At 60.4% G+C, this 48,974-nt stretch carries 47 protein-coding genes, 2 tRNA genes and 1 pseudogene (1 of these 50 only partly in view); 22 read left to right on the top strand and 28 right to left on the bottom strand.

Going from position 1 to position 48,974, the window contains the following annotated elements:
* Nucleotides 1-386 precede the first annotated feature (386 nt).
* Nucleotides 387-1,286 carry a DMT family transporter gene (locus tag JKG68_RS14105; RefSeq protein WP_202060455.1) on the bottom strand — a complete coding sequence of 300 codons (900 nt, stop codon included), beginning with the start codon at nucleotides 1,284-1,286 and terminating at the stop codon, nucleotides 387-389.
* Between the two features lie 155 nt (nucleotides 1,287-1,441).
* On the opposite strand from JKG68_RS14105, the gene JKG68_RS14100 reads away from it, so the two are divergent.
* From JKG68_RS14100 to ribB, 3 genes are all read left to right on the top strand, one after another.
* Nucleotides 1,442-2,800 carry an aminotransferase-like domain-containing protein gene (locus JKG68_RS14100; RefSeq protein ID WP_202060460.1) on the top strand — a complete coding sequence of 453 codons (1,359 nt, stop codon included), beginning with the start codon at nucleotides 1,442-1,444 and terminating at the stop codon, nucleotides 2,798-2,800.
* A gap of 122 nt (nucleotides 2,801-2,922) precedes the next feature.
* Nucleotides 2,923-4,035 (top strand): chorismate synthase, encoded by a 1,113-nt coding sequence (aroC, locus tag JKG68_RS14095; protein WP_202060453.1) that lies wholly within the window; start codon nucleotides 2,923-2,925, stop codon nucleotides 4,033-4,035.
* Between the two features lie 36 nt (nucleotides 4,036-4,071).
* The gene (ribB, locus tag JKG68_RS14090; RefSeq protein ID WP_202060451.1) at nucleotides 4,072-5,157 is read left to right on the top strand and encodes a 3,4-dihydroxy-2-butanone-4-phosphate synthase; all 1,086 of its coding nucleotides are present in this window, start codon (nucleotides 4,072-4,074) and stop codon (nucleotides 5,155-5,157) included.
* Between the two features lie 194 nt (nucleotides 5,158-5,351).
* Here ribB and JKG68_RS14085 read toward each other — a convergent pair whose 3' ends face one another.
* Complete coding sequence (locus tag JKG68_RS14085; RefSeq protein WP_202060449.1) at nucleotides 5,352-6,293, bottom strand: histone deacetylase family protein; 942 nt, start codon at nucleotides 6,291-6,293, stop codon at nucleotides 5,352-5,354.
* Nucleotides 6,294-6,487: 194 nt separating this feature from the next.
* On the opposite strand from JKG68_RS14085, the gene JKG68_RS14080 reads away from it, so the two are divergent.
* On the top strand, nucleotides 6,488-7,075 hold the full coding sequence (locus tag JKG68_RS14080; protein ID WP_202060447.1) for a L,D-transpeptidase: 588 nt from the start codon (nucleotides 6,488-6,490) through the stop codon (nucleotides 7,073-7,075).
* 79 nt (nucleotides 7,076-7,154) lie between these two features.
* Here the strand turns inward: JKG68_RS14080 and JKG68_RS14075 are convergent, their stop codons facing one another.
* The 3 genes from JKG68_RS14075 to JKG68_RS14065 form a co-directional block, all read right to left on the bottom strand.
* On the bottom strand, nucleotides 7,155-7,343 hold the full coding sequence (locus JKG68_RS14075) for a hypothetical protein (RefSeq protein WP_202060445.1): 189 nt from the start codon (nucleotides 7,341-7,343) through the stop codon (nucleotides 7,155-7,157).
* A gap of 175 nt (nucleotides 7,344-7,518) precedes the next feature.
* A complete protein-coding gene (locus JKG68_RS14070) occupies nucleotides 7,519-8,367 on the bottom strand; it encodes a patatin-like phospholipase family protein (protein WP_202060443.1) in 849 nt (282 codons plus the stop codon).
* Nucleotides 8,368-8,373: 6 nt separating this feature from the next.
* Nucleotides 8,374-8,859 carry a MarR family winged helix-turn-helix transcriptional regulator gene (locus JKG68_RS14065; RefSeq protein WP_202060441.1) on the bottom strand — a complete coding sequence of 162 codons (486 nt, stop codon included), beginning with the start codon at nucleotides 8,857-8,859 and terminating at the stop codon, nucleotides 8,374-8,376.
* Nucleotides 8,860-9,121: 262 nt separating this feature from the next.
* Here JKG68_RS14065 and JKG68_RS14060 point away from each other — a divergent pair, with 262 nt between their 5' ends.
* Complete coding sequence (locus tag JKG68_RS14060) at nucleotides 9,122-9,901, top strand: DUF1499 domain-containing protein (RefSeq protein WP_202060439.1); 780 nt, start codon at nucleotides 9,122-9,124, stop codon at nucleotides 9,899-9,901.
* Nucleotides 9,902-9,909: 8 nt separating this feature from the next.
* On the opposite strand, the gene JKG68_RS14055 is transcribed toward JKG68_RS14060, so the two are convergent.
* Nucleotides 9,910-10,821 (bottom strand): MBL fold metallo-hydrolase, encoded by a 912-nt coding sequence (locus JKG68_RS14055; protein ID WP_202060438.1) that lies wholly within the window; start codon nucleotides 10,819-10,821, stop codon nucleotides 9,910-9,912.
* Nucleotides 10,822-11,044: 223 nt separating this feature from the next.
* Between JKG68_RS14055 and JKG68_RS14050 the strand changes: the two genes are divergently transcribed.
* On the top strand, nucleotides 11,045-11,656 hold the full coding sequence (locus tag JKG68_RS14050) for a biotin transporter BioY (RefSeq protein WP_202060436.1): 612 nt from the start codon (nucleotides 11,045-11,047) through the stop codon (nucleotides 11,654-11,656).
* Between the two features lie 88 nt (nucleotides 11,657-11,744).
* On the opposite strand, the gene JKG68_RS14045 is transcribed toward JKG68_RS14050, so the two are convergent.
* The gene (locus JKG68_RS14045) at nucleotides 11,745-12,035 is read right to left on the bottom strand and encodes a hypothetical protein (RefSeq protein ID WP_202060434.1); all 291 of its coding nucleotides are present in this window, start codon (nucleotides 12,033-12,035) and stop codon (nucleotides 11,745-11,747) included.
* A 177-nt stretch (nucleotides 12,036-12,212) separates the two neighbouring features.
* On the opposite strand from JKG68_RS14045, the gene JKG68_RS14040 reads away from it, so the two are divergent.
* Nucleotides 12,213-12,911: a hypothetical protein gene (locus JKG68_RS14040; protein ID WP_202060432.1), complete on the top strand. Its 699-nt coding sequence runs from the start codon at nucleotides 12,213-12,215 to the stop codon at nucleotides 12,909-12,911.
* A 63-nt stretch (nucleotides 12,912-12,974) separates the two neighbouring features.
* Here JKG68_RS14040 and JKG68_RS14035 read toward each other — a convergent pair whose 3' ends face one another.
* Nucleotides 12,975-13,382, bottom strand: coding sequence for a DoxX family protein (locus tag JKG68_RS14035; protein WP_202060431.1), 408 nt, complete (start codon nucleotides 13,380-13,382; stop codon nucleotides 12,975-12,977).
* Nucleotides 13,383-13,996: 614 nt separating this feature from the next.
* Here JKG68_RS14035 and JKG68_RS14030 point away from each other — a divergent pair.
* Nucleotides 13,997-14,320, top strand: coding sequence for a hypothetical protein (locus tag JKG68_RS14030; RefSeq protein WP_202060429.1), 324 nt, complete (start codon nucleotides 13,997-13,999; stop codon nucleotides 14,318-14,320).
* A 109-nt stretch (nucleotides 14,321-14,429) separates the two neighbouring features.
* On the opposite strand, the gene JKG68_RS14025 is transcribed toward JKG68_RS14030, so the two are convergent.
* Nucleotides 14,430-14,506: transfer RNA gene (locus JKG68_RS14025), tRNA-Pro, on the bottom strand.
* 148 nt (nucleotides 14,507-14,654) lie between these two features.
* Here JKG68_RS14025 and JKG68_RS14020 point away from each other — a divergent pair.
* Nucleotides 14,655-14,729: transfer RNA gene (locus JKG68_RS14020), tRNA-Gln, on the top strand.
* 58 nt (nucleotides 14,730-14,787) lie between these two features.
* On the opposite strand, the gene JKG68_RS14015 is transcribed toward JKG68_RS14020, so the two are convergent.
* The 8 genes from JKG68_RS14015 to JKG68_RS13980 all read right to left on the bottom strand — a co-directional run bounded on the left by JKG68_RS14015 (nucleotide 14,788) and on the right by JKG68_RS13980 (nucleotide 22,222).
* The gene (locus tag JKG68_RS14015) at nucleotides 14,788-15,084 is read right to left on the bottom strand and encodes a hypothetical protein (RefSeq protein WP_210346324.1); all 297 of its coding nucleotides are present in this window, start codon (nucleotides 15,082-15,084) and stop codon (nucleotides 14,788-14,790) included.
* A gap of 87 nt (nucleotides 15,085-15,171) precedes the next feature.
* On the bottom strand, nucleotides 15,172-15,816 hold the full coding sequence (locus JKG68_RS14010) for a ThuA domain-containing protein (RefSeq protein ID WP_202060425.1): 645 nt from the start codon (nucleotides 15,814-15,816) through the stop codon (nucleotides 15,172-15,174).
* Between the two features lie 38 nt (nucleotides 15,817-15,854).
* Nucleotides 15,855-17,030, bottom strand: a complete 1,176-nt coding sequence (locus tag JKG68_RS14005; protein WP_202060424.1) for a Gfo/Idh/MocA family protein — start codon at nucleotides 17,028-17,030, stop codon at nucleotides 15,855-15,857.
* Between the two features lie 5 nt (nucleotides 17,031-17,035).
* On the bottom strand, nucleotides 17,036-17,803 hold the full coding sequence (locus JKG68_RS14000; protein ID WP_202060422.1) for a sugar phosphate isomerase/epimerase family protein: 768 nt from the start codon (nucleotides 17,801-17,803) through the stop codon (nucleotides 17,036-17,038).
* A 68-nt stretch (nucleotides 17,804-17,871) separates the two neighbouring features.
* Nucleotides 17,872-18,951 carry an ABC transporter ATP-binding protein gene (locus JKG68_RS13995; protein ID WP_202060420.1) on the bottom strand — a complete coding sequence of 360 codons (1,080 nt, stop codon included), beginning with the start codon at nucleotides 18,949-18,951 and terminating at the stop codon, nucleotides 17,872-17,874.
* 3 nt (nucleotides 18,952-18,954) lie between these two features.
* Nucleotides 18,955-19,839, bottom strand: coding sequence for a carbohydrate ABC transporter permease (locus JKG68_RS13990; RefSeq protein WP_202060418.1), 885 nt, complete (start codon nucleotides 19,837-19,839; stop codon nucleotides 18,955-18,957).
* The gene (locus JKG68_RS13985) at nucleotides 19,836-20,771 is read right to left on the bottom strand and encodes a carbohydrate ABC transporter permease (protein ID WP_202060416.1); all 936 of its coding nucleotides are present in this window, start codon (nucleotides 20,769-20,771) and stop codon (nucleotides 19,836-19,838) included. The genes JKG68_RS13990 and JKG68_RS13985 overlap by 4 nt, the downstream gene beginning before the upstream one ends.
* A gap of 212 nt (nucleotides 20,772-20,983) precedes the next feature.
* Complete coding sequence (locus JKG68_RS13980) at nucleotides 20,984-22,222, bottom strand: ABC transporter substrate-binding protein (protein ID WP_202060414.1); 1,239 nt, start codon at nucleotides 22,220-22,222, stop codon at nucleotides 20,984-20,986.
* 181 nt (nucleotides 22,223-22,403) lie between these two features.
* On the opposite strand from JKG68_RS13980, the gene JKG68_RS13975 reads away from it, so the two are divergent.
* From JKG68_RS13975 to JKG68_RS13965, 3 genes are all read left to right on the top strand, one after another.
* Nucleotides 22,404-23,450 carry a LacI family DNA-binding transcriptional regulator gene (locus JKG68_RS13975; RefSeq protein WP_202060412.1) on the top strand — a complete coding sequence of 349 codons (1,047 nt, stop codon included), beginning with the start codon at nucleotides 22,404-22,406 and terminating at the stop codon, nucleotides 23,448-23,450.
* A gap of 44 nt (nucleotides 23,451-23,494) precedes the next feature.
* On the top strand, nucleotides 23,495-24,502 hold the full coding sequence (locus JKG68_RS13970) for a Gfo/Idh/MocA family protein (RefSeq protein WP_202060410.1): 1,008 nt from the start codon (nucleotides 23,495-23,497) through the stop codon (nucleotides 24,500-24,502).
* Nucleotides 24,503-24,790: 288 nt separating this feature from the next.
* Nucleotides 24,791-26,248, top strand: coding sequence for a phosphomannomutase (locus JKG68_RS13965; RefSeq protein ID WP_202060408.1), 1,458 nt, complete (start codon nucleotides 24,791-24,793; stop codon nucleotides 26,246-26,248).
* Between the two features lie 177 nt (nucleotides 26,249-26,425).
* Here JKG68_RS13965 and JKG68_RS13960 read toward each other — a convergent pair whose 3' ends face one another.
* The 3 genes from JKG68_RS13960 to JKG68_RS13950 form a co-directional block, all read right to left on the bottom strand.
* Nucleotides 26,426-26,914 (bottom strand): NUDIX domain-containing protein, encoded by a 489-nt coding sequence (locus tag JKG68_RS13960; protein WP_202060406.1) that lies wholly within the window; start codon nucleotides 26,912-26,914, stop codon nucleotides 26,426-26,428.
* 195 nt (nucleotides 26,915-27,109) lie between these two features.
* Nucleotides 27,110-27,598: a transposase gene (locus JKG68_RS13955; protein WP_312890800.1), complete on the bottom strand. Its 489-nt coding sequence runs from the start codon at nucleotides 27,596-27,598 to the stop codon at nucleotides 27,110-27,112.
* 19 nt (nucleotides 27,599-27,617) lie between these two features.
* Nucleotides 27,618-28,022, bottom strand: a complete 405-nt coding sequence (locus JKG68_RS13950; RefSeq protein WP_512699482.1) for a winged helix-turn-helix domain-containing protein — start codon at nucleotides 28,020-28,022, stop codon at nucleotides 27,618-27,620.
* A 452-nt stretch (nucleotides 28,023-28,474) separates the two neighbouring features.
* Here JKG68_RS13950 and JKG68_RS13945 point away from each other — a divergent pair, with 452 nt between their 5' ends.
* Together JKG68_RS13945 and JKG68_RS13940 are read left to right on the top strand one after the other, a co-directional pair.
* Complete coding sequence (locus JKG68_RS13945) at nucleotides 28,475-29,047, top strand: peptidoglycan-binding domain-containing protein (protein ID WP_202060402.1); 573 nt, start codon at nucleotides 28,475-28,477, stop codon at nucleotides 29,045-29,047.
* A 668-nt stretch (nucleotides 29,048-29,715) separates the two neighbouring features.
* The gene (locus tag JKG68_RS13940) at nucleotides 29,716-31,665 is read left to right on the top strand and encodes a PQQ-dependent sugar dehydrogenase (RefSeq protein ID WP_202060400.1); all 1,950 of its coding nucleotides are present in this window, start codon (nucleotides 29,716-29,718) and stop codon (nucleotides 31,663-31,665) included.
* Nucleotides 31,666-31,734: 69 nt separating this feature from the next.
* On the opposite strand, the gene JKG68_RS13935 is transcribed toward JKG68_RS13940, so the two are convergent.
* A complete protein-coding gene (locus JKG68_RS13935) occupies nucleotides 31,735-32,307 on the bottom strand; it encodes an NUDIX hydrolase (RefSeq protein WP_202060398.1) in 573 nt (190 codons plus the stop codon).
* Between the two features lie 251 nt (nucleotides 32,308-32,558).
* Here JKG68_RS13935 and JKG68_RS13930 point away from each other — a divergent pair.
* Nucleotides 32,559-33,593 (top strand): annotated as a pseudogene (locus tag JKG68_RS13930) (IS110 family RNA-guided transposase).
* Nucleotides 33,594-33,820: 227 nt separating this feature from the next.
* On the opposite strand, the gene JKG68_RS13925 reads toward JKG68_RS13930, so the two are convergent.
* From JKG68_RS13925 to JKG68_RS13895, 7 genes are all read right to left on the bottom strand, one after another.
* Nucleotides 33,821-35,197: a hypothetical protein gene (locus JKG68_RS13925; protein WP_202060396.1), complete on the bottom strand. Its 1,377-nt coding sequence runs from the start codon at nucleotides 35,195-35,197 to the stop codon at nucleotides 33,821-33,823.
* Nucleotides 35,198-35,745: 548 nt separating this feature from the next.
* Complete coding sequence (locus JKG68_RS13920; protein WP_202060394.1) at nucleotides 35,746-36,549, bottom strand: glycosyltransferase family 2 protein; 804 nt, start codon at nucleotides 36,547-36,549, stop codon at nucleotides 35,746-35,748.
* A complete protein-coding gene (locus JKG68_RS13915) occupies nucleotides 36,546-37,391 on the bottom strand; it encodes a sugar phosphate isomerase/epimerase family protein (RefSeq protein WP_202060393.1) in 846 nt (281 codons plus the stop codon). The genes JKG68_RS13920 and JKG68_RS13915 overlap by 4 nt, the downstream gene beginning before the upstream one ends.
* 18 nt (nucleotides 37,392-37,409) lie before the next feature.
* Nucleotides 37,410-38,192: an NAD-dependent epimerase/dehydratase family protein gene (locus tag JKG68_RS13910; RefSeq protein ID WP_202060391.1), complete on the bottom strand. Its 783-nt coding sequence runs from the start codon at nucleotides 38,190-38,192 to the stop codon at nucleotides 37,410-37,412.
* Nucleotides 38,189-39,232, bottom strand: a complete 1,044-nt coding sequence (locus JKG68_RS13905; RefSeq protein WP_202060389.1) for a glycosyltransferase family 2 protein — start codon at nucleotides 39,230-39,232, stop codon at nucleotides 38,189-38,191. The genes JKG68_RS13910 and JKG68_RS13905 overlap by 4 nt, the downstream gene beginning before the upstream one ends.
* Complete coding sequence (locus tag JKG68_RS13900; RefSeq protein ID WP_202060387.1) at nucleotides 39,229-40,299, bottom strand: FAD-dependent oxidoreductase; 1,071 nt, start codon at nucleotides 40,297-40,299, stop codon at nucleotides 39,229-39,231. Before JKG68_RS13900 ends, JKG68_RS13905 begins: the two co-directional genes overlap by 4 nt.
* Complete coding sequence (locus JKG68_RS13895; protein ID WP_202060385.1) at nucleotides 40,296-40,658, bottom strand: GtrA family protein; 363 nt, start codon at nucleotides 40,656-40,658, stop codon at nucleotides 40,296-40,298. Before JKG68_RS13895 ends, JKG68_RS13900 begins: the two co-directional genes overlap by 4 nt.
* A gap of 697 nt (nucleotides 40,659-41,355) precedes the next feature.
* Between JKG68_RS13895 and JKG68_RS13890 the strand changes: the two genes are divergently transcribed.
* The 7 genes from JKG68_RS13890 to JKG68_RS13860 form a co-directional block, all read left to right on the top strand.
* The gene (locus tag JKG68_RS13890) at nucleotides 41,356-44,136 is read left to right on the top strand and encodes a glycosyltransferase (protein ID WP_202060383.1); all 2,781 of its coding nucleotides are present in this window, start codon (nucleotides 41,356-41,358) and stop codon (nucleotides 44,134-44,136) included.
* 91 nt (nucleotides 44,137-44,227) lie between these two features.
* On the top strand, nucleotides 44,228-45,226 hold the full coding sequence (locus JKG68_RS13885) for an SDR family NAD(P)-dependent oxidoreductase (protein WP_202060381.1): 999 nt from the start codon (nucleotides 44,228-44,230) through the stop codon (nucleotides 45,224-45,226).
* 15 nt (nucleotides 45,227-45,241) lie between these two features.
* Nucleotides 45,242-45,964 carry a sugar phosphate nucleotidyltransferase gene (locus JKG68_RS13880; protein ID WP_202060379.1) on the top strand — a complete coding sequence of 241 codons (723 nt, stop codon included), beginning with the start codon at nucleotides 45,242-45,244 and terminating at the stop codon, nucleotides 45,962-45,964.
* Complete coding sequence (locus tag JKG68_RS13875) at nucleotides 45,961-46,878, top strand: NAD-dependent epimerase/dehydratase family protein (RefSeq protein WP_202060377.1); 918 nt, start codon at nucleotides 45,961-45,963, stop codon at nucleotides 46,876-46,878. The genes JKG68_RS13880 and JKG68_RS13875 overlap by 4 nt, the downstream gene beginning before the upstream one ends.
* Before the next feature lie 231 nt (nucleotides 46,879-47,109).
* A complete protein-coding gene (locus JKG68_RS34700; protein ID WP_202060375.1) occupies nucleotides 47,110-47,739 on the top strand; it encodes a NeuD/PglB/VioB family sugar acetyltransferase in 630 nt (209 codons plus the stop codon).
* Between the two features lie 56 nt (nucleotides 47,740-47,795).
* Nucleotides 47,796-48,899 (top strand): DegT/DnrJ/EryC1/StrS family aminotransferase, encoded by a 1,104-nt coding sequence (locus JKG68_RS13865; protein ID WP_202060373.1) that lies wholly within the window; start codon nucleotides 47,796-47,798, stop codon nucleotides 48,897-48,899.
* On the top strand, nucleotides 48,896-48,974 hold the beginning of the coding sequence (locus tag JKG68_RS13860; RefSeq protein ID WP_202060371.1) for a glycosyltransferase family 2 protein. The gene runs 1,136 nt beyond the window's last position; the window shows 79 of its 1,215 coding nt (coding positions 1-79); its start codon is at nucleotides 48,896-48,898; the stop codon falls past the right edge of the window. The genes JKG68_RS13865 and JKG68_RS13860 overlap by 4 nt, the downstream gene beginning before the upstream one ends.

Raw genomic sequence — 48,974 nt, 5'->3', positions numbered from 1 at the left:
CAAGCCACCCGATCCAGACGCTTTGCCACCAGCCCTCCAAGTCGTCGCTGCCGCCAAGGAGGTCTCGCATCCAGACAGTTAGGCTCAGCGCCATGGATTCCCTTCCCCTCCGCTGACGCTCCGGCCGGGAATGACACCGAGGGGAGCGCCACGTTCAGCGCCCCGCTGTCATCCCCGGCGAGCGTCAGCGAGGGAAGGGGATCCATAACCGCTAACGGTAGAGGCATGGCGGTCGGGCATCAGCTCAAGCCTTGGCGCCGTGCTCATGATTCCCTGCCTTTGCGGGGATGACAGCGTTGAGGTTCGGGCGCCATTCCCGTTAGACGATCCCGGTTCGGCTTACGCCGTCCAGGATAATTCCCGCGCACAAGGTGGCCTCGTGATCCTCACCCATTCTCGGAGCGGATGGTTGCCGCCCGGGGAGGGGCGGCAAAGCGCTTGGCGCCGGCGACGCAGAGGATGACCCCAAGGGTTACGGCGATCATCTGCCATCCGACCGTCTCCTGCAGCAGCAGGGCGGACAGCGTCAGGCCGAAGAAGGGCTGCAGGAGCTGCAACTGTCCGACGCCGGCGATGCCTCCAAGCGCCAGGCCCCGGTACCAGAACACGAATCCGATCAGCATGGAGAACAACGAAACATAGGCAAGGCTCAGCCAGGCCGGCGTGGAAACGTCGTTCCACACCGGCGGGAGCGCAATGAGCATTCCTCCGGCCGTGAGCGGCAAGGAGAGAGCAAGAGCCCAAGAGATCACCTGCCAGCCGCCGAGCGTGCGGGAGAGCTTTGCCCCTTCCGCATAGCCGAGGCCGCACAGCACGATGGCTCCCAGCATCAGGACATCGCCTAACAAAGAGGTGGAATCCCCATGGATCAGAGCGTAGCCGCTGACCAAGGCTCCTCCCAGCATGGAGAACACCCAGAACGCCGCCCGCGGCCGCTCGCCGCTTCGGATGACGCCGAAGATCGCCGTGCAGAGAGGCAGCAGGCCGATGAAGACGATGGAGCGGGCGGAGGTGATGTGCTGGAGCGCAAGGGCGGTCAGAAGCGGAAAGCCAACCACGACGCCGAGAGACACGATCGCGAGCGGGACGTAATCATTTCGGGCTGGCCTCTTCTGGCGGAGGGCTGCCAGGAGCGCCAGCCCCAGAATGCCCGCAATGGTCGCCCGCGCTAGGGTGAGGAACAGCGGGTCGAAGCCTGAGACGGCAACGCGGGTCGCCGGCAGCGATCCGCTGAAGATCAGCACGCCCAGAAAACCGCACACCCATCCTTCCGTAGTTCTGTCCACGCAGTCGCCTCCCGATCACACCTGTTTTCAGTCGGGCAACATGGCTTTTCCAGGTACAGTACGGTACAGTTTGATAAAACTGTAATGGAACGGAGAGCAGTACAGTGGACGATGCACCAGCCCGACGGCGCTCCGGAACGCAGGTCGAGCGCGTCATGGCGGCGATCCGCGGCCAGATTGCCGGCCGGTCCTTGCCCCCAGGGGCGAAGCTCCCCTCGATCCGTGCTACCGTGGAGACCATGGGGGTGTCCAAATCCACCGTCGTCGAGGCCTACGACCGGCTTCTGGCGGAGGGCATCATCAGTTCCCGGCCGGGCTCGGGCTTCTACAATGCCGCCCCGCTTCCTCCCTTGTCTCTGGCCGACATGGCCCCGCGTCTCGACCGCTCCATCGACCCCTTCTGGGTTTCGCGGCAATCGCTGGAAGCCGGAAACGGTATGTTGAAGCCAGGATGCGGTTGGCTCCCGAGCCATTGGATGCCGGAGGAAGATATCCGTCGCTCGCTGCGCTCCCTGGCCAAGATGAAGGACCGAACCGGGCTCACCGACTACGGCTCTCCTCTCGGACTGACAGCCCTGCGGCAGTACCTGTCGCGGCGGATGGCCGAGCAGGGCCTGCAGGCAGGGCCCGACCAGATCCTGCTCACGGAATCAGGGTCTCAGGCCATCGATCTCGTGTGCCGCCTCCTGCTCCAGCCAGGGGATGCCGTGCTGGTGGACGACCCCTGCTATTTCAACTTCCTCGCTCTGCTGCGCGCTCATCAGGCCAAGGTCGTCGGCGTTCCCTATACGGCGAGCGGGCCCGACATTGCCCTGTTCGAGCAGGCTCTCTCCGAGCACCGGCCCCGCCTCTACATCACCAATTCCGGTCTCCACAACCCTACCGGAGCAATGCTGTCGGCGGTGACCGCCCACAAAGTCCTGAAGCTGGCCGAGCAGCACGATCTCTTCATCATCGAGGACGATATCTTCGCGGATTTCGAGACCGAACCTGCCCCGCGCCTGGCTGCTCTCGACGGGCTCGACCATGTGGTGCGGGTCGGCAGCTTCTCCAAGACGCTCTCGGCCTCGTTCCGCTGCGGTTACATCGCCAGCAGCCACGGCTGGATCGACAAGCTGACCGATCACCGGATCGCCACAGGATTCTCCAGCAGCCGCCTCACGGAGGAGCTTGTTCTCAATGTGCTGAGCAGCGGAGCTTACCGCAAGCATAAGGAGATTCTCCGGGCGCGCCTGGCCGAGGCGAGGGCGGCGACGCTCCCGCGACTGAGGATGCTTGGCATCGAGCCGTGGATAGAGCCCAGGGCGGGCATGTTTCTCTGGTGCCGGCTGCCCGATGGCCTGGATGCGGCCCATGTGGCGCGCCAAGCCCTCGCGGATGGGGTCATTCTCGCACCGGGCAACGTCTTCAGCCCGCCCCAGACCATGACCGGATTTCTTCGCTTCAACGTGGCGCAATGCACCGACGACCGGCTCTTTCGGCTTCTCGACAAGGCGATGAGGCAGGCAAGCTGACCTGCCCTGCGGCCTTAGCGACTGTGGGAATGGACGCTCGCCTGCGCCTGGGGGCGCTCGGACGTGGGGCGTGACACCCGGGCGCTTTGGTTTTAAGACGCCCTGAACCCTGAAGAAGCGCCATGTCCCACAACACCTTCGGTCATCTTTTCCGCGTCACCACCTTCGGCGAAAGCCACGGGCCCGCGCTCGGCTGCGTGGTCGACGGCTGCCCGCCGATGATCCCGCTCGAGGCCGCCGAGATCCAGGCGGAGCTCGACCGTCGCCGCCCAGGCCAGTCGCGCTTCACCACGCAGCGCCAGGAACCGGATCAGGTGAAGATCCTCTCCGGCGTCTTCACCGACGAGCGCACGGGCCGGCAGGTGACGACCGGAACGCCCATCGCGCTCCTGATCGAGAACGTGGACCAGCGCTCCAAGGACTACTCCGAGATCAAGGAGTCCTACCGCCCGGGACATGCGGATTTCACCTATGACGTGAAATACGGGATCCGCGACTATCGCGGCGGCGGACGCTCCTCGGCCCGCGAGACGGCGGCCCGCGTGGCGGCCGGCGCCGTGGCCCGCAAGGTTCTGTCCGGCGTCACGATCCGCGGCGCGCTGGTGCAGATGGGCCCCCATGCCGTCGACCGGGGCAATTGGGATTGGGACGAGGTGTCCCGCAATCCCTTCTTCTGCCCGGACGCGAAGGCTGCCGCCTTCTACGAGGAATACCTGGACGGGTTGCGCAAGGCCGGTTCCTCCATCGGGGCGGTTCTGGAGGTCGTGGCGGAGGGCGTTCCCGCCGGCCTCGGGGCACCGGTCTACGGCAAGCTCGATTCTGATCTCGCCGCGGCGCTCATGTCGATCAACGCGGTCAAAGGCGTCGAAATCGGAGACGGCTTCGCGGCGGCGGCTCTTCGCGGCGAGGAGAACGCGGACGAGATGCGTCCGGGCAACCAGGGTGCGCCCACGTTCCTGTCGAACCATGCGGGCGGCGTCCTCGGCGGCATCTCCACGGGTCAGCAGGTGGTTTGCCGCTTTGCCGTGAAGCCCACCTCGTCGATCCTGACGCCCCGCTCCAGCGTGACGCGCTCCGGCGCAGAGGCCGAGGTCATGACCAAAGGCCGCCACGACCCCTGCGTGGGCATCCGGGCGGTGCCGGTGGGCGAGGCGATGGTGGCTTGCGTTTTGGCAGACCATCTCTTGCGCCATCGCGGCCAAGTGGGGGATGGCGCCGCCTGGCCCTTCCAGTAAAGCATCGTGCACGGCACGCAATCAGCAGAGATCCATATGTCGAGCCATAGCGTCACCGAAGCCATCGAAGCCTTTGCCCGCGGCGAGATCGTCATCGTCACGGACGACGACGACCGCGAGAACGAGGGCGATCTCATCGTTGCGGCCTCGCTCTGCACCCCGGAGAAGATGGCCTTCATCATTCGCAACACCTGCGGCATCGTCTGCGCGCCCGTAACGGCCGCCGAGGCCCGCCGCCTGCGGCTCGACCCCATGGTGTCGTCGAACGATGCGCCTCTCGGCACGGCGTTTACCGTCACGGTCGACGTCAAGCACGGCCTGACCACCGGCATCTCGGCCGAGCAGCGCTCGAACACCGTGCGGGCGCTCGCCAACAACAACATGGGAGCAAGCGACTTCGTGCGCCCCGGCCACGTTTTTCCGCTCGTCGCCAAGGACGGCGGCGTGCTGATGCGCTCCGGCCATACGGAAGCGGCCGTCGATCTGTGCAAGCTGGCGAACCTGCCGCCGGTGGGGGTGATCTGCGAGCTTGCCAACGATGACGGCACCGTGATGAAGGGCGATCAGATTGCCGCCTTCGCCGAGAAGCACGGCCTGCGACGCATCTCGGTCGCAGACCTCATCGCCTATCGACAGGCGCGGGAAAAGCTCGTCGAGCGCATCGCCACCTTCCCGGTGGAAACCCAGTGGGGTTCGTTCACGGGCTATGCCTATTCGACGCCCTTCGACAGCGTGCAGCACATGGCCCTGGTCCATGGCCGCATCGGCGACGGCACGAACATTCCCGTGCGCCTGCACCGCGCCAATGCGCTCACCGATGTGTTCGAGGGCGGGAAAACCGTGTCCGCCGCCCTGCAGTTGTTCGTCAAGGAGGGCCGGGGCGTGCTGGTTTACCTGCGCGACGGCACGGCAGGCGTCCCGACGACCAACTTCAGCGAGCACGAGGAGGCCGGATCGGAAGCCATGCGCTCGAGCCAGTGGCGCGAGGTCGGTCTGGGAGCCCAGATCCTGAAGGACCTGGGCGTCGTCTCCATCCGCAACCTGGCAACCTCGAGCCGCTCCTATATCGGCCTCAGCGGCTTCGGCATCGAGCTGTTGGGCCAGGAGCCGATCGAGGGCTGAGGGTGCACCTCAGGGTTTATCCTCAGCCCTAAGGAGGTGCCGGGGGATGCGCTGACAAGCGCTTCAGCGATGGATTCCCTTCCCCTCCGCTGCGCTCGGCTGGGAATGACACCGAGGGGGCGCAGTGCTGTCATCCCCGGCGAGCCGAGGGCGAGGGGATCCGATCATATAGTTGTTGCCACGGATTTCTTGCCTTACGCGCCCGTCTCGCGCCCCATGAGGGCGTCGAGATGGAAGGAGACCGATTTCGAGAGGCCCTCGAGATCGTAGCCGCCCTCGAGAAGCGACACGATCCGCTGGCCGCAGCGCTTGTCGGCGAGCCCCATCAGCTTTTGCGTGGCCCAGGCGAAATCGGATTCCGTGAGGTTCAGGCTGGCAAGCGGATCGCGCCAATGGGCATCGAAGCCTGCCGAGATGATGATCAGGTCGGGGGCGAACGCATCCATGCGCGGGAGGATGACGCTGTCCACCGCTTCCCGAAAGGCCTCGCTCCCGTCGCCTGCGTTCAGAGGCGCGTTGACGATGGTGCCGTGCTCGCCGGTTTCGGACAACGCGCCGGTCCCTGGATAGAGAGGCGCCTCATGGGTGGAGCAGTAGAGCACGCTGGCGTCATCCCAGAAGATGTCCTGGGTACCGTTGCCGTGATGCACGTCCCAATCGAAGATGGCGACCCGTTCGGCCCCGAAGCGCTTCTGAGCGTGGCGAGCGGCAACGGCCGCGTTGTTGAAGAAGCAGAAGCCCATGGCCCGGACCCGCTCGGCATGGTGCCCTGGCGGGCGCATGGCCACAAAAGCGTTGGCGGCCCGGCCCGACATCACCTCGTCCACGGCCATCACCGCACCGCCGGCGCCCCGCAGGGCCGCCTCGTAGGTGCCGGGCGACATGACCGTATCCTCGTCGATCCTCACCAGCCCCTCCCGGGGGCTGATGTCGCGAAGGCGCACGATGTAATCCTCCGGATGGGCGAGGGCGAGGCTCTCCATCTCGGCCATCGGGGCCTGATCGCGCCTCAGCAATGTAAAGCGCTCCTTTTCGATGGCGCGTTCGATGGCACGGATGCGGTCGGGCCGCTCGGGATGCCCGAGCGGGGTCTGATGATCGAGGCCGGCGGGATGGGTGATGTAGAGCGTGGACATGGATCTTCTTGAATGAGGACGCCGATCAGTGTCGCAGCCTCACGAGCGCCTGTCTATGTTGTTGCGATGCAACACATTCCAGAGCTGAGCCGTGCCATGGTGCGTTGCGATTCGAATTGCCGGTATCCCGGCCTGTAACCCCGCCCGAAACACCCTCCTGGCTCGACCCGAGCCGAGCCCCAGAGCTGTACACAATGCGCCTTTTCAATCTGCCCCTCATCTTGGCAATGGTGACGGCCCTGGCCGGATGCAATTTCAAGGGCGTTCCGGAGCCCCAGGTCTCCGCCCGCGATACCGAATGGATGGCGCAGATGCCGCAGGCTGAGGATGATCCGCGCTTCGGCCGCTACATCGTCGACGATCCGACGGGCGAGGCGCCGGGCACCATCGTGGTCGATACCAAGGAGCGCCAGCTCTACTACGTACAGGCCAACAGGAAGGCGATCCGCTACGGCGTGGCCGTCGGCGACGAGGCCTATGGCTGGACCGGCACATCGACCATCGCCCGCAAGGCTGAATGGCCGGATTGGAACCCGCCGGCCGAGATGAAGGCCCGCTGGCCTCATGTGCAGTACACAAAGGGCGGCCCCAACAACCCCTTGGGCGCGCGGGCGCTCTACCTCTATGAGGGCAACAAGGACACCCTTTATCGCATCCACGGCACCAACGAGCCCGAGAAGATCGGCATGGCCGTGTCCTCGGGCTGCATCCGGATGCGCAACATAGACGTGATCGACCTCTACAATCGCGTGTCCCTGAACACGAAGGTCATCGTGCGCTAGGGCGATCCCCTGCCTGTCAGAGGCAGGGAACGACTGTAGGCGGAGCGCCCTTGAGGGGCGCTCTTCTTCATTGAGGGCATCAGCCCAGTACGGCTTCCTTGCGCAGGATCGCGGGCAGTTCGGAAGTCTTCTGACGGTCCGGCTGCCGCTTGGCTGCCTGAACGGCTGCGGCGAGAGCCGGAAGAGCGACGGCCTTGAACGCCGGGATCGACCGGGCCGCATAAGGCTGTCCTTGCTGGATCACGCGGTCTGAAGCTTGCTGGGTCATTGGTCCTCTCTAAAAAAATGCAGGCTGTTTCGACAACCTGCCCCTATGATCTGCAGGGCTGTGACCTCTTTGGGGCAGACCGGTGATCATGTGCTGGCTTGGCCGCAGATGCATGGATCAGGGTGAATGGACCCTTAACGCCGTTACAAAGTTCAGGACTGTTGAAGCGGGGTCTCTAAGGGGACGTTTGCATCCTGATACGCCGGGCGAAGGCTTCCCCATCCTTCAGCCCCATTTCGTAGGCCTTCCGGATCCCCGCGGGATTGGTGATGTCGAACTGGCCGATGGGAACCGGCTCCGACGGCTGGACATAGGTGCGGCCGCTTACCTTTGGGAAAGCGCAGTAGAGGCGGGAGAGAATCACCAGGGTCTTGCCGCCCTGTGCTTCCACCGGAAGCAAGGGCTCGATCGGCACGTTGTCCACGAGCCCGCCGTCGAGGGCCGCCATGCCGCCGACCCGTCCGACCGGCATGAAGGGCGGTACGCTGGCGCTTGCCATGAACGCCGCCAAAAGATCCTCCGGAGAGGCAAGATCCTGCACCCGCACGAATTCCGGACGGAACCCCAAGGCCCGTCCGCCGCGCGGATGGACCGGGGAGCGCCACGTCTTCTCGATCTGATAGGTTGCGAGGCCCAGGGGAACGGCAAGCGACAGAGGAAGGCGGCGCGGCTTGCGGGCAAGACCGATCAGGACGTCGGGACCCTGCTTGAGGCGCTGCAGCGTGCTTTCATCGACAAAGTTCTCGATCAGGCTGCGATACATGAGCGAGACCGGCCAGGGCGAGCCTTCGCTGCGCCAGGCGCGCCATTCGAAGTTGCGCCGTCCGAGGCTGCAGCCCTGCGCCACCATTTCGTTGACCCGCCGGCCAAGGCCGAGAAGGCTGTAACAGGCGGACCAGGCACCCGCGCTGACGCCGATGACCATTTTGGGCCTGATGCCCACAAGCGGCGCCGCCGCCTCCCAGAAGCCGCCCTGCCAGTAGCAGCGATTACCCCCGCCCGCAAAGGCCACCGCATCGAACATCGGCGCCTACCGCGATTTGGCGGACGCGGCATCCTCCTCGGCCCGCGCCCGTTCCCGCCATGCGAGCACGATCCGCTCCAGATCGGCCAGGTCCTGGGCAGACAGCGTCCCGAGGGTCCGCATCACGTAGGAGCGCTGCGCGGCGATGCCCTGGTTCGCCAGGTCGCGCCCCTTGGGCGTCAGGTAGAGCGCGTTGGAGCGCCGGTCGCCTGGAATCGAGCGTCGCTCCACGAGCCCTGCCTCGACCATCCGGTCGAGCAGGCCCGACACGTTGCCCTTGGTCACGTAGAGCCGCTCGGCCAGTTCCTGCTGGCTCATCCCCTCGCGTTCCGTGAGGGTGGAGAGCAGATCGAACTGAGGAATCGAAAGGCCCAGTGCCTTCAGCTCGGCCGCAATCGCGTTCCCGGCCCGACGATTCAGGCGAATGAAGCGGAACCAGATCCGCAGAGGATCGGTCGCTTCGATCTGGGCGGGGGCAGGGGAGGACGTCAAAGGCTAGGGCTCCTGTGAGGCCGACAGTTTAAAGGCAAACGGTTCTGTCCGTCACCCCAGGGGCGGAGAAGGGAAAGGGCTACCCTCAACTTTCTCGGGTGCGGGAGGGAACGAAAAGCAAAGCTTGAACTTTTCCGTCCACCCGCCCGGCTCCGGATCAACAGCGGAAAGCTTTGGAAAAACAGGTGCCGTTCCCACAAGGCGAGCTTCTTCTTGGCCAAGAGGAGTGGCGCGCGCTCAAAGAGATTTGTAAGACGACCTGATGCGCCGTCTCATCATCGAAGAACCGTTTTCCCGACCGGCGAAGTGGTCCCCCAGGCTCGCATGGTTCGCGCTTGCCGTGACCATTCTGGTCGTGCTGATGATCCGGTTCAACCGGATCGACTACCAGTCGGGCTTCACCGCCCTCGGGGCAGGGGTCGCAATCGCCCTTCTCGCCGTGGGATTGTCCCTCATCGGGTTCGTGCGCATTTGGCAGGAGGGGCGACAAGGCCTGGGAAGCGCGATCAAGGGCCTGATCATCGCAGCGCTCGTGCTGGCCTATCCGGCTTTCATGGGGCTGAAGGCCGCGACACTGCCGGCAATCAGCGACGTCAGCACCGACACGGAAAACCCACCCCTGTTCTCCCGCTCCCGGGCTGCACTCCAGGCTCGCGACGGCCGCATCCCGCCGGATGTTCCTCCCGAGACGCGCGAAATGCAGCGGGAGGCTTATGTGCAGATCGCGCCGCTGACGCTGGATATCGGACCGGAAGAGGCGTTCGCCCTCGTGCGCAAGGCGGCCGAGAACCTGGGCTGGCAGATCGTCGAGGCCGTGCCGCCCGGCGGGCGCGTCGGTTTGGGGCGGCTCGAAGCCGTCGACCGTTCGCTCGTTCTCAAGATGCCTTACGACATCACCATCCGGGTCCGTCCGCGGGTTGACGGCACACGGATCGACATCCGCTCGGCCTCCCGCTTCGGCAGCCATGATCTGGGGGCCAATGCGGAGCAGATCCGCGATTTTCTCGAAGAGGCCTCGAACTTGGCGATCGCGGTGCGCTGATCCCCGGATCAGGCCGGACGGTACTCGCTGTCCAGGGCCGGCATTCCTTCGGTAGCCGCCTGTCCTCGCGCGACCAGATCCTCCAGATGGGCGAAGACCGACAGGCCCGCGGCACCCACCAGGGCCGGGTTGAGCCCCTGGTAGATCGCCGACACGATCTCCGGAATTGTCCGATCGCCTGCCCTGAGCCGGTTGAGAATCGAGGCTTCCCGCTGGCGCCGATGGTGAACCAGCGCCCGCACGAAACGCTGGGGCTCCTGCACCGGGCCGCCGTGGCCCGGCCAATAGAGGGTCTCCTCGCGACCCTTCAGCTTGTCGAGGGAGGCCATGAACGCGCTCATCGAGCCATCGGGCGGCGCGACAACCGTTGTGGACCAGGCCATCACGTGATCGCCGGAAAACAGCGCCTTCTCCTCCGGCAGCGAAAAGGCGAGGTGGTTGGCCATGTGGCCGGGGGTGGCGAGGGCCTGAAGCGTCCAGCCCGGACCCTCGGCGGCATCGCCCTCGCCGAGCTCCTGGTCGGGCGCATAGTCCTTGTCGGAGCTGGCCTCCAGGGAGTTGATCTCGCCCGAGAGCAGCGGGCGGGCGCTGCGGTGAGGGGCGCAGCCGACGATTCTGGCTCCGGTCGCGGCCTGGATGGCGCGGGCAGCCGGCGAATGGTCCTTGTGGGTGTGGGTCACGAGAATGTGGGTCACCGTCTCCCCCTTCACCGCGTCCAGGAGCGCCGCGATATGGTCGGGCGCTTCGGGCCCCGGGTCGATGATGGCGACCTGGCCTGAGCCCACGATGTAGCTGCAGGTGCCCGTAAAGGTGATGGGGCCCGGATTATTGGCGACGATGCGGCGGACCATGGGGCTCACCCGCATGCACTCGCCCGACTGAGCCGGAGGGCGGACGTCGAAGGTGAGGTCGTCGGCCATTCAGGGATCCTCGCGGTCAATGGGCGGCATCAGCGCCGGAGCAGCTTCCTACCCGACCTCAACCCGCCCGCAAGACTTTTTATCCAGCACCGTGCGATTGAACTAAAGGGTGTCCACAGCCGCCGGAAATGCTCCGCCTGGCCGCTTGAGACCCGGACGCGACACCCCTATAAGGCTTGGTGAGCCGCCTCGCACAGGGCGGAATGATCTGGAGATCTGATTTATGTCGACCGGCGCCCCTTCGCTGTCCTCCCCGTCGACCCTCGTCGGCCTGCTCTGGCCGTCCCGGGACGATGCCCGCTTCGCCGCCCTGCGCGCCCTCGTCCTGATGGTGGTCGGCACGGGACTTCTGACCGTTTCGGCCAAGGTCCAGGTGCCGCTGCCTTTCGTTCCGATGACTCTGCAGACCCTGGTCGTGCTCATGATCGGCGCGTCCTATGGCTGGCGTCTGGGCGGAGCGACCGTGGCTCTCTATGTGGCTGAAGGCGCCATGGGCATGCCCGTGTTCGCGGGCCCGACGGCGGGCCTCGGCTACCTGATGGGCCCCACCGGCGGCTTCCTGTTCGGCTTCGTGGCGGCTGCCCTCGTGATGGGTTTCATGGCCGAGCGCGGCTGGGACCGTTCGCTCCTGCGGGTCATCGCCATGATGAGCATCGGCCATGCGCTGATCTTCGCCTTCGGCCTGACTCAGCTGTCCCTGGTCATGCCTCTCGCGAAGGCCTGGACCGTGGGCGCTGCCCCGTTCGTGGCTGCGACGATCCTTAAGACCGCTCTGGCCGTCGCCCTGATGCAGGCGGCCTGGTCGGTGACCCGGCGCGGCGAGACGACCCGCTAAGCTCGGCTCGCGCACGACAAACGGGAAGCCGCCTTCGGGCGGCTTCTTCGTTTTCGACGGGATGGGCTGAAGATCGTGCTGGCGGCGCTCAGCCTGCCGAGTGCACCAGCCTGAGCTTGGGCTTGGATTTGGCCGCGCCGTGGAGGAAGGTCACGTCAACCCAATCCTCGTTGCCGCCGCCGTGCTCGACGCGGTAGCCCATCTGCTTGGCGATGGCTTCGATCTGGCTGAGATTGGTCCGCGAGATCCAACGCGAGAACTCGGTGATTTCCTGGTCCATGAGAACGGCGACCATGCCGATCTCGACCCCTTGGTCGAAGTCTTCGCTGCGGCCGGGAAAACGCAGCCGCAAACCATCATCAAGATGAATATGTCGCATGACGAGTAGCCCCCAAATTGCCCTTTCCGGGCACCTTTTGGATGAAGTTACCAAAATACGGGGAGAGCTGGAAGGCGGCAATGACGCGCAGTTTCAGGACTGCCCGTCGCAAGGGTAGGAACCGCTCGGCAGACTGCTCATTAGCCCAGCAGCAGATTGAAAGCAGGGAGGGCTCCCATGCCTGAGCGCAGGGTTACGGCTTTTTTCGACACCTACGACGAAGCTGCCCGGGCCGTTCAGCGGCTGGAGGCGGCCCAGATCCCGGATTTCAGGATCAGCCTGATCTCCAACAATTTCAACGATGCCTATTCGCATCATGCGGCGCATTCGTTCGAGCGGAACGAGGACACGCCTGAATTTGCCGCGGCGACGGCCGCCGCAGGCACGGTTGCGGGCGCCGGAGCAGGTCTCTTGGCTGGGCTCGGTACAGTTGCGGTTCCAGGCTTCGGGCCTGTGGTGGCTGCCGGGTGGCTCGTTTCGACCCTGGTCGGGGCAGGTGCCGGCGCTGCTGTGGGCGGCCTCACGGGAGCCCTGATGGATGCGGGTCTCAGCGACAGCGACGCCCAGGATTATGCCGACGGCATCCGTCGGGGTGGGGCGCTCGTGACCGTGAAGGTCGACGAGGCCCAGATGGACCGGGTCGTGAGCATTCTTGACGATGAGGGCGAGATCGATTTGGGAGCGCGCGGCACCGATCAGCGCTCCTCCGGTTCCGCTCCGCCCATCGGCGCCGCCGCCTCGACCACCACGGGGCTGACCACGGATCTGATGCCGATCCCCTTTGACGAGGGCGAAGACGACGGCAATCCGCTTCGCGTGGAAATGGAGGATGAGCGCCTGCGGCGGTCCACCGGCACCGATCCTGATCGGCCATAACAAAAGGGGCGAAAGGCGTGCATTCGCCTCTCGCCCGCTCGGTGGGTCGGTTCGGTCAACCGCCTATGCGGCACGACCGCTGCGCAGAATGCGATCCAAGCTCCACACACCACCGCCGGCTGCCGCGATGAACAGGAACACGAAGCAGTACAGGATTGCCGCGTCGCCGCCGTTCAGGACGGGATAGGGGCTGCGGGGGGCGTGGGCGATCCAATAGGCCGCTGCCATGAGGCCGGAGAGAATAAACGCCACCGGGCGAACGAACAGGCCGGGGATCAGAAGCGCTCCGCCGACGAGTTCCAGAACGCCTGCAATCCAGGGAAGGCTGAAGGCCGCCGGCGCGGGGTTGGGGGAGATCGGAAAGCCGAGCAGCTTCTGCGTGCCGTGCGCCATGAAAATGATGGCCGCGACAATGCGCAGGATGCTGAGCAGGCGCGGCGCCCAAACGGTCTCAAGGTGAGTGGTATTCATAAAGCTGTCTCTCCAGGTCAAAAGCTCGGCGCTCGGCATGTTGCACCGCCGAAGCCGCTTGCCCAGATACAAGCTCGGCTTAAGGCTTCCCATAGGCTAAAGCACGGTTCTCAGTAACGAATTGCTTACCACGTTCCAAACACGGTTTGATCCTTCGCCATGATCAGGCGTTTCTCCTTCGCCAACACGCAGGAGGCTTTCATGATGACGATCCTCGATCCCCGCACTGGCCAACTCGTGACGATCAACCTCACATCCAAGCCGCGCCGCGCCTGATAGGCTCCCGCACTGGCCTGTCGGTCTTTGGCAGGTTCCCGTTTCAAGCGGCAAACCGCTTATCTCCTCCTCCTTTATCGATACCCTTTTGGCTGGCCTCCCGATCCCTTTGGGTGTTTAAGTACCTTAAGGAACCGTGGGTTCTGAGCCGGATCCCCGCGCAATCGTGATGTGATTGGACGCACAGGGAAGCCGGAACCCTATGGTCCGCATAGGCATTGGTGAACAGAAATGGGTTCAGGCGAGCGTCGAGGCCAAGGTTTTATAAAGCCTGAAAGCTGAGCGGCTGCAGCTTCGATGCTCGACTTTGAAGAAATCGTAGAGTTGAGGAGAGTCGAATGGCTCTGACAGGACGTTTTAATCTTCGGAAAACCTTTACAGGCCGCATTGTTCTGCAGGTCGAGGAGGAGGTGCAAGGCTTCTGGGGCCGCATGACGGGCAAGACCAAGCTGCACCGCCGCTGGCGCGACGCCAATGTGCTGGATCTCGCAGCTCCGGAACTGCGAAGCCTCGTGGATCTGCGCTTCCGCCCCCGCTACATGCCGCAGGCCACGGAGCCCATGCAGGATTGGCCCAAGGCTCCGCGCCAGCTGGAGGCCATCCCGGCCCAGACCTTGCACTACGAGACCTACCAGGAAGACGGTCGCTTCTCGACCCATTGACGACAAGGCGGAAGGGCAGGAGCAACCGGGCTGCCATGCGGCTCAGGCGGCGTCCTGCCCGTCGCATATGCGAGCCCGACCAGATCTCAGTTTCATTTTGAAGAGAGAATGGTCGGAGTGGCAGGATTTGAACCTGCGACCCCCACGTCCCGAACGTGGTGCGCTACCAGACTGCGCTACACTCCGACACCGAGAAATTCTCGGGAGGCCGGACTTATAGCGGCGAGGGGGGAGGGCCGCAAGGGGAGAATTGAGCCTGCCTGCAGATATCTCGCCTCACGCAAAACGGAGTTGCCAGCCGCGCTCTTGGCGATTATGTACACGCCACACCGATTGGGGCGTCGCCAAGTGGTAAGGCAGCGGTTTTTGGTACCGCCATTCCCAGGTTCGAATCCTGGCGCCCCAGCCAATCTCCCAAGTTGAACCGATACTCATCGCCGCAGCGACTCCAGATGCTTCTCCTGCTCTCAATTGCGCTGGGTGCGGGGAACATGACCGTCGAGGACGGCGAAGTGATCGGACCTCTCGGCCGGGCCTTCCGGCATGATCAGAACGGATACGGCGCGACCGTTGGATGCCAAGGCGTCTGCCGCATTGAACGCTGATTTTTCCGCTTCCTCCCGGGACGCGAAAGAAATTTGCGTGCGATCGCCGTAAGTTACCAGCCATTCGTTCTGGAACTGGAACACGACGAAACGATCCATGTGCATTGCCGCCTCCATCTGACCGAAGGAGCAAAATCTTAGCATCGCGGCCGCCGCCATGGTTTGCGCGATAGAGGTATACCCAAGAGGGGCTCCCTCGGTATATCGGACTAGGGAAAGGCTCTTCCGTAGCGTCCCGTGCGGCGGTCAGTCCCGTGCCGCCCAGAGCATCCCACGCCGGAAGATGGTGCGCATCTGCGGCACGTCGAACTCCTTCGCCACATGCCCGAGGGAACTGTAGAACACGCGGCCCGTGCCATGGCGGCGCTTCCAGACCACCGGCATCACGACGCCTTCGATCCATGGGGCGTGCTCGCCCGAGAACGTGGTCGTCGCGAGCACCTCGTTCGAGGGATCCACATGCATGTAGTATTGCTCAGAGTGATACGCGAAGTCCTGAATGCCATGCATGATCGGGTCGTCGGGACGGGTGACGTTCACGCGATAGTCGATGATGTTGCCGGGGTGCGCCACCCACTGGCCGCCGCACATGAACTGATACTCGACCGCCTCCCGGAAGGCATCGCCCATGCCGCCGTGGTAGCCGGCAAGCCCGACGCCATCACGCACTGCGCTGGAGAGATTGCCGATCTCATCCTTCTCGATCTTCGACATGGTGTAGATCGGCACGATGAGGCTCATCGTGGACAGGCTGGGGCTCGCGAACGCGCTGGTGGAGTTTTCCAGGTGAACCCTGAACTGCTCCTCCTCCAGCATCCCGGCGATGATCGAAGCGCATTGCTCCGGCTCATGGCCGCTCCAGCCTCCCCAAACGATGAGCGCTTCGCGCATTCTCTGCCCTCTCGAACGATGGGATCGGCGCGTCGACGTCAGGCGGCGGAGGCCGCTTCGGGTAGACCCTTCCAGAGGCCGGCTGCCTCGTTGTCCTCGAGAATGGCCGGCCGCTCCAGGGTGGTGGTGATCGCCTTCGGCTGTCCCGTGGCAGCCCCTTCCAGGATGCTGTGCATGACTTCCAAGACGTGCAGGCCGAGGCGGCCGCTGGAGCGATGCGGCGTTCCGTTGAGAACCGCGCTCGAGAGATCCGCCAGACCCAAGGCGCGGTAATTGGCTTTGGCCGGAACATCGGCGGCCCAGTTCGGCGAGCGCCAGTTGGGCGCTCCGAGCGGCATCTCGCCTGAATCCACCGCCCGCCAGTCCCCGCCACGCTCGGTGACCTCCACCTGGCCGCCGAAGAAGTTGGGGTCGGGCACCCGCATCGATCCTTCCGAGCCGTAGATTTCGATGGCCGGATGGCTGTGCTTCCACACATCCCAACTCATGCAGAAGGTCACCTGGGCTCCGGAGGCGAATTCGAGCAGCGCCGTCACATGGGTGGGCGTCTCGACCGTGATGCTCTGGCCCTTGCGCGGGGACTCGGCCGTCACGATCCGCTCGGGGAAGCCGATGCTCGACATGGCGAACACGCGCTTCACCGGTCCGATGAGATTGACGAGAGTGCTCAGATAATAGGGCGCCATATCGAGGATCGGGCCGCCGCCGGGCTTGAAGAAGAACTCCGGATCCGGATGCCAGTGCTCCATGCCGTGCGACATCAGGAAGGCCGTTCCCGAGAGTACGCGACCGATGGCGCCGTCATCGACGAGCTTGCGCGCCAGGCGGCCGCCACCGCCTAGGAATGTGTCGGGCGCGGAACCCAGGTGAAGGCCGCGCGCCTCCGCCTCGTCCACGAGCCTGCGGCCCTGCTCGAAATCGACCGCGAGGGGCTTTTCCGAGAACACGTGCTTGCCCGCGCTGAGTGCTGCGAACGACACGCCGAAATGGGCGCTCGGGATGGTGAGGTTGACCACGAGGTCGATTTCGTCGGAAGCCAGCAATTGGTCAACCGACATTGCCTCTATTCCGTGGCGGCTGGCCTGAGCCTGCGCCACCTCCGGCCTCATATCCGCGCAGGCCCGGAGGTTGAGCCCGTGATAGGCCGGGATGTTCTGAAGATAGATGCCCGAGATGTTGCCACATCCGATGATGCCGACGTTGAGGGAGTTCATGATCCTTAGTCCTCGATGGAGCGCAGGAAGGCGAAGCTGGCGCGGGCGGTCTGCGCCGGGTCGGCCGGCTTGTCGTGCTCGACCACCATCCATTCGGCCCCTGCCTCGCGGCAGACGCGCCAGAGCTCGCGCCAGTTCAGCACGCCGGAGCCCACATCGGCCCAGCCGTCCTGATCCTCGTTCTGGCCCGCCGGCGCGATGTCCTTCACGTGAGCGGCGGTGACCCTGCTGCGATAGCGGTCGATCCACTCCTTGGGATCGGCTTCCCCGCGCACCAGCCAGGCCACGTCCGCCTGCCAGGTGAGGGGGCTCGAACCGGCCGCCTCGAAGATCAGTTCGAGAGCGGTCTTCGCTCCATCCTTCGGCTTCAGCTCCCAATGATGATTGTGATAGCCCAGGCGGATGCCCTGTGCCTGAAAGCGCTCCGCGATCTGCCCGAGTTCGTGCCCGAGAGAGCGCCAGCCATCGGCTGCCATGTCGCGCTCCTCAGGCGGAACGGCGGGCATATAGAGGTGCGTCAAGCCGAGGGTGCGGCATGCCTCGACGATCACGTCCGGCTTCTCGCGCAGGGCCGCCATGCTCACATGGCTGGAAGAAGCCTTCAGGCCGCGGGCGTCGAGCTTGGAGCGAACCTCGGAGGCTTTGTCGAGATGCGACCCGACCGTCTCCACATGGCGATACCCAGCCCCTGCCACCGTATCGAGAATGAGATCCAGATCTTCCAAGGTGCGCAGGGTGTAGAGTTGGATCGACAGAATATCCGTGACGCTCATAGGGTCCTCAATGTTCAGAAATGGGGCGCGACGCGAAAAGCCATGAGGCGCGTCGCGGGATGCTGGGTTCAAAGGCGCTCGCCGGTATCGGCGGCAAAGAGCGAGACCTGTGTCGAATCGACCTGGAGCGTGAGGCTTTCACCGGGCGAAGCCTTGCGGCTGCCGGTGGTGCGGACCTGAAGGGAGCCCAGGCCGTCGCTGCACCAGATCACCGTGTCGGCTCCCATGGGCTCCACGATGTCGACCGTGAAACCTGGCCAGATGCCCGTGCCGGTGATCTCCAGGTGCTCGGGGCGCACGCCAAGGACAACCTCCTGACCTGCCGAAGGAGCGGTGGCGAACTGATAGCCGGACAGGGACAGGCGGCGGTCTCCCGCAAGGAAGCTGAGCCCCTCGCCGGTGTTCTCGATCCGGCCCATGATGAAGTTCATCTGCGGCGAGCCCACGAAGCCAGCCACGAACAGGTTGGCAGGGCGGTGATAGATCTCGTCGGGCGAGCCGATCTGCTGGATCTTCTGCTCCTTCATCACCACGATCCGGTCGGCGAGCGTCATGGCCTCGATCTGGTCGTGGGTGACGTAGACCATGGTGGTCTTGCCGAGCCTTGCGTGCAGCCGCTTGATCTCCACCCGCAGCTCGTTTCTCAGCTTGGCGTCGAGGTTGGAGAGGGGCTCGTCGAAGAGGAACACGGCGGCATCGCGAACCAGAGCGCGGCCGATGGCGACGCGTTGCCGCTGGCCGCCGGACAACTGGTCCGGGCGCCGGTCGAGGAGGGGGGTGATCTGCAGGAGCTCGGCTGCTCTGTTGACGCGTTTCTCGATCTCGGGCTTCGGCGTCTTGGCCATCTTGAGGCCGAAGGACATGTTCTCGCGAACGCTCATGCGCGGATACAGGGCGTAGGATTGGAACACCATGGCGATGCCGCGATCCTTGGGCTCCTCCCAGGTGACGTTCTTCCCGTTGATCCAGATCTGCCCATCCGCCACGTCGAGCAGGCCCGCGATGGCATTGAGAAGGGTGGACTTGCCGCAGCCTGACGGCCCGAGCAGGACGATGAACTCGCCCTCGTCGATATCGAGAGACAGGCCGTCGAAGACCTGGACGGCCTCGAAAGCAACGGTCACATCACGAACGGAAACGGTGGACATGCCTTACCCCTTCACAGCGCCGGCGGCGATGCCGCGGACGAACCAGCGTCCGGACACGAAATAAACGACGAGCGGTACGAGAGCCGCGAGCATGGTCGCCGCCATGTCCACGTTGTAGGCGCGCTCGCCCTGGGTCGAGTTGACGATATTGTTGAGCTGCACCGTCATGGGCAGGTTCTCGCGTCCCGCGAAAGTCAGCCCGAAGATGAAGTCGTTCCAGATGCCGGTGACCTGCAGGATGGTCGCGACCACCAGGATCGGCGTCGACATGGGCAGGATCACCCGGAGGAAGATGGTCCAGAAGCCTCCGCCATCGATGCGAGCCGCCTTGAACAGCTCGATGGGCAGACCCGCATAGTAATTGCGGAAGAGCAGGGTCATGGTCGGCAGGCCGAAGATGACATGCACCAGCACGATGCAGGTGAGCGAGTTGTAGATGCCTGTCAGAGAGAAGATGCGTACCAGGGGATAGAGAAAGACCTGGTAGGGGATGAAGGCCCCGAGCAGCAGGATGCCGAACATCACGTTGGCGCCCCTGACCCGCCAGAACGACAGCGCGTAGCCATTGATGGCGCCTGCGATGATCGAGAGAATCACCGAGGGGATCAGAATGCGCACCGAGTTCCAGAACCCGACGCTGATGCCGTTGCACTCGAGACCCGTGCAGGCGGACGACCAGGCCTTGGTCCAGGCCTCGAAGGTCATGGCGGCCGGCAGGGCCAGGATGTTGCCGAGCCGGATCTCCTCCATGGGCTTGAGCGAGGTCACCACCATGATCCAGAGCGGCAGCATGAAGAACAAGGCCGCCGTGATCAGGAAGGCGTAGATGCCGATGCGGCCGGCGGTGAGGTGGCGAGGGCGGCGCCCTTGCGGTTCCGCGGCGTTCATGCGTGCCTCCCTTGGGGACGGACGTAGCGGGTATAGACCCAGGGTGCCAGGACGCTCACCACGGTGATCAGCATGATGGTCGCGGCGGCCGTTCCGAGGCCGATGTTGTTGCGCTCGAACAGGTGATCCATAACGAACTTCGCCGGCACCTCGGTGGCAATGCCGGGACCGCCCAAGGTCATGGCGACGACGAGGTCGTAGAGCTTCACGACGCCCGTTGCGAGAAGGACCGTCGCGGTGACGACCATGGGTCGAAGCAGGGGCAGGACCACGGAGGTGTAGACGCGCCAGGTGGGAATGCCGTCGATCTTTGCGGCCTTCCAGAGGTCCTTGTCGATGCCGCGCAGGCCCGCCAGCATAATGGCCATGGTCAGGCCCGAGCCGTGCCACAGGCCCGCTATGACGATCGTGTAGATCGCCATCCTCTGGTTCACGAGCCAATCGAAGGTGAAACTCTCGAAGCCCATGTCGCGCACCAGTTTCTGCAGCCCGAGGCCCGGATTGAGAAACCATTGCCAGGCAACGCCGGTGACCACGAAGGACATGGCATAGGGATAAAGGAAGACGGTGCGAAAGAGGCCTTCGCCGCGCACGTTCTGTTCGATGAACACGGCGAGCAGAAAGCCGATGATAAGGCAGCCCGAGATGAACAGGGCGCCGAAGATCACGATGTTCTCCGCCGAGGTGACGAAGCGGTCGTTGGCGAAGAGGCGGGTGTACTGCGTAAACCCGAACCAGTCGAGCTTCGGCAGGAGGGTCGAGCTCGTGAACGAGAGCCGCACGGTCCAGAGCATGCAGCCGATATAGACGACGAGCACAACGAGCGCGGTCGGCAGAAGGGCAAAGGCTGCGGGCAGGCGTGTTCGCACGCTGCGCCGAACCTTCGCGCCGCTCGAAGGGACACTGGGAGCGCGGATCGAAATGGTATCCACCGGAAAGGCTCCATTGAGAGTGCTGGACCATCGGACCAAAAGTGGAGTTCACGCTTGGGATCGGTCCGATGCTCATTCTTCTATGAGCGCATCGTTTGGGGCGGGACCCGGAGGGCCACGTCAGTGAAAACCGGATCCGGTTTTCCGCACGATACGCCACAACTCAGTGATGGAGACCTCGCCCCGGCATCACCGGGGCGAGGTGGAGCTTTTTACGCTGCATCCCGCATGGCGTTGACGATCTTCTCGATGAACGAGTCGGCGGACATGTTCGGGTTGTTCCAGTACTGCGTGACCGCGTCCTGCATGGCGCCCGAGAAGTTCGGCGGGCTCAGGATTTCCATGCTTTCCACCTGGTTGGCCGGATCCTGCAGGATGCTGTGGGACTTCTGCGCGCAGGTGTCCATGGAGGACACATCGACGTCCATCCGTACCGGGATCGAGCCCTTCTTCTTGTTGAACTCGACCTGGGTGGTAGGATCGAGCAGGACCTGGATCAGCTTGTCCTGCGTGGCGAGCGCCGTCTTGTCCGTGGTCGCGGGGAACACGAAGACGTCGCCGCCGATCACGAGCTTGGGCTCTTGGCCGACCACGGTGCAGCCATATTCCTTGCCGGCGGTCTGGCCTGCGGCAATGAACTCGCCCTTGGCCCAGTCGCCGTTGAAGTGCATGGCCGCCTTGTTGGTGATCACGAGAGCCGTCGCGTCGTTCCAATTGCGCCCCGGGCTGCCTGGGTCGACGAGGCCGCGCATCTTGCCGAAGAGTTCCACCGTCTCCTTGAACTTGGGGCTCTTCACGACATCCGGCTTGCGGGTGCCGTAGAGCTGACGGAACATGTCGGCTCCGCCATGGCCGACGACCACGGCCCGGAAGAGGTTGTGCTCCCAATTGGGCTGGCCGCCGAGAGCGATGGGGATGATGCCCTTGGCCTTCAGCTTCTCGCCGCTGGCAACGAGTTCAGGGAAGGTCTTCGGAGGCTCAAGGCCGGCATCGGCGAAGATCTTCGTGTTGTAGAACATCCAGTTCTGGCCATGAATATTGACCGGAACAGCGTAGAACTTGCCTTCGCGCACGGTCGCGTCGACGATCGGCTTGGGCATGACCTGCCGCCATTTGCCGGCCTGGGCCTGCTGGTCGACGTCACGCACGAGATCGTTGCTGACCAGCTCGTCGAACTGCTTGCCGGTGTTGAACTGCATCATGGTCGGCGGATTGCCGCCCACCATGCGGTTGATGCCGGCTGTACGGGCATTGGCGCCGCCGGCGATGGCATTGTCCACCCAAGTGCCGCCAGCTTTGGTGAATTGATCCGCAAAGACCCTCACGGACGCGGACTCGCCGGCCGAGGTCCACCAATGGAGAACCTCCGCTTTCTGCTGAGCAAGGGCTCCGGAGCTCGAGATGAGGGCAACAGCAAGGATATACGCGGAAACGCGTGTCTTCAGGCGCATGGCTTCCTCCCAGAAGCGTTGTATCGATCTTTGTAATCGATTACATCTTGATGTATAGGTTGTAGTGGCTTTTTAGATTAGTCAAGACACAAGTTGAGGCAAGTTGTGCTCTGTGAGAGATGGTAACATATCTTGTAGGGCCGCAGAGGTAACCTGAATGAGTCGGAAAAGATGGCGCGCAGTGAAGGAGATACGCATCGCGGATGTGGCTCGACTTGCCGGCGTCTCCACAGCAACGGTCAGCCGCGTCCTGTCCGATCCCGATAAGGTCAGGCAGAAAACTCACGACCTCGTGATGGAAGCCGTCCGGCGCAGCGGCTACACGCCCAACAGCACGGCCCAGAAGCTGCGCACCCGCCGCACCATGAATGTGCTGGTGGTGGCGCCGAGGCTCACCAACCCGGTCTTCGCCGAAACTCTCCGGGGTGTGGACGACGAGCTGACCCAATCGGGGTATGGAATCATCATCGGCAACCTGGACAACCGCAGGGAGCGCGAGGCTCGATATGTCGACCTGGCGCTCTCCCGTCAGGTGGACGGGGTTCTTCTGCTGACCGGGTATATCCCGGAAAACGGCACCCGCAGCATGAGGGAATCCGGGCTTCCGATCGTGGCCATGTGCGCTGCCATCGACGACGACATGATCCCGAACGTGGTTGTCCAGGATCGCGAGGCTTCCCGCAGGGCCGTGGAATATCTGGCCCGGCTCGGCCACCGTAAATTCGGCTATATCTCGGGCACGCCTGGCTCGATCATCGAAAGCGAGCGCTTCGGCGGCTTCCTGGAGGGAATAGCTGCGGCCGGTTTGAGCCAGGACGAGATCGTGCGCTGGGAGGGACCTTTCGTCTTCTCGACCGGTGTTGCTGCTGCCGAATCATTTTTACAGATGACTGAGCGCCCCACGGGGATTTTCGCGGCTTGCGACGAGAGTGCCATCGGTTTCATCAAGCGCGTCCGGTCCGAGCGTGTTCGTGTTCCCCAGGACGTCTCCGTCATCGGCTTCGACGGCATCGAGCTTTCGGACTACACGGAGCCGACGCTCACCACCTTCCGCCAGCCTTTGCACGAGCTTGGGCGTGCCGGCGCCGACACCCTCATGAAGCTGATTCGCAAGGAGATGAAGCCCGGGGACTGGAATGTGCGGCTTCCCCTCGAGCTGCTCGAGCGCGACACGACGGGGCCCGTCTTGCACAAGGATTACAAGTCGCTGCGGCGGGCTACCATCTAGGCCCGGAGCAGCCTCGACACAGATCAACATTGGAGAAGAACACCATGCAGCCTGTCCGTTGGGGAATCATCAGCACTGCCAAGATCGGCAGGGTCAAAGTCGTTCCCGGGATGATCAAAAGCCCGCTCTGCGACGTTGTTGCGGTTGCGTCTCGCGACGAAGCGGCGGCTCGTGAGATGGCGGACGAGCTCGGGATCCAAAGGGCTTACGGCTCGTATGAAGCCTTGCTGGCCGATCCTGAGATCGAGGCAGTCTACAACCCGCTCCCCAATCATCTGCATGTGCCGATGACTTTGGCCGCGGCCGCTGCGGGCAAGCATGTTCTCTGCGAGAAGCCGATTGCCATCACGGCAGGCGAGGCGGAGCAGCTCAAGCAGGCCGCCTCGCAGGTGAAGATCGCGGAAGCCTTCATGGTCCGTCACCACCCGCAATGGCATCGTGCCAGGGAAATTATCCACAACGGAGACATCGGGGAACTGCGCTCCATTCAGGTGATCTTTTCGTATTTCAACGTCGATCCCGGCAACATCCGCAACAAGGCGGATATCGGCGGGGGAGGGCTCCTGGACATCGGGTGCTATGCCGTCGTGGCCGGACGCTACTTCTTCGACGCCGAGCCGCCACGCGTGGTTGCGCTCGTCGACCGGGACCCGGCTTTCGGGGTTGATCGCACCACAAGCGCCCTGATGGATTTCGGCGCAGGCCGCCAGCTGACCTTCACGGTTTCGACGCAGGCAGTGCCTTATCAGCGCATTCAGATCCTCGCGGCGAAGGGCCGGATCGAGGTCGAGATCCCCTTCAATGCTCCCCCGGACAAGCCGATGCGGATCTTCGTCGACGACGGCAGCCTGCTTGGCGATCTTTCTGCCCGAGCCATCGAGTTTCCAACCGTGGATCAGTACCAGCTTCAGGGCGAAGCATTCAGCCGGGCCATTCGTGATGCAGCCCCGCACGTCTACGGAATCGAAGATGCTCTGATGAACATGCGGATTCTGGATGCGCTGCGGCGGTCGGAAACCTCCGCCAGTTGGGAAGCTGTCAAGCCTGGCTGAGAGGGCTGAAGATGTCTGCTGTTCCGTTTACGCAGGGGCAAGCTTGCCTGCATGATGCGGAATGGTGTCAACGAATGCGGCCGGTATGCCGCTGCCTGCACGGCGATGCTTTCGGGCTAATCCACAGTGCTTACTGTTCCATGAGGATGACCTGCAAGCACCAACCGGGTGTGTTGACTTTGCGCAGTCACGATCGAAATCCTGCTTAAGTCTCCGCATCCGGGAGATCCGCCCCTTTTTGTCGGGCAGGCAACAATTGCGCACTTAAGAGAGCAATAGGCATTTAGCATGGACACACTTCCGGGACAGGCTCAATCATCCCTCAAATTCGGCACGAGCGGTTTGCGTGGTCTTGTTGTCGAGCTGAACGGAGTTCCGGCGTTTGCCTATACGCGCGCTTTTGCCGAGATGCTCAAGGAGGACGGCTCGGCGGCGGCAGCCGGGAACGTGGTGCTCGTCGGGCGCGACCTGCGGGAAAGCAGCCCCAGCATTGCCCAGCTCTGCTGCGCTGCTTTGCAGGAATCGGGGCTGATCCCGCTCGATTGCGGCGCTCTGCCCACCCCGGCGCTTGCCTATCACGGCATGCGCTTCGGCCTTCCGGCCATCATGGTCACCGGCAGCCACATCCCCGAGGATCGCAACGGCTTGAAGTTCTACCGGGCTCAGGGCGAGATCGACAAACAAGACGAGGCCGGCATCCTGTCCTGGCATGCCAGGCTGGCCATCGGCGCCGTGTCCGAGCACGCCAGAGCCGTCACGTCCGCAACACCGGACATCGACCTGATCGACGCCTACACGGCGCGCTACCGGGATTTCTTTGGGGCCGGCGCCTTATCGGGGCTCACGGTGGGCGTGTACCAGCATTCCTCCGTGGCCCGGGACGTGATCGTCCAGATGATCGAGGCCTTGGGCGCAAAGGCGGTGCCGCTCGGTCGCGCGACAAGCTTCATCCCCGTGGATACCGAGGCTCTGCGGGAGGAGGACGAGGTGCTAGCCCGGCAATGGGCCGGGGAGCAGCGGCTCGACGCCATCGTGTCCACTGACGGTGACGCGGACCGTCCTCTGATCTCCGATGCCGCCGGCTCCTTCCTGCGCGGCGATCTGGTCGGTGCCATCACGGCCAGGTATCTGGGAGCGGACGCCATCGTCACGCCTGTGACCTCAAACTCTGCCCTGGAGACCTCAGGCGCCTTCGAGCAGGTGATTCGCACCAGGGTCGGATCACCCTATGTCATCGAAGGCATGGCCGAGGCGGCTCGCTCCGGGGCGAGGGCGGTCGTGGGATTCGAGGCCAATGGCGGCGTTCTGCTGGGCTCTGAGATTGTCCGGGAGGGCCGCCGCCTCGCTGCTCTTCCAACCCGGGATGCGATGCTGCCTATCCTCTGTGCTCTCGGTGAGATCCTCTCACAGGCCAAGCCTTTGACCGAGGTGGCGGCGGCGTTCGGCTTTAAGGCCGCAGCCAGCAACCGCCTGCAGAACGTACCAACGGACAGGAGCGCCGCGTTCGTGGCCCGCTTGCAGGCAGATGAGGCTTTCCGCTCCGAGTTAATGGTCTCCCTTGGCGGTACAGCCGGGCACGACAGCCGCGATGGCCTGAGGATCATGGCTAAGAACGGAGAGGTCGTCCATTTCCGTCCATCAGGCAATGCGCCGGAACTGCGCGTCTATGTGGAGGCAATGACGCCGGAGAGGGCGGGCGATCTCCTGAATTGGGGGCTGGCTGAGGCTAAGCGGTGGATTTTCTGATGAGTGAACGCAATGCCAAATCGGGAGGTGAGGTGCGCACATTCGCCCTAATCGGATCCCGATAAGCTGAAGACTACCTCCTTGGCATCGCGGACGAACTCTCTCCGCTCAATCCGTTCTGCTCAAAGCTGATTGAGATGCCTGATGCAAAACATTATAACATTACATCTTGAGGTATCAAACGAATTGAAACTCTCCTGTGGCCTGGAAGCGATAATAAGCCTCGACGGAGCGCAAATGATTCATTGCCATTGGCGGCAAATTTTTTGGTGAGAACCACTGAACATCGAGACTCTCGTCATCGGCAACGTGTGCTGTGCCAGTATAGGAGCGTGTGTAGAAGAGCATTGCAAAGTACTGAGAGGTGTCACCATTTGGGAAGTGGATTGTTTCGTAGGTAGGGTTATCTGCAAAGCCATATGGGTGAACGTCTGATACATTAATGCCAGCTTCTTCGGCCGCCTCCCGTGCAATGAGTGCCTGCAGCCCTTCTCTCTCTTCAGCGTTGCCACCGGGTAAGCCCCAGGTGCCGAAATCACGCCGTTGTTGCAGCAAAATTTGCCCGTTCGAAGCCTCTACCAAGAGCCTTGCACTCGGAATTAGGACGAGACGACGGCCTACGAGTTGCCGCAGCTGACCAACATAGCTTGCTTCAAAATCTGTCATCTAGGTTCTCACTTTTGGCACAGCGCTCGTTGGATGCATCCGTCAGCACAGGATCAGCTGGTTAGCTTTGAAATACGGATCGAGGTGCGCAACCAGGATAGTCTTAAGAGCCTATTTCCTGTGATCTGCTTCTCCCATCTGGATACATACCCGCCTCGACGCAATGCTTATATGTTATCTCGTTACTAATGATCTTCACGGGATGCCGGTAACGGAGAGGCCTGCATGGCGGAAGAAGCGGACGATCATCTCGGGATGCCGTTTGAGGCGGCCGAACTCGCGCCGGGCGAGCCGATGCAGGTCGTCGACTGAGCCAGGCAGAGCGTTTGCCATGGCGCGCTTGACGAGCGCATTGCACTGCTCTTCCGGCTTCAACTCCGGGGCATAGGCTGGCAGATAGGCCACCGCATAGTCCTGCGCGTGCGAAGCGATGAAGTCCGTTGTCGCCGGTGAGCGGTGGGCGTTGAGCCGATCCCAGACCACCAGCAGCGGCGTGCCGATCTTACGACGGAAGAAGCGCAGGGCTTGGATGACACAGCGGCTCGAGATGCTCGTGCGGAAATGACGGGCATACAGCCGCCCGTCCGGCGTGATCGCCACGATGCTCGACACCTCACGTCGTTTGCTCACCCGCCGCAGCACTGGGGTAAGCCCGCGCCGTGCCCAGGTCGCGCCCGGCCGGATCCGGAAGCTGTGGCCGGTCTCATCCCAGAGGACCAGGGTGCGCTGCTCCCGGCGCGCCTTTTTTGAGCGCCACCCAGTCCTGCTTGGGCCAGACCGCGATCACCAGCTCATCGCGCTCCTTCGCTCTTGTGGCGGGACGCTGCACGCTGAAGCCGTGCGCCTTCAGTGGCCGCTCCAGGTAGCGCGGATGATAATGCACCCCGAACTCGCGCTCGATCAGAGCGGCGATGCGCTCGAGCGTCCAGCGTTCGGTGGCAAAGCCCGCCGCCACCGCACCCCGATCCAGCAGCCGGCCCAGCCGCGTCCAGGCCTTCTCATCGAGGCGGGGCGATGGTCCCGGGATGGGGCGCGCTTCCAGACCACGCGGGCCCTCCTGGGCCATGGTGGCGGCCCAGCGGCAGACACTGGCGCGGCTGACCCCCACACGCCGGGCAATGGCGGCTTGAGAGCTGTCCCTGGCGCAACAGCGTCGCGGCCACCAGGCGACGCTCCTCCATCTGCTCCGACGTCAGATGCGTCGGCCGCCAAACGTTGCCTTCCATCGCGCACCTCCTCACGATGACGGACACCGCCCTATGTTACACCTGTCGCGTGAAGATCAATAGTGCCAGTTAGCACTTGGAAATCTGAAGTCCGAGCGCAATGAATTGCTTCCGGGCGGAAGCGCACCAAAGAAGGATTTTTGATGGGGCGAGACTGCAACTCCCGCGTTAGAGCCCTGCTCGTCGATCCTGATGGACTTAGACCTAGGCCTCTCTGGTCCTACTGATCTCGCAGACGAGTCTGAGTTAAGGGCCCCTTCAGCCCTTCATGCCATATCCCAGGTAGCCCATATCAGCGGCAGGCAAGAAGTAAGATTGATTGGGACGCGTGGTTATGAATCATCTGACAGTAGCTGCCGCCGTGGTGGGGTGGGCTCTCTATGGGTTCTCCATCTTTGGCCCTCACTCCTCCAAGACGGATGCACAGGCTGAAATTACCCGCTTGTCCCAAGCCTCCGAGACAGCCAACGCCGGACGCGACGCTCTTGCTGCCGAACTGGAGCGGTTCAAGGACGCAAGCCAGGATCTACAGCACATCCAGAAGCAGATTGCTGCCGCCACCCAGGAACTGAAACACCTGGAGTATCTTCGTGGCCGCGTAAGTGGCGAGATCGACACTATGCGGCCTCGGCCTTCGAGGCCTTCATCTCAAACATCAGCCCCGGACGGGAAGACTGACCTGACCGAGGTCGGAAGCATCCTCTTATCCAAGGAAGAGATAAGCAATGCACAGCAGGCGCTTACAGGGCTGGGATATGGTCCTTTAGAAGCAGACGGAGTATTCGGCCCCGGGACACGCCGGGCCGTTGAAGCCTTCCAGCAAAGGCAAGAGTTGCCGGTCACCGGGCAGCTTGGAACCAACACCCTGAGAGCACTCAAGAACGGCCGAACGTCTGCGCAGCCGTAATCATCTGAACGGCACACACCGCATAGCCTGCTCTCGCGACATCAACCCCATCTCCGAACTCACCGATCAGCCCGTCAGCACCTAGTCTGAGGAATGGCGGAGCAAGACCGAAAATCAATCGTGGGGTGGTCGGGATCCGGGGCTCTCCGGCGGCTGACGCAATCGTGGAGACGACGCGGAAGCTGCAGGAAGCTAGAGAGGCGAACCGATAAAGCCGCCTCTACTCCGGGCGGGGGATCTGTGGCTCCAATGAGCCGGACCCAGCTTCTGGTCTCAACAAGGATAGCAAGCTATCCAGTGGCCCCGATCCGAGGTTGCCCCTACGATCGAACCTAAGCGCTGACCTTGGGGAAGCGCTTTCTTTTTGCCCGAAGGCCAGCGAGACGATAGCACCCCGCTATCCACAGCCGCACCATGCTACTTATTGGCGCTCGGCGGGTCGGATGCGGATGAGCAGGCCCAAGAACCCGCAACGGAAGCTGACAGTCGAGCCGGGTCTCGTTACCCAGCGGCGCTATGCCGTTAGTGGTTGCGAGTGGGCCTGGATCGCTCAGAACATCCTTCGTACGGATAGGCCTGCCGATAACACTTGCCACCTCTATATAGTCTGATCCTACAATAGAACGTCATCGCGATCACGCGCTAGGGCTGATCCGCAGGAGGCCGCCATGGCACGACGGACAGGGAGTCAAGGTTCAGACAGGCTGGTTGGGACCAGTTCCGCAGACACAATTTACGGGTACGATCCTAATGCCGGGAGCCCACACACCGTGGCAGTCACTGCGATCGTTGCCGGCCTGAATAATCCTCTGTATCTCACATCAACCCCAAGTGATCCAAGCCGCCTTTTCATTCTCGAGAAGGGAGGGCGGGTGAAGGTTTACGATACCGGCACCGGACAAACCATAGGTACCCCGTTCCTCGATGTGTCGTCTCAGATTGCAACGAGCGGTGAGCAGGGTCTTCTCGGGCTTGCCTTCGCTCCTGACTATGCAACGAGCCGGAAGTTCTACGTCTATCTCAGCACAACCGACCAAGACGTGGAGATCCGGGAGTACAAGGTATCTGCGTCCAATCCTCTGATTGCCGATCCCGCCAGCATGCGGCTCATCACCAAGATCGACTATCCCTCGTCGACCACGAACCATCGCGGCGGATGGATCGGCTTTGGCCCTGACGGGTACCTCTATGCCGCCACCGGTGACGGGGCTTTCAGGGCGAATGCCCAGAGCGTCGACAATCAACTCGGCAAGATCCTCCGGCTGAATGTGAATGCCGATGCTTTCCCTGCCGATCCCAACAGGAACTATGCCCTGCCAGCCGACAATCCATCCGCGATTACAGGGATTGAGGGCAGCGCGATCGGAACAGGCATCTATGCAGCTGGCCTGCGCAACCCTTGGCGCGTGAGCTTCGACCGAGCAACCGGTGAGATGTACATCGGTGATGTCGGCGAGGGCAGTTTCGAGGAGATCGATCTTGGGCGATCCGGGGCCAATTACGGTTGGAGCCTCACGGAAGGCCCATTCAATGCCGCATCTTTTCCGGCCTACACGAACCCAATCTATGCCTACGGGCGCGACATGGGCCAGGCAGTGACAGGCGGCTATGTTTATCGAGGCCCTGAGCGGGATTTCCAGGGAAACTATTTCTTCTCCGATTTTTCCAGCGGTGACATCTGGTCCCTGCAGCGCGTGTCCGGCTCATGGCGGTTCACAGACCTGACCGGGAGTGTCGCGGTTAGCGGCGGCCCGATTGGTCTTGTGTCGTCAATGGGTGAGGATGCAGCCGGCAACCTCTACATCGTTGACTACAGTGGTAAGATCTTCCGCTTGGACCTCAAGTCCGGCACCGGCCTCAATCCCGCAGACGATGCCGCAGATATTCTCAATGGAGGGCGGGGAAACGACACTATCTTCGGTGGTGGCGGGAACGATACCATCTATGGTGGAGATGGCAACGATCTTCTCCGCGGCGGGCCTGGCGCGGATCGCCTATTCGGCGGCAACGGCTTTGACTATGTCATCTACAGTGGCTCACTCGGACGAGTGGTCGTCGATCTCTCGAAAGCGGTTCAAGCAGGAGGAGACGCTTCTGGAGACCGCCTATCTGGCATCCAGGGCGTGACCGGCAGCGCGTTCAACGATGTGCTGAAGGGCTCCTCAAGCAGAAATGTTCTTCGCGCAGGGTATGGTGACGACAACGTTTCGGGCCGTGCTGGAAATGACACTCTCTATGGCGAAGCTGGGAAAGACATGCTTTTGGGCGGCAGCGGCAAGGACACGTTAAAAGGCGGAACTGGAGCCGATGTGTTTCAATGGCAATCGGTCAGGCACACGTCTCCCAACGCCGGCCAAGCAGACCTTGTGCTGGATTTTAGCCACCGTTCGCGGGATCGTCTTGATTTGGCTCGGATAGATGCCGACAGCCTGGCTGCAGGCAACCAGACCTTCGACTTCATTGGTCGGGACGCATTTAGCGGAGCAGGCCAAGTCCGGTATGAGACCGTTGGCTCGGAGGCGCGCGTCCTCATCAACACGGATAGTGATCTAGCGGCGGAAGGTCTCATCCGTCTAGCCAATGTCCAAACGTTGGCGGCAGTTGATCTTCTTTTGTGAGCTATCAAAGCTGCTGGTATGCCCTTCTAAAGCCCTTCCTTGCGGCGTTTGGGCCATGATTCTTGATGTTCAGATCATAGCCAGATTCAGCTTGCCGGCCGCGCTGAGCCCAAGAAGAAGCGCCGCGACATCGTGAGCTTGGATGAGTTCGCCCGCTTGGCCCATCCGCACCGCTTTAGCGCAGTCGACCAACTCAACGTCGATTGCCTCTGTCGGATCCGGCTTAGGTGCCGCCTCAGGTTTTACGTTCAGCGCCAAGACAACATGGAAGAGGTTGGTCCGGCTGGCTGCGCCAGCCGATAGCCTCCCCACGACGCGCAAGTCATCCGAGACATAGCCCGTCTCTTCCACCAGCTCCCGAGCCGCCGCGGCGATCGGATCAGGATCGCTGGCATCAATGATCCCGCCAGGGAGTTCCGTTGTTACAGCGCCGAGGCCATGCCGATACTGCCGAACAAGAACAACCTGATTGCCGGTCGTGATGGCCAGCACCAGCACCACGTCGGGATACTCAAGCACGTAGAAGGGAGAGACGTCGATGCCGTTTGCCGTGACGCAATCGTCGGCTCTGACACTGATCCAGCGATCTCTATGAATGTGGCGGGATCCTTTCACCCGCCAGGGGAGCAATTTGTTGTCCATAAGGCGATATAGCCAGAATGGGTGTGTAATCAAAGTCTGAGTGGCCGTATGGCACGCCGAAAAGCTTGGAGTATTGCAGTCATATACCTCTAAGGAGCTTGACTGAGATTGCTAGTAGATCGCATCGCCTTCTCTGCTAGAGGCCGTAATGGGCCTGCCGCTCGCGAAGTAGCGTAGCGGCTGTCCCTCAAAGTGATGGTGTTGGAAACGGGGTCCGAGGTGATCGGCCCCAAGAATCATGAGGGACAGCCATGGAGCAGTATGCCGGAATTGATGTCTCGTTGGAACTGAGCAGTGTCTGTGTGGTGGATGCCACGGGTAAAATCCGCCGCGAACTCAAAGTGCCGAGCGAGCCAGAGGCCCTGGTGCGGTTCGTCCAGCAGCTGGAGCCGGCTCCGGTCAGGACCGGCCTGAAGGCCGGGCCACTCTCCCAATGGCTATAGGCCGGTCTCCTCGATGGCGGCTTTGATGTCGTGCTGCTGGAGACGCGACATGTGAAAGCGGCCCTCTCGGCCATGCCAGTCAAAACGGATCGCAAGGACGCCCGTGGCATTGCTCAGATGGTGCGCATGGGCTGGTACCGGCCGGTGCATTGCAAAACCCTGGCGGCGCAGGAAATCCGTGCCCTCCTGACCGCTCGCAAGCAACTGCAGGCCAAGCTCCTCGACCTGGAGCTGTGTCTTCGCGGCATCCTGCGGGGTTTTGGGCTCAAGCTCGGCGTGGTGACCCGGTCCGGGTTTGAGGCGCGTGTGCGCGAACTCATCGACGGTCATCCGATGCTCGAGCAGGTGGCCGGGCCGATGCTCCAAGCCCGCGGTGCCCTGCGCACGCAATGCAATGTGCTGCATAAGCAGATGCTGGCCGCCGCGCGCCAGGGCACAGTCTGCCACCGGCTGATGACGGTGCCCGGGGTCGGCCCGCAGGTGGCCCTCACATTCAAGTCAGCGGTGAGCGATCCGGCTCGGTTCACCCGCTCCAAGGCCGTGGGGGCGCACTTCGGCCTGACACCCAAGAAGCATCAATCCGGTGGGACCGATGTGACAGGCAGCATCACGCGGGCAGGCGATGCCATGGTGCGCACGGCGCTCTACGAGGCCGCCAACGTGATGCTCAGTCATGCGACGCGGTTCTCGGTTCTCAAGCGCTGGGCCGTGGACGTGGCGCGGCGACGTGGCTTGCGGCGCGCCAAGGTGGCGCTGGCCCGCAAGTTAGCCACGGTCTTGCATCGCATCTGGGTGGACGGAACCACCTTTCGCTGGAGCAAGGAGGCCACGATGGCAGCCTGATCTGAGAAGCGCGTTCAGGGCGGGAACTCCCGTTCTTCTGAGGTCCCGTCGCCGGGACGAAGGAGCCAGCAAAGCCGCAACAGCCCTTGTGACAGAGGTCCTGCCTCATCACGCGCAGCTAGATTGGCTCACCGGATCCTCTCTGATGGCATGGTGTGGCGGCCCGATGCCAACCACGGACAGAAGCATGAGCCTGGCGACGCGACGATCACTCAGGGGATTGACACTCAACGGCCCATTACAGAAGGGCTGTTGCGTTCGCGCGAGACAATGGGCTGGAAGCGAGTGTATGCGGCTCGGACTATTTCTGAAACGGTTGCAACCGCAAACAGCATACAGAGAACAGCCAAGGGTAGAAATAGCAGTGTCACCGTAACGAAGGAGTGAATAATGGAATGTCCGAAGCCAAGGATGTACCAGCTCATAGGAGCCAGAATGCTTAGAATAGCAACGATGCCGGTTCTTGGCAGCCATTCTAGCGAGGCGTTCGTCCTCCGCAAGAGGAAGGCGACCGGCAGCAGAATAATTGCTATCAGAAGTCCGTAAACAAACGGCACCCCCCCACCAAAGGGTAGAACGTAGTAGTAAGGAGCTGGATTGTTGACTGTGCCAATCATAGTCGTTGTGAAGTATGAGAGAATAATTGTTGCTCCAGATTTCCAATATCCATTGGCGATGGTGTCTAGGAATGCTGAGACAGCGCCCTCATCAAACCCGAAACTGGCTACGAGAGCCTGCTTGATTTGTTGGATCCGTCCCGGAACTATGTCCTGTAACACTAGCGCTTGGTAGGCTTCTCCTACGCTGCGAGCTCTGCCTTGCTGTGATAGATAGAGAACTGGATTGATGTCGCTCACGAAATAGACTTGGATCAAGTGTGTTGCCATCGCGAGAGCGAAGCCGCCGACGAGAGCAGCGCTCATTAACATAATTGCCCGGATTACGCGCCAGGAGAACCACTCGCGCGTAGGTTCACGCAAGAGCACAAAGAATATTGGTGCCAAGGCTATCGTGCTGACGAACTCGTAGCCACAGAGAAACTTGACGTAGGAGGCGAGAAGTAGAGCCCAAGGAAGAATCCGTCCCTTCTTTGACATGCCCGAGGGATCGTACAGAGCTGCTACGAGGAACATGGGCAGCAGGGCTAACGCACCAAGCCAGTAGATATCATTAGCGTACTGGATCAGGCGGGGGGACAACGAAAGGAGAACAGCGGATATCAAAACCGGTATCGTTCCGAACACTGGTCGGAGATGTAACAATAGTCCTGCTAGTAGTACACAGAACATGAATCCGGCTCCTCTCTGCAGTGAAATTGTGAGTCGATCCGGCTCTAGAGGGAGAGCAGAGTAGAGAAATTGGTAAATTCTGCCATGCAAGCCAAATTGAGAGAGGTAAAATTGTCCCCGTTCATCGACAAGTGGATAGAGGAAGCCGTACTGCTTATCTAGAATCGTAGGTCTAATGAACGTCGCGAGCGAGTACGAGTCGAGCGGAATATAATGTGTCACAACGTGTAGATTGTTGAACATGAACGAAAAGCAGAAAATGCCGAGCATAACAGCGAAGATCAGCCGACTTTCCGTTTTGTCCTTGAATTTCAAGTTCGTATGCATTGTCCCCGCCCGAAACAAGGAGCGCTTGGCAGCGTGAATAAATGAGCAATGGTGCCTACAACTGTCTAAGGGATCTGGCAATATAAAAGGATTTGGATAACAGAATTGAGTTTCCGCGGCTGTTTGGATTAAATTGTGCTTGGCTCATCAACTGCTACAGCGGGTCATCTATACGAGAGTAGTGAGGCATCCATCGTAGTTCATTGAACTAAGCATCAATGACGCTCTAAGCTTCGGTCATTGGAGCCAATACGTCCTCCCTGATGAGGTGCTGGCAACGTCTAAAGCATCGGACGTGACGAGTAACCCGATTTTCGAGAACCCATCCGATGCTCCATGTTTGACGAGCCGATTGTTCGAAGCGGCTCTTCTGCTCCGTGTGGAGCGCTAGAGCAATTTTCTGTTTGGTAGTTTGCCTAGTCTCCTGGACCTGCCGCCTCTCCTGCTGGCAAAGCAGATCCACTTCACTGAAAATTTCTACAAGGTCTTCAGCAGCTTCCAAAGCTGGCTGAAACTGAAATTCGATCGATCTATGGCTAAGGATTGAAGGTTCCTCGAACGGCCTCGAACAGTTCACCAAACATTGCGAAGCGCCCTCTAAATCCAGCAATTTTTGTCGGAGTCTTGCCGCTTCGAGGATAGCGACGGCTTACGGGGACCTCGCAGGCCTTATAGCCGAGTTGTGGGATCCGAACCGATAGGTAGAAGAGCAAATTGTAGTTCAGAAAAACATCACGAAAAGGCGCGACGCGCGGGTCCAAAAGAGCTTTCGCCGAGTACCCCCGAAAGCCGTTCGTCGTGTCTGTAAATCGGAAGCGGGCTCCGAGACTTATAAGGGGGGCGTGAATGAACTTACCGGCAATCCACCGGTCAAAGGGCGTATTCACTGCTTCGCCCCCAGGTTTGTAGCGGGACCCCTGAATGATGTCGTACCCATCATCGAGTGCGGTAATAAAGCGCGAGATGGCTTCCACTCCATCCTTGCCATTGCCATCCACTGTAATGATGCCCTCGTAACCTCTCGCTAGGGCCCAAGCGTACGCCATACGCAGTTGAGCGCTGAGACGCCCGGAGCCGCGTTTAATCAGAAGCGCGTTCACATCGACATCTCGCAGGAAGGCGGTGTCAACAGATCCATCGGTAGAGCCGCCATCCGCAACGACAACATCTACCGGAAGGCGTAGGTCCTGAATCGCCCGTAGCTGATTGCGTATCCTTTCTCCCTCATTGATCACTGGGATCACCAATGCATAGCGCTTGGATCGAGGTCGAAGCTCGATCTGCTCGTGATTGGGGACGGCCCAATCTGACGGAGTCGGGGTTGGCTGTCGTTCTGTCATTCGGTACCGCTTACATCATAGTAGAGCGATTTGACCAGGGTGTAGGCTTGCTGTATCGCGCCCCGCCAATCGTCCACCGCTCTCATCTCAATGGAAAGCCAGTGCGGGTAGTTTGAAGTCTTCACAGCGCTCGCCAACGGAGTATGGTCGACACCACTCGTCCCGAGAGGCGCGAGATTGGGCTCGCTAACATGGAAATGTCTGATTTGGCATTCCGTTCGTCGGATTATGTCAGGATCTTCGCCATTAATGAACATCGTGCCTGTATCGAGCTGCATGGCGACGCCAGGTACTGCCACCCGCTCCACCAGAGAATAGGCTTCTTCAGTCCGAGTCACGAAGCGACACTTGTAAAGTGGTGGGTTAGCTTCGAAGCATAAGGTAATGTTTCGGTTGGCAAAATCTGGAGCGATCACGCGCAGGAATGTCTCAGCTATCTCAGACGCTTCATCCAACGGTATTGAACCGGGGTCACGCAGAATCGGGGAGCCGAAGACACAAGCTCTAGCTCCGAGAGCGTCAGCGATCTCAGCCACGCGGCGCAAATGGGCGGCCATGCGATCTCGTGATGAGGGGCTCTCGAAGAGGTGTGCGCCCTCGACTCCGAATAAGATAGCCTGGAGTGCACTCGCGGCAAGCCCTGCATCCTGAAGTCTCCGACGGTAGGCCTGCACGGTGTCCAGAGAGACCGCATGCAGATCGCCAAAGATCTTTCTTGGTGCAACCTCTACTCCGTCGAAGCCCAGTTTCGCGACCAGTTCAAGCGCTTGGGCATCTTGATCGGCAGGCCAGGCTATATTGGATATCGACAATTGTCGCGTCGACCGTTGTCCATCATCCATCTGCGGACCTCCTCGAAATTATGTTGTGTGCCTGTCGCGTACTGCGGTGACATAACTCTTGAGGGCAGCCATGACTTCTTTGGAATTCATGATGAAGCCGTTCCGCCCGCCAAACAATTCCGCATACTTCGTGCGCAGGTCATAGGTTGGCGCAGGTTGGACGACAGGACCGACGGGCGCATCAGGAAAGAGTTCCTCCACAATTTCGCGCATCGTGAACGGCTCGGTAAACAGGTTCACCAGCTTGAGGTTGGCAGCCAGCGCACGATCGATGTCGCTGCTCAAGCGCCCGACGGGGTACCACTGAAAGATACCGGCAGGATTGATCTTCTCGACGCCATTGTCGTTGAGAAGATCGTAGAGTGCATTCTTCTTCAACCCCAAACCAAAGAGGGCAGGAAGCCGCACGATCATGTGATCGGCGAACCTCTCTTTGACCCATGTCTCGATCGCCAAACGGTGGCGGCCGTACGCATGGTTAGGATGATTCTCGATTGTGGCATCCTCGTCGAGACGTTGGCTCGGATCCGGATAGACGTCGATCGTGGAGATCAGAATGAAGCGTCTGGCCCTTGTTTGGCGCAGAACGTCCAGCAGCGACTGGATGCTCGACCAATCGCGTTCAGGCTCTTTGTTGGCAAGCCATTTTGTAGCCGAGATCCCGGAGCATACGATTTCGTCGAATGCTTCGCCGGCCATGCTCTCGAAGTTGGAGGAGTTGTAGAAATCGGTGTACTCCCCGGTAGAGCTCAGGTTCGACCCAACAAAACCTGTGTGACCAATCAGAGCGCGGCGGGTCATCGGGTATGCTCCGACTTTGAAGTGACGGGTGTTGCCTCTGGGGGAGCGCCCAGCTGGAATGAGCCTGCTGAGTCGATGACGTTTAGCCGGTCTGACTGGCGTCGTAGAGGCGAACGAAGTTCGCGTACCACAGTTATTCTCCTCCGCGGCGCAATGCTCCGGTACACTTTTAAGACGTACTCGGCAATCAGGGCAAACATGACCGAGAACAGAAGCATCATCATCGAGATCTGTAAGGATAGGGTCGTCCAGCCGGGAGCGACGTTCTCCTTCAACATATAAGTGAGAACGGCGTAAAGGCTGCTGATGACCGCCACGCCGCCTGTGAGTACAGCGGTGCCAATGACAGCCCGCAACGGCATTGCGCTGGCGTTGAGAAGGCCACGAAGTGCCTTGCGCAACGCATAGGAGGGACTGGGCAGTTCCAAGTCGGCGAGCGGCAAGCCTGTGACCGTTTCACGAGTTCCAGGGAACGTCCCTGAAAAGTTCAGCGAGCGCAGCGCAAACTCTCCATCCAGAAGGCTGGCAAGGTGACGCGCAGCCGCTCGGCTGTAAACCCGAATCCGGGGAGCTGGCCAGTCAATCGACGAGCCACTGAAAATCTCGTAGAGGCGGAAATAGAGCCGGGCAGTGCGTCGGTATACTGCTGGGATATCTCCGGGCTCACGCGCGCCCGCAAAAACAACCTCGTAGGGACCAGCCCTCTCCAAAACCTGTAGTAGGCTTGTCACCTCCGCCTCTGTTGGCGTCAGGACGACGAGCCAGTCACCAAGAGCATGATCTATTCCAGCAAGGACCGCAGTCTCACGGTCGACACGTTGAGCCAGGAAATGGACTGTCACATTGGGAACTGCCTCGGTGATCTCCCGCAGCTTCTGCGCTATCTCGGACGTGACGTCATTGGCGATCACGACGATTTCATGGTCCACAGCCACTTGGGCTAAGACTGTCTCAAGTGATTGAAATACCGCCTGTGACGGCATCCGACTTTCGATCACTGCGATCGCAGTGATCGCGTCGAATTTCTGGTCGGAAGTCATTGGAGGGGCCATAGCTTCTGCTTTACGTACTCGTGTACGTCATAGATGTTGTCAATCTTTGAGCCGAGCACGGAGTAGATCCTCTCTGAGTCCTCAGATTGCTCAAACACGATAGGACGGCTGTCGCTATCCTCGCTTCTGATCAGGATCGCTTTCAACTCATAAAGCGAGCGAAGATAGGTGCTGTCGCTCATACAAGGCATATAGCGCATCGCATCTCGCATCATGGCTTCTGACCGGGAGCCTTCAAAGCGGAGTGCATCGTCACCGGGTTTCGACCAAGACATATGCGGGGTGTAGCGTACGTGTGTGAGAGAGTAGCATGATAGTGCAGGGAAAGGCATGGAGGAGAAGAAGGGACCGTCCATAACCGTGACCGCGCGTCCCTTCATTTGCCGGGGCGGCTGAACCAATGCAATTTCCGCGAGTTCCTTCTTGATTCTGTTGCGAGTACGTATCCCGAGACTGTCGAGATATGCGTAGGTGCAGTTGAACACGTACTGTGCACGAACTGGTCCCTCGCTTGTTTCCACCAGGACGGACGAGGCATTCCAGGATGATATACGCCCGGATACGCCAAGGCGGCAGTCGATCCCTGCTGCATTGAGACGTACGGCCAAATCTCGGGCCAGGGCAGTGCTGTCAAAGGCGATTTCATTCACGCTGAAGCATGTCTCGATGAGAGCTGGGTCAAACAACTCGACCATTGCTTGCTTGTCTTCCCGGCACGGAGCGCCAATCTCGCTGCAGAAGCGGGCGAACTGTGAACCTGTGACGCGGGAGTTCCGAGCAATGCCGTAGACCATCTGGACATTTGGTACGATTGCGAAAGAGTGCTCTTCAACAAAGCGGCTGAAGTTGCGCCTAGAGCTCATGCCGGTGGGTAGTGATCGTGGGTAATGGTAACCGTTATGAACGCGGGCTTGGTTCACATAAGATGCTCGCCGCATCAGGCCGTTCTCACGTTCGATCAGGCGTACCCGGTTGAAGCCGAGTTCCTTCAGGGCCAATGCAATGTGACAGCCGTAGAAGCCGCCGCCGACGATGAGGGCACCGACTTCATTCACTGCCGTTTCCCGCGATATGTAAAAATGGAGTGGCCTATGAAATTGATTACAGGGACAACCACGAAAACTGTGAGAGCGATAAAGAAGTAATGCACACCTACTTCATTAAGTCCGTAGGCAATTGCCTGATTAACGACAAGCCCAGCGACCACGACCGAAAGGAAACGAGCGAGAGTGCCTCCATTCACCTTGGATCGAAACGTGAACAGCGTATTGCCCAGATAAGAAATCGCCGTACCCATACAGAAGGCAAAAAAGGCGGAGATGGTGATGGATAATCCTAACCAACCCCTCCCTGCGCTCATTACCGCGAGATAAGCGATGCTCGATACCGCCCCGACAGCAAGGAAAGCGAGCATTCGAGACGCAGTCTCGCGTGAACTACTTGTGGTTGCGTCGAGGTTCGGCAACATTGGTTCCTTATGATTTCGGCGGCGAGACTTTTAGAGCTTTTTATGCGGGTTTCAAGAGGGTGGTTAAGGGCCGCTCACTCAAGGAACAGATGGAGTCCGCTTTAAGAATGCCTCGTCGCAACGGCGTTTGATGAGGCCGTGTGAACAGTTCATCAACTAGCAGATACGTCTAGCTGCCTAGTTGGATGGCAACCTGTCGCAGTCCGAATAGGGGCCTTAGTCCTGTGATTGTCGGTGGCCTGGATATGGTGTTATTGGTTTTATAAACCGAAGCATATTATAAGCGACCTTCGTATGATAGATGGGTTTCTCTAAAATTTTGCTTATCTTCTACTTAAATTGAAGGACTGTGGTGACTAAGTATTGCAGCTATTTTGCCTAATGCTTGGGAGTTCATACAGAATATGCCATAATTAATCTCCCTTGACGCGACTGAATACTATAAGATTGCAGCTGGTGAGTGGCCTTTTTCGAAGAGAGGCTTGAACTCGGCCGATAGTTAAGCATCGCCGTTTGGCGGCGTCGCGACCTGAAAGGATTGCTAATATCCTCGTCAAATTGCTAGGTGTCTCAAATTACTTGAAGGGCTTGGGAGCAATTGAATTTGGGCCAAGGTCATAATCCAATGCGGCATGAGGGTGACGTGTCCGACGTTTCGCAGGCCAGAGCGTTACAAGAGTTGAGCGAAGGCTATGATGCTGCACGGCCATCTGACTCTGCTTTAGAATGGATTTCATCAGAACTTCAACGTGCCCAGACTGAGATCCTGTCATTGCGCCAGGTGCTCGCGAATGCTCGTCTGGACTCTGACCGAACAATAAGTGACCTGCGAGCTGAAGTTGAGAGGCATAAGCGGGAGATTCTGAAGCTCAATGGGGAATTGGCCATTGCAGCCCATGACCGGCGCCTGAACGTCACCCAGATGGTGCACGCTATGATTGCCGCGGAGCGACGCCTTCGGGGCGCCGGATCGGTCGCGGAAGACGTTAGAGAGCGCTATGATAACATTCTCAAGTACGTGGACAATTTGAGGGGCCGATATCAGGAACTTCGACATCGCGTCGACGAACTTACGCAAGAGCGCGATGCGGCTAAGCAGACTCTCCGTGAAATTACCTCCAGTGTCAGCTGGAGAGCAATCGTTCCGTTGCGGCATCTTGCCCGGAGCAATCCCAGTGCGGCTCAAGCCAGCGTGCGGACACTAAAATTCGCTTGGCGTGCCTTGAAGTTGCGCTCAATGGTTCGGTTTTTCAGGACCGGACAGTTTCGTGAGGATGTTTCCCGGCTGCCCCGCAACAAGGTTCCGGGGCGGTCATCTTCGAAGTCCGGTCCGGCACGCTCAAAATCTGAAAAGTTGGCACCGCCTGATCCTTTCGCTCTGCCCGTCGCACTGCTCAGCAGGACTGGAGTTCAGGGTGGAGTCAGTGCCGACTGTCTCGATCCATGGCCGGCGGACCGCCCCTTGGTCAGTGTCGTCATCCCTTGCTTCAATTACAGCCATTTTGTCGCTGAGGCGGTTCAATCCGTCCTTGATCAGACGTTTCGGGATCTGGAGATTATCGTTGTGGAGGGTGGATCGAGCTCCCTCGAAGCGCGGCAAGAACTCGCCGAGATGGAACTCCCGAGAACACGCATCCTGCTGCAGCCTGAAGCCCATCGGGCCGGCGCAAATCGCAACTTCGGCATCAGTCACGCCCGCGGCAAATATATATGTTGTCTCGATGCGGATGATCGCATCGATCCGACCTACATCGAAAAAGCCGTGTTCTTCATGGAGCACTATGGGTATGATGTGGTTTCGACCGGGGTCGAGTTTATTGGTAACCGCTCTGGCGGCTATGGCAGCCTTGAACGGCCGCTCCTTGAAGATCTGCTCAAGGCCAACTATGTGCCGACATGCGCACTCTTCAAGCGTGAACTTTGGGAGAGAGCAGGGGGCTTCCGGGACTCCGACCTGAGTACCGGGCATGTTCATGAGGATTGGCTATTCTGGGTCCGGCTTGGTGCTCTCGGTGCTCGATTCTGGAATATCGTTGGCGAGCGCCTCTTCAAATATCGTGTTCATGGTGTCAGCTTGAGCAGCGGGCAGGATGTCTTGCCGATCGAGCATCAGAGATCGGCTGTTCGCGAACTTAATGCGGATGTCCTGCAGCCTGATTCCCTTAAACACTCAAGGGAGCTGGCTGCTCAGGATCGGCGCCACCCGGAGCCCCTGCGCAATCTCAATCGTTTCGGCCGTGACATAGCCGATGCTCAACCGACCGTTATGCTCGCGCTGCCATTCCTGATCATTGGAGGGGCGGAGCGCCTTCTGAGTTCAATTGTGGCGCATCTGAACGCCGTTGGCTGGCGGGTCATCATCATCACGACCGTGCAAGCAGGATCAGAACACGGCGACACCACGGAATGGTTCCAGAGCGCGACGAACCAAATTTACCATCTCCCTCGCTTTCTCAAGAAGGATCGCTGGAACGACTTCATCGATTACCTCATCAGGTCGAAGCGGGTTGATCTACTCTGGATTGTCGGAAGCGCCGCCTTCTATGAAAGGCTTCCTTGGCTGAAAGCTCTTCATCCTAATCTAAAGGTCATCGACCTCCTGTTCAATACCGTTGGACACACGTCCAACAATCGAAGATATTCTGACTGCATCGACTTCAATCTCGTGGAGAACCAAGAGGTCCGCAGTTGGTTGTTCGAGCAGGGGGAGGCATTGAGCCGGGTTCGGCTGATTGAAAGTGGCCTCGATCTCGTGAGCTACTCGCCAAAACCCAAGAGCCAAGGTGTGCTCCAGCAATTGGAAATCTCGAGCGACACCGTCATCGTAGGGTTCTCAGGGCGGTGGTCGGAAGAAAAGGACCCGCTCGGTTTCGTTGAAGTCGCCAAGCTGGTGCCGGAGGGCCTGCCGGTTACCTTTATAATGACAGGAGCAGGCCCCCTCAGGAAGAAGATCGAGGCTGCCGTAACCGATGCGAACTTCCCTGCCGGTCGCTTTCATCTCATGGGAGCCGTTCCGGATGTTGCTCCCTTTATTGCATCCTATGACCTGCTCTGCCTCCCATCGCGCTTCGACGGCCGCCCTGTGGTCGTGCTGGAGGCTCTGGCTCTTGGGGTTCCGGTCCTTGCGTCAAGTGTTGGGGCCTTGCCGGAAATGATCGAGCAGGACGTGAGCGGTCTCCTTTGTGATGCTGGTGATTACGCAGCGTTCGCTGAATCTATTGTGAAGCTTGCAAGGGATCCGGACAGGCTTCAGCAGATGAAGCACAAAGCAAGGCTGTCCGCCGAGCAGAAATTCGATGCCCGTAGAATGCTCGCGGACTACGAGTCCGCATTGTCAGACCTATTGGGCAAGCCTAGCCGTGATCGGCAGTCTGACAATGCAGGCCAGCCAGTCGCGTCTGAACCTGTGGAACGACGTTCGTAGCGCCCGTAGTTCCGGAGGGAGGGCACAGGAGGGGTATATCGCGTCTCGACATCGGTCCTCGAGCGATATATTGCAGCCCGAGAATAGTTTGATGGAGGCTCTTGTGGTTACGGGCAAGAACATTTTGGTAACGGGCGCAGGGGGGTTCATCGGGAGCCATCTCGTCGAGACGCTGCTGCGGCGCGGCGCAAATGTGACGGCCATGGTGCGGTACAATTCCAACTCCTCTATCGGAAATCTGAAGTTTCTATCCGAAGATCTTCGTAACAAGCTTAAGATTGTTTCAGGTAATATTGAGGATAGCGATTTTGTATTTAGAGCAGTGGAAGGGCAAGATATGGTCCTTCATCTAGCTGCCCTGATTGCTATTCCTTATTCTTATGTGGCGCCTCGGTCGTATGTTCGTGCGAATATTGAGGGAACATTGAACGTCTTAGAGGCCGCCCGTCGGCTCGGAACTGGTCGGGTCGTGCATACCAGCACATCGGAGGTTTATGGTACGGCGCGTCGCGCGCCCATTGACGAAGAGCATCCTCTTCAGGGTCAGTCGCCCTATTCCGCCAGCAAGATCGGTGCGGACAAAATTGCTGACTCTTACTACTTGTCCTTCGATACGCCCGTCGTCGTGCTCAGGCCCTTCAATACGTTCGGGCCGCGTCAGTCGGCCCGTGCGTTCATTCCGACCATCATCTCTCAGGCGCTTGTGCGTGATGAGATTCATCTCGGGTCGCTGACGCCACAGCGCGACATAACCTTCGTTGCGGATACCGTTGAAGGTTTCATCCTTGCTGGAATCATGCCCGGGATCGAAGGCGAGACCATCAACCTCGGGACCGGAGAGACTTACAGCATCGGTGATTTCGCACAGCGCATCCTGCAGTTGATGGAGATGGATAAGCCCATTGTTCATGACGCGGCACGAGACCGGCCGAGCAAGAGCGAAGTCATGAAGCTCGTATCAGATAATTCGAAAGCGGCACGGCTTCTTGGCTGGCGGCCGACGACTGTGTTGGACGACGGTCTTCGTCAGGTCATCGAATTTATTTCGGCGAACCGCGAGCTGTATGCCGCTACAACCTATACGGTTTAAGCGAAAGAAACGTTCATGCAGGCAATCATCATGGCCGGCGGCAAGGGTTCGCGGCTGCATCCTTACTCCGCATTGTTCCCGAAACCTCTTATGCCGCTCGGCGATAAGCCGATCCTCGAGATCTTGCTTCGCCAACTCCGCGCAGCGGGCGTGACTAAGGCCATCATCGCCGTCAATCATTTGCGGCATCTGATCGAGGCTTTCTTCGGGGATGGCTCCCGCTTTGGAATTTCGATCACATATAGTGTGGAGGACAAGCCCTTAGGTACTGCGGGACCCATGAGTTTGGTTCTCGATCAGCTGGAGGAGAACTTCATTCTCACGAACGGCGATCTGCTGACGAACCTTGATATGGGCCTGATGATTGACGACCACATATCGAGTCGCGCTGCAGCGACCATTGGCACTTATCGCCGTGAGCTTAAGTCCGAGTTCGGCCTGTTGGAAGTCGACCAGAATATGCGAATGGTTGGATACCGCGAGAAGCCGACCTATCAGCATCTCGTCAGTATGGGCCTTTACGTGCTCAACCGGAATGCCGTCCGCCAGTGGCTCATACCAGGCGAGTATCTCGACATGCCGACCCTCATGCAATCGATGTCTCAAGCCGACATGCTGGTGCGGTGCCACCAGCAGGCCTGCACGTGGCTCGACATCGGGCGTCCTGAAGACTTTGCCTTGGCGCAGAAAATGGTGGAGGGCGAGCCAGAGGCCTTCTCGCCGCGTCTGCGTTCATGATGAGGATCCTTCTCACCGGTTCGAGTGGATTTCTCGGGCGCCACATTCTGGCGTCTCCCGCGTCTGCCGGCATTTCGTTTAGGTGTGCCACGCGGGCTGAAAGCAGCCGACCGGATCGGGATATCGTCCTTGGGCCCGGGCCCTGGGGGCGAACGGAGTTTGAGCACGCTCTCGCCGTCAGTCGGCCTGATGTCGTGATTCACTGCGCTGGTGCAACCCATGGGGAGGCCCGGCTGCTCTTCGAAGCCAATGCTGTCCCGACGGCAGGGTTGCTGGCCGCCTTGTCCGGCATGGCCAATCCGCCGCGAACCATTCTGCTTGGATCGGCGGCTGAATACGGCTACGTCAGCAACGATGCCATGCCGGTCCGGGAGGATCATCCCTGCCAGCCCCGCAGCGATTATGGCATCTCCAAATATACCCAGACGCTCCTTGGCCTGGCCGCGGCCGAGCGCGGCCTGCCGGTGATGGTGGCGCGGCTATTCAATCCGGTCGGGTTGGGAATGCCTCCGAAGCTTGCGTTGCCATCATTTGCTCGACGCATCGTCAAGGCCTCCGGGACTGACGGTGTCATCAAAGTTGGCAATCTTGAAGTCAGCCGTGACTTCATCGATGTCAGAGAAGCGGCACACCTTCTTATTGCGTTGGCATGCGCCCGCCATTGGTGTTGGCCTATCCTAAATCTCTGCAGTGGGCACGCGTTCAGGCTTGATGTGCTCCTGAACTCCATGATCACGGCGTGCGGCAAGCGCATTGACGTGCAAGTGGATCCGGAACTTTTGCGGTCGGATGACATGCCGTTGCTGGTCGGAAGTACGGAGCGCCTCCTAGCCGTCGGGCTGGCTCCAGAGCCTCCAGATTTTGAGAGTCTTCTTCCGCAAATCCTCGCTGATGCAGAAAATGCATGTCACTGACTTTCCCCGCGGCTGAGTTCTGGAAAAAGCTCACGCTCAAGGAGCGTTGCTTTCGTCACCGTATGGGCTCCTTTCACCGATCTCGCACGTTCGCGATTTAAGCCTGAAGTTGAGCAGGGTTTTACTTGCTATCGCCTGTAGTACCACTGCGCGGAAGATTAGGCTTTGAATTGACCGCCGCGCGACAGGAAACTACGGTTCATCAGAGCGACTAAACAGACGGGTACAGGCGTGGCTGTTGTAATCTTAGGAGCTGGAGCCCTCGGACGTGAAGTGCTTGCTGTCTTAGAGGCCTCTAGTACATCGGTAAGCGGATTCTTGGTTGAGCCGGGCTACGCAACTTCGCCTGTTCGGGGTATTCCAGTTGCTGATGATCTTGAGGCTTGGTCCTCTGATCCAGAGGGTAGCTTTCTCGTAGCGGTGGGCGATGGCCGTGCTCGGGAGAAGCTTGTTCAACAGATGGGTCGCGTGCGGTACGCCACCGCAGTCCACCCGGCCGCAATCATTGGCCCAAACGTCACGTTGTGCGAAGGCGTGATGATATTGGGAGCAGCAAGTATGACCGTTGATGTGAAGGTTTCACCTCATGTACTGGTATATCCTGGGTGTACAATCACCCATGATTGTGTGATCGGGGCCTATGCAAGCCTAGGTCCAGGAGTGTCACTGGCGGGTGGTGTTGTGATTGAGGAGGGGGCCAACATCGGGGTTGGGGCAGTAATTGCACCGGGGTGTCGTATTGGTGCTTGGTCCATCGTTGGGGCAGGAGCTGCCGTCATTCGCGACGTACAAGCCGGGAGCACAGTTGTTGGAGTGCCGGCCCGGCCGCTGGTACACCGCGCCGAGGCAGCTCCAGATTGAGGCAGGTGCCAGCTTCAGCATTCATTGTAATTCAAGGATAGAGGTTCATTGACTCCATGTCTCAGGTGTCCGATCGATCGGGTGCGCCGATCAAAGTGCTAGTACCAAAGCTTCCGACTGCTTCGGCCATCGCGCCTTATCTGGCTCGGATTGATGCAAGCCGAATCTACAGCAATTACGGCCCATTATCCCGGGAATTTTCTGCTTCTCTCTCGAAGTTGACGGGGGCTGCCGGCGTCACACTGACCTGTAATGGCACGGCTGCAATCGAACTGGCTCTGCGCGCAAAGTCCTGCTCAAAGGGCGGAATTTGCATCATGCCTGCGTTCACCTTCATTGCGAGCACGCACGCGGTCTGCAACGCGGGTTTGACGCCATTCTTGGTTGAGGTTGATCCTGACACTCTCATGGTGACCCCTGAGATCGCCGAGGCTGCCTTGCAGCAGCTCGACACGCTGCCTGCGGCGGTCCTTGTGGTCAGTGCATTCGGAGCGCCGCCAGATTTCGACGACTGGATGGCATTCGAGGTAAAGCATGGCATACCTGTGGTATTTGATGCTGCGGCCGCAGTCACGTCCGTGTTCGACCGTGTCGGAGCGCAGCCCGTTTGCGTCAGCCTTCACGCGACAAAGGTTCTTGGTATCGGCGAGGGCGGAGCGATCTTATCGGCCGATGCCGACTTTACTGAGTCCACCACTGCTATGACCGGTTTCGGTTTTCTGGGGAGTGAGCGCTTATCGGCCATCCGTGGGGGAAACTACCGAATCTCCGAGTATGCAGCTGCTGTTGGACTCGCCGCTTTGGAGGCACTTCCAACTCGCCTTGACAGGCTTCGTCTATTGATAGACGCCTATGCAACCCGCCTGAAGAATAAAGAAGCACGATTGCAGCCTGGTGCCGGAGACGAATGGGTTACGATGACCCTTAACGTGGTCCTTCCAGAGAAGTCAGTTGCGTCCACGTTGGACAAACTTGCAGCGGCGGGAGTGGAATGGCGACGCTGGTGGGGGCTCGGTTGTCACCGTCATCCTGCCTTTGCCGACGTGCCGCGAACTGACCTCTCAGCAACCAACTCACTTGCGAAGTGTGTGATTGGACTGCCGTTCCATGAGGATTTGTCAGAGGCTGACATAGACCGCGTTGTGGCCTGTTTGCCATGAGCAAGATCCCGAAACTCTCCTATATCGTTCTATCCTATAATTACGAGCAGTTTGTCGGAACGACGCTCCGCAGTA

This window comes from Microvirga aerilata (genome assembly GCF_016743775.1).
GTDB lineage: Bacteria > Pseudomonadota > Alphaproteobacteria > Rhizobiales > Beijerinckiaceae > Microvirga > Microvirga aerilata.
This window is presented reverse-complemented; position numbering and strand designations above follow the sequence as displayed.

What these genes read in the sequence shown, in the direction of transcription:
- JKG68_RS13990 (WP_202060418.1), bottom strand. Translation starts at nt 19,839, where the DNA reads ATGAACGCCGCGGAACCGCAAGGGCGCCGCCCTCGCCACCTCACCGCC.
- JKG68_RS14015 (WP_210346324.1), bottom strand. Translation starts at nt 15,084, where the DNA reads ATGGCGGCGGCCGCGATGCTAAGATTTTGCTCCTTCGGTCAGATGGAG.
- ribB (WP_202060451.1), top strand. Translation starts at nt 4,072, where the DNA reads ATGTCGAGCCATAGCGTCACCGAAGCCATCGAAGCCTTTGCCCGCGGC.
- JKG68_RS14100 (WP_202060460.1), top strand. Translation starts at nt 1,442, where the DNA reads ATGGCGGCGATCCGCGGCCAGATTGCCGGCCGGTCCTTGCCCCCAGGG.
- JKG68_RS14055 (WP_202060438.1), bottom strand. Translation starts at nt 10,821, where the DNA reads ATGGCCGACGACCTCACCTTCGACGTCCGCCCTCCGGCTCAGTCGGGC.
- JKG68_RS14005 (WP_202060424.1), bottom strand. Translation starts at nt 17,030, where the DNA reads ATGAACTCCCTCAACGTCGGCATCATCGGATGTGGCAACATCTCGGGC.
- JKG68_RS13935 (WP_202060398.1), bottom strand. Translation starts at nt 32,307, where the DNA reads ATGGACAACAAATTGCTCCCCTGGCGGGTGAAAGGATCCCGCCACATT.
- JKG68_RS14010 (WP_202060425.1), bottom strand. Translation starts at nt 15,816, where the DNA reads ATGCGCGAAGCGCTCATCGTTTGGGGAGGCTGGAGCGGCCATGAGCCG.
- JKG68_RS13880 (WP_202060379.1), top strand. Translation starts at nt 45,242, where the DNA reads ATGCAGGCAATCATCATGGCCGGCGGCAAGGGTTCGCGGCTGCATCCT.
- JKG68_RS13940 (WP_202060400.1), top strand. Translation starts at nt 29,716, where the DNA reads ATGGCACGACGGACAGGGAGTCAAGGTTCAGACAGGCTGGTTGGGACC.
- JKG68_RS14085 (WP_202060449.1), bottom strand. Translation starts at nt 6,293, where the DNA reads ATGTCCACGCTCTACATCACCCATCCCGCCGGCCTCGATCATCAGACC.
- JKG68_RS14030 (WP_202060429.1), top strand. Translation starts at nt 13,997, where the DNA reads ATGGCTCTGACAGGACGTTTTAATCTTCGGAAAACCTTTACAGGCCGC.
- JKG68_RS13965 (WP_202060408.1), top strand. Translation starts at nt 24,791, where the DNA reads ATGGACACACTTCCGGGACAGGCTCAATCATCCCTCAAATTCGGCACG.
- JKG68_RS13915 (WP_202060393.1), bottom strand. Translation starts at nt 37,391, where the DNA reads ATGGATGATGGACAACGGTCGACGCGACAATTGTCGATATCCAATATA.
- JKG68_RS13895 (WP_202060385.1), bottom strand. Translation starts at nt 40,658, where the DNA reads ATGCTCGCTTTCCTTGCTGTCGGGGCGGTATCGAGCATCGCTTATCTC.
- JKG68_RS14060 (WP_202060439.1), top strand. Translation starts at nt 9,122, where the DNA reads ATGCGCCGTCTCATCATCGAAGAACCGTTTTCCCGACCGGCGAAGTGG.
- JKG68_RS13995 (WP_202060420.1), bottom strand. Translation starts at nt 18,951, where the DNA reads ATGTCCACCGTTTCCGTTCGTGATGTGACCGTTGCTTTCGAGGCCGTC.
- JKG68_RS13920 (WP_202060394.1), bottom strand. Translation starts at nt 36,549, where the DNA reads ATGACAGAACGACAGCCAACCCCGACTCCGTCAGATTGGGCCGTCCCC.
- JKG68_RS13910 (WP_202060391.1), bottom strand. Translation starts at nt 38,192, where the DNA reads ATGACCCGCCGCGCTCTGATTGGTCACACAGGTTTTGTTGGGTCGAAC.
- JKG68_RS14070 (WP_202060443.1), bottom strand. Translation starts at nt 8,367, where the DNA reads ATGTTCGATGCGGTGGCCTTTGCGGGCGGGGGTAATCGCTGCTACTGG.
- JKG68_RS14000 (WP_202060422.1), bottom strand. Translation starts at nt 17,803, where the DNA reads ATGAGCGTCACGGATATTCTGTCGATCCAACTCTACACCCTGCGCACC.
- JKG68_RS13980 (WP_202060414.1), bottom strand. Translation starts at nt 22,222, where the DNA reads ATGCGCCTGAAGACACGCGTTTCCGCGTATATCCTTGCTGTTGCCCTC.
- JKG68_RS13905 (WP_202060389.1), bottom strand. Translation starts at nt 39,232, where the DNA reads ATGACTTCCGACCAGAAATTCGACGCGATCACTGCGATCGCAGTGATC.
- JKG68_RS13945 (WP_202060402.1), top strand. Translation starts at nt 28,475, where the DNA reads ATGAATCATCTGACAGTAGCTGCCGCCGTGGTGGGGTGGGCTCTCTAT.
- JKG68_RS14040 (WP_202060432.1), top strand. Translation starts at nt 12,213, where the DNA reads ATGCCTGAGCGCAGGGTTACGGCTTTTTTCGACACCTACGACGAAGCT.
- JKG68_RS14075 (WP_202060445.1), bottom strand. Translation starts at nt 7,343, where the DNA reads ATGACCCAGCAAGCTTCAGACCGCGTGATCCAGCAAGGACAGCCTTAT.
- JKG68_RS14045 (WP_202060434.1), bottom strand. Translation starts at nt 12,035, where the DNA reads ATGCGACATATTCATCTTGATGATGGTTTGCGGCTGCGTTTTCCCGGC.
- aroC (WP_202060453.1), top strand. Translation starts at nt 2,923, where the DNA reads ATGTCCCACAACACCTTCGGTCATCTTTTCCGCGTCACCACCTTCGGC.
- JKG68_RS13970 (WP_202060410.1), top strand. Translation starts at nt 23,495, where the DNA reads ATGCAGCCTGTCCGTTGGGGAATCATCAGCACTGCCAAGATCGGCAGG.
- JKG68_RS13885 (WP_202060381.1), top strand. Translation starts at nt 44,228, where the DNA reads ATGGAGGCTCTTGTGGTTACGGGCAAGAACATTTTGGTAACGGGCGCA.
- JKG68_RS14050 (WP_202060436.1), top strand. Translation starts at nt 11,045, where the DNA reads ATGTCGACCGGCGCCCCTTCGCTGTCCTCCCCGTCGACCCTCGTCGGC.
- JKG68_RS14035 (WP_202060431.1), bottom strand. Translation starts at nt 13,382, where the DNA reads ATGAATACCACTCACCTTGAGACCGTTTGGGCGCCGCGCCTGCTCAGC.
- JKG68_RS13875 (WP_202060377.1), top strand. Translation starts at nt 45,961, where the DNA reads ATGATGAGGATCCTTCTCACCGGTTCGAGTGGATTTCTCGGGCGCCAC.
- JKG68_RS13960 (WP_202060406.1), bottom strand. Translation starts at nt 26,914, where the DNA reads ATGACAGATTTTGAAGCAAGCTATGTTGGTCAGCTGCGGCAACTCGTA.
- JKG68_RS14080 (WP_202060447.1), top strand. Translation starts at nt 6,488, where the DNA reads ATGCGCCTTTTCAATCTGCCCCTCATCTTGGCAATGGTGACGGCCCTG.
- JKG68_RS13865 (WP_202060373.1), top strand. Translation starts at nt 47,796, where the DNA reads ATGTCTCAGGTGTCCGATCGATCGGGTGCGCCGATCAAAGTGCTAGTA.